This is a genomic window from Pedobacter sp. BS3, assembly GCF_008274585.1.
Classification (GTDB): Bacteria; Bacteroidota; Bacteroidia; order Sphingobacteriales; family Sphingobacteriaceae; genus Hufsiella_A.
The window spans coordinates 1268770-1310315 of record NZ_VTRT01000001.1; the positions used below are offsets into that span (position 1 = coordinate 1268770).

The 41546-nt window shown below is 43.8% G+C and carries 25 protein-coding genes (1 of these 25 running past the window's edge); 14 read left to right on the forward strand and 11 right to left on the reverse strand.

Translation table 11 applies throughout. From position 1 onward, the window contains the following. The 4 genes in view from FW774_RS05335 to FW774_RS05350 are tightly spaced (at most 51 nt apart) and all read right to left on the reverse strand, a layout consistent with a single transcriptional unit that may run on beyond the window. Nucleotides 1-862 carry the 5' portion of a family 43 glycosylhydrolase gene (locus FW774_RS05335; RefSeq protein ID WP_242457734.1) on the reverse strand. Its footprint begins 329 nt before the window's first position, so only the first 862 of its 1191 coding nucleotides appear in the window; the start codon lies at nt 860-862; its stop codon lies beyond the left edge, outside the window. A gap of 51 nt (nt 863-913) precedes the next feature. Further along, nucleotides 914-2281, reverse strand: coding sequence for a glycoside hydrolase family 27 protein (locus FW774_RS05340; protein ID WP_187774814.1), 1368 nt, complete (start codon nt 2279-2281; stop codon nt 914-916). 46 nt (nt 2282-2327) lie between these two features. Further along, entirely contained in the window at nt 2328-3377 is a 1050-nt protein-coding gene (locus FW774_RS05345; RefSeq protein ID WP_149347083.1) for a hypothetical protein, read from the reverse strand. Nucleotides 3378-3397: 20 nt separating this feature from the next. Continuing rightward, nucleotides 3398-4279, reverse strand: coding sequence for an AraC family transcriptional regulator (locus tag FW774_RS05350; RefSeq protein WP_149347084.1), 882 nt, complete (start codon nt 4277-4279; stop codon nt 3398-3400). A gap of 469 nt (nt 4280-4748) precedes the next feature. On the opposite strand from FW774_RS05350, the gene FW774_RS05355 reads away from it, so the two are divergent. The 4 genes from FW774_RS05355 (at nt 4749) to FW774_RS05370 (ending at nt 11904) form a co-directional block, all read left to right on the forward strand. Further along, a complete protein-coding gene (locus FW774_RS05355) occupies nt 4749-6044 on the forward strand; it encodes a hypothetical protein (protein WP_149347085.1) in 1296 nt (431 codons plus the stop codon). Between the two features lie 63 nt (nt 6045-6107). Then, nucleotides 6108-9233: a SusC/RagA family TonB-linked outer membrane protein gene (locus FW774_RS05360; RefSeq protein WP_149347086.1), complete on the forward strand. Its 3126-nt coding sequence runs from the start codon at nt 6108-6110 to the stop codon at nt 9231-9233. A 12-nt stretch (nt 9234-9245) separates the two neighbouring features. Next, entirely contained in the window at nt 9246-10901 is a 1656-nt protein-coding gene (locus FW774_RS05365) for a RagB/SusD family nutrient uptake outer membrane protein (RefSeq protein ID WP_149347087.1), read from the forward strand. A gap of 10 nt (nt 10902-10911) precedes the next feature. Continuing rightward, complete coding sequence (locus tag FW774_RS05370; RefSeq protein WP_149347088.1) at nt 10912-11904, forward strand: alpha/beta hydrolase; 993 nt, start codon at nt 10912-10914, stop codon at nt 11902-11904. Between the two features lie 50 nt (nt 11905-11954). Here the strand turns inward: FW774_RS05370 and araA are convergent, their stop codons facing one another. The 6 genes from araA to FW774_RS05400 form a co-directional block, all read right to left on the reverse strand. Continuing rightward, nucleotides 11955-13445: an L-arabinose isomerase gene (gene araA / locus FW774_RS05375; RefSeq protein WP_149347089.1), complete on the reverse strand. Its 1491-nt coding sequence runs from the start codon at nt 13443-13445 to the stop codon at nt 11955-11957. 27 nt (nt 13446-13472) lie between these two features. Beyond that, a complete protein-coding gene (locus FW774_RS05380) occupies nt 13473-14171 on the reverse strand; it encodes an L-ribulose-5-phosphate 4-epimerase (RefSeq protein ID WP_149347090.1) in 699 nt (232 codons plus the stop codon). After that, entirely contained in the window at nt 14168-15844 is a 1677-nt protein-coding gene (locus tag FW774_RS05385; RefSeq protein ID WP_149347091.1) for a ribulokinase, read from the reverse strand. The genes FW774_RS05380 and FW774_RS05385 overlap by 4 nt, the downstream gene beginning before the upstream one ends. Before the next feature lie 80 nt (nt 15845-15924). After that, nucleotides 15925-16632 (reverse strand): NUDIX hydrolase, encoded by a 708-nt coding sequence (locus FW774_RS05390; protein WP_149347092.1) that lies wholly within the window; start codon nt 16630-16632, stop codon nt 15925-15927. Between the two features lie 252 nt (nt 16633-16884). Continuing rightward, entirely contained in the window at nt 16885-18432 is a 1548-nt protein-coding gene (locus FW774_RS05395) for a sulfatase family protein (protein WP_410522726.1), read from the reverse strand. 173 nt (nt 18433-18605) lie between these two features. Then, complete coding sequence (locus FW774_RS05400) at nt 18606-20708, reverse strand: sulfatase-like hydrolase/transferase (protein ID WP_149347094.1); 2103 nt, start codon at nt 20706-20708, stop codon at nt 18606-18608. A gap of 263 nt (nt 20709-20971) precedes the next feature. Between FW774_RS05400 and FW774_RS05405 the strand changes: the two genes are divergently transcribed. The 4 genes from FW774_RS05405 (at nt 20972) to FW774_RS05420 (ending at nt 27297) form a co-directional block, all read left to right on the forward strand. Beyond that, complete coding sequence (locus FW774_RS05405) at nt 20972-22570, forward strand: sulfatase (RefSeq protein WP_149347095.1); 1599 nt, start codon at nt 20972-20974, stop codon at nt 22568-22570. Between the two features lie 10 nt (nt 22571-22580). Beyond that, the gene (locus FW774_RS05410) at nt 22581-24359 is read left to right on the forward strand and encodes a beta-galactosidase (RefSeq protein ID WP_149347096.1); all 1779 of its coding nucleotides are present in this window, start codon (nt 22581-22583) and stop codon (nt 24357-24359) included. Between the two features lie 10 nt (nt 24360-24369). Beyond that, complete coding sequence (locus FW774_RS05415; RefSeq protein WP_149347097.1) at nt 24370-26262, forward strand: alpha-galactosidase; 1893 nt, start codon at nt 24370-24372, stop codon at nt 26260-26262. 186 nt (nt 26263-26448) lie between these two features. After that, the gene (locus FW774_RS05420; RefSeq protein WP_149347098.1) at nt 26449-27297 is read left to right on the forward strand and encodes an AraC family transcriptional regulator; all 849 of its coding nucleotides are present in this window, start codon (nt 26449-26451) and stop codon (nt 27295-27297) included. A gap of 279 nt (nt 27298-27576) precedes the next feature. Here the strand turns inward: FW774_RS05420 and FW774_RS05425 are convergent, their stop codons facing one another. After that, nucleotides 27577-28701 carry a hypothetical protein gene (locus FW774_RS05425; protein ID WP_149347099.1) on the reverse strand — a complete coding sequence of 375 codons (1125 nt, stop codon included), beginning with the start codon at nt 28699-28701 and terminating at the stop codon, nt 27577-27579. A gap of 515 nt (nt 28702-29216) precedes the next feature. Between FW774_RS05425 and FW774_RS05430 the strand changes: the two genes are divergently transcribed. The 6 genes from FW774_RS05430 to FW774_RS05455 all read left to right on the forward strand — a co-directional run. Beyond that, nucleotides 29217-30935, forward strand: a complete 1719-nt coding sequence (locus FW774_RS05430; RefSeq protein WP_149347100.1) for an arylsulfatase — start codon at nt 29217-29219, stop codon at nt 30933-30935. A 39-nt stretch (nt 30936-30974) separates the two neighbouring features. Next, complete coding sequence (locus tag FW774_RS05435; protein WP_149347101.1) at nt 30975-33203, forward strand: glycoside hydrolase family 2 protein; 2229 nt, start codon at nt 30975-30977, stop codon at nt 33201-33203. 198 nt (nt 33204-33401) lie between these two features. Next, nucleotides 33402-34922 carry a sulfatase gene (locus tag FW774_RS05440; protein WP_149347102.1) on the forward strand — a complete coding sequence of 507 codons (1521 nt, stop codon included), beginning with the start codon at nt 33402-33404 and terminating at the stop codon, nt 34920-34922. Between the two features lie 333 nt (nt 34923-35255). Further along, the gene (locus FW774_RS05445; RefSeq protein ID WP_149347103.1) at nt 35256-38462 is read left to right on the forward strand and encodes a SusC/RagA family TonB-linked outer membrane protein; all 3207 of its coding nucleotides are present in this window, start codon (nt 35256-35258) and stop codon (nt 38460-38462) included. Between the two features lie 11 nt (nt 38463-38473). After that, the gene (locus FW774_RS05450; RefSeq protein ID WP_187774815.1) at nt 38474-40204 is read left to right on the forward strand and encodes a RagB/SusD family nutrient uptake outer membrane protein; all 1731 of its coding nucleotides are present in this window, start codon (nt 38474-38476) and stop codon (nt 40202-40204) included. A 125-nt stretch (nt 40205-40329) separates the two neighbouring features. Beyond that, a partial coding sequence (locus tag FW774_RS05455; protein WP_149347105.1) for a gliding motility-associated C-terminal domain-containing protein occupies nt 40330-41546 on the forward strand: 1217 nt, incomplete at its 3' end.

Consider the following 41546-nt stretch of genomic DNA (forward strand, 5'->3'; position numbering starts at 1 on the left):
GTACGCACCATACAGTTTGCAGTAGCTGGTATTTTCCATGATGCTTAACCATATAAACCCCCTCAATATATTGTTCGGGATTGTAAGGGGTTTCTTTAAAACGCCTGAAAGGTTCTGCCAGACCGCTCAGATCATCTTTCATTTTAGCGATATAATGATCTTTGCCGATGAAATATACCTCACCATTGTCATCTTCGAATAAAGTTCCATCAATACCGGAATAAGGTAGTTTTTCTGTATTGCCGGGAATTGCAATAACCTCTTTAGCCGAAAAAATGGGGCCGTTGCTGTTACCGGGTATATTAACATAAGGGCCGGTGGGTTTTCCCGATACACTTTTTAGCACAAAGGAGCCTACTTTCCCGCTCAGGCAGGCTACCAGTAGCCATTGTTTTTTACTTTTTATATAATGAAGTTCCGGCGCCCATGCGGCCCGGTACATAGAATCGAGCGGCTCACCGTTAACTCCTCTTGCCTTTGGTTTTAGCGGCACTCCCTTTTTCTGCCAGGTAGCATCTTTATCAAATGACCAGATTCGGCCTAAAGGCTTCCACACTTTCATATCGGCAGATTGCCACAGGTATATCCCGTCATTATAGTCCCAGGGATGTATGATGTTGTTTTGAAACTTACGATCTGGCGGAGCAGTAGTACCGGTCATATAATACATACTATCGGGGCCGTAGGTGATATACGTATCACGCATCCAATAGTCAAAAAGCGGCCTTACAATATCTGGTACGGTATATCTCTTATCACCAACGGGGGCGTAGGGATCACTATATTGTTGAGCATAACCTGATTGAGCTATAATGAGCAGATAAAGCATGAAAGCTCTTTGGAGCCAATGATTATTCATCATAATAATTTGATTAACGATTTAAAAAAATGGATTTATAACCTTCGCTGAATATTATTTTATCTCATATTTACAGAATAAAACACCACCTGCATTGATCTTTACCTCTTTGGGTGCAGATGAGCTGACCGTACCTAAGTTTTTATCGTTCCAGACATCCTGTAAACTTACGGCTGTGCCTTCAAATCCTAATAACGTGCTTGTAAGTTTAACGGTTACGGCTTCACCGTTGCGGTTAAAGATCCCGATCCAGCCTTTCTGAGGCATGTTTTTATTGGGAGTTTTCCATATTTCAATGTTGTTATGGTCTGAAACAAGTTTACCAACCACGCCATTTTCATTACAAGCCAGCATTTCTTTGTTGGTGAGCAGTTCAAATGTAAAATCGTCGCTGGTAGGCAGATCGCCGCCCATAAATAAAGGCGATGCGCTTAATGCCCGCATAGCCATGAACGTGTATTTTTGGTCGGCATTAAAAAAGCTTATATGCTCACTTTGTTTAACTCCGTGTTTATTTGGATCTGGTTTAGCGGTCAGGTAGTTTTTATCGGGATTGTGCAGGCATAAATGCCCGAACGGGATCATATCCATATCTAACCAAAACCCATCATGATCGATATTGCTCCATTGCTTCCATGCTGTAAATACCCTGTCTATTCCAATCTGGTCATCCCACACATCGCGGGTTACGCGTAGCATATTGGCCTGCTTATAGGTTTGGAAATATTCGGGCCTGGAATCGCCGCCGGGCGATAAGCTCAATACAACCGGTTTCCCGGTTTTTCTTATTGCCGAAATAACCGCGTCAATTTCATCCGGATGCCCGGCAATATCATCAGCCTTTATAAAATCTATTCCCCAGCTAACCAGTAAGGCAATGTAAGAGTCGTAATATTGCTGTGCACCCGGTTTCTTCATGTTAATGCCATAATTATCATGGTTCCATTTGCATAACGAAGTGGTATCTGCAATATCTCTGGCCGTATATTTAGTACCCAGTACCGGCATGTTTTTTCTATACGCTATACGCGATATGCCACGCATGATATGAATGCCAAATTTTAAACCTAAGGCATGCGCCCGGTCTGCTACTGCTTTAATGCCTCCGGGAAATGTTTCTTTGTTCGGTATATACCTGCCGTAGTTATCCAGGCTCATGGTAATGATCTTTCCCTGGGCATCTTTTACTTTATTCCAGCCTGCGTCAATTACAAAGTATTCATAGCCAAACGGCTTAAGTCGTTTGGCCATTACTTCCATATTGGCAAGCATGGCTTCCTGTGTTGGGTACATGCCGTAGCTGTCCCAGCTATTCCATCCTTTAGGCGGAACTTTGGTTTGAACGGACTGTGCCATCACGGTGTGGGAAATAAGTATTGCTACTATAGCGGTAGCTGTTAATTGGCTTATGAAATATCTCATGGTTATCAGATTTACATTATTAATATAAAGCAGTATCGGTTGTGATTTAATGTTTTTGAGAATTGCTAATTGTATAATGTATAAAATTTTTAAAGGCTTTACCATTTTCCCTTAAGCTGCCATCGGCATTTTGCAGTGCAATGGCTTTTCCGTCGCCGCCATCGCCACTATACCATATTACAAAATCCATGTTCAGTTCCGAAGTTTTCTGGAGCAGGTTTGTAACAATAACCGGCGAGGGAGCTAATTGCCCTATTTCTGTAGTTATAACAGGCTTCCCGGTGCTTTTTTTCAAAAAGGCTGTGATGTCATCTAATACGTTAACGTCAGTTTTAGTTGAAATATCTGCTCCTTTCAGGCCTCTGCCGGGGGTGTACCAATGGAAATTTATATAATCCACGTCTGAGCTTTTAATGGCTTCCAGCACGCTGGTGGCAAACCGTATTTTCTCATTGTTAGAAATGATCTTTGCCAGGTTGCGTACCTTATAGTCGGGAAAGATCTTGCGGGCAAAGATATCCGCCTCATTCGTCCGGCCATGTTGTATCATATCCTGGTAAGTTAGCATGGCAACAAGTGCGCTGGTAATACCACCGTTGCTTACTTTTATTCCCATCTGGTGGGCAATCTCAGTGCCCGCCTTTAGCTCGTTGATATAATCCTCTGCCGTTCCGGTATGATATAACGGATTATCTTCCTCATTTTCGATAGAGACCAAAGCGGGTTTATACTTTGTTAATATTTCCCTGACAGTTTTTTTATAGGCCGTTATATCGGTTGGAAAGGGTACAGGGCCGTTAACCGGCGCACCGGCGTTTATATTCAGTATGATTTTCAGGCCGGCTGCGGTGATAGCTTCACAGGGGATGCATTTACCGTTCCATTTATTTAACCATATCCGGGTTCGTACATAAGGTACGCCTAAGTCTTTGGCAACCCGTATGGTGGTTGCTATCCCAATGGCCTTATTTTCGGTTTTATCGGCCAGTATGCCGAAAGGATTTTTGACAGACCTGTTTTCTACGGGTTGTGGGAAACGTAATGCTGATAGCAGCATAAAGCCCGTAAGCAGGGATAATAGCATAAATTTCATCATGAGTTAAACTAAATTATGGCTTATGCCTGTTTGGTTCTGGATGACAGAACATGGTTATAATATTGCCGGTACTCGTATGGTGTTAGCTGCATCATGGTTTTAAACTGACGGTTAAAGCTTGCAATAGATTTAAATCCCGATTCAAAGCATATTTGTGAAACAGAATAATTGGTTTCAATGAGCAGCTTGCAAACATGGCTGATTTTAATCTCGTTCAGAAAAGCCGAAAAGGTTTTTTGAGCGTGCTTTTTAAAGTATTTGCAAAATGCCGGTATGCTCAGATTGGCTACTTCGGCTATTTCTTCAAGTGTAATGTCATGGCAGAAATGGTTCATAATAAACTTATACACTTTATCAATGCGATGCGTATCGGGCGAAATAAGCTGGTGATTGTATCCTCCTTTTAGTAATGGAGATACTTCATTGGAGCAGGCCAGCTCATTCAGAATATCTAATAAGGCCGTTACTTTTAAAAACTCGTCTGTTAATTCTGATAATTGCTTTATACGGTCGGCCAAAAGCTTGTTGACGCTTCCTGTGATATTTAACCCGCTTACCGACCTGCTTAACAGCTTTTTGATAGGCTTCATCTCCGGACGTTCAAAGAAGCCTTCACCTAAAAAATCTGCCTTGAAATGGACCTCGATAAATTCCGCGTCGGGCCCCTTAAGCTCATCGTTACGCCATAAATGAGGAGTATCCGGGCTGATTAAAGCACAATCGCCTGCCTTAAAGGTATTAATGCTGTGGCCGATAAATTTTGATCCCTGTCCCTTAAATACATATATCAGCTCAAATGCGGGATGAAAGTGAAGCGTTTCTTCATAACAGGGAGATACGTGCCTGTTTACCGAGACTGTTACATCATCAGGCAGCAGCAGCTTTTTTAATAATAGTTTCATAATTGGGATGGTTGGTTAGTAAATAATAAAGGCAATTTTATGCCATCAATTAATAATTGTTAAACTGACAATTATTAGTAAAGTTAGAAAAAAAATCACTAAAACAAATTTTAAGCACATTTTAGCGTAGTGAATCTTTGTAATTAGCTGATTGTCAGGTAAAAGAAAATGTATCTGACAAGGGAGGAAACCATCCCGGTATATGGATTTATAACGGGTTACGGTGGCATATAATTGAGAACATTCCACAAATACAGCCATCAGAAATGTATTCAGCTATACCCATAACAGGGGATATAAAAAAGCTATAAATAGATAATTTTTAAGAAGTTTTGTGTGCGAGACAACCCTAATATTGTCATACCAATTATTCATAACGCTGCACTTAAATAATAATAAGGCTAAGTAAAGCCTGATAATAACTTATAACAGGATAAACGGCTAAATATTAATTAAACACATTTTTAATATGAAAAGATCTTTACTACTGTTAGCCTTTGTGAGTGGATCTCTTACCAATGCAAAAGCGCAATACACCACTTTGTTTACGCAGGATTTTGAAAGCAGCACAGCCTATACGGATTATATTGGGGGCGCTAATAAGTTCGCGTACATCAACACTGATAATTCAGCTACGAACACGATAAGCATTACCGATGGTAAGCTGACCTTTGCTAAAACAGATGCATCATCCAAAGCCTCGGCAGGAAAGAGCAGTCTGGCCGCAACCTTTATTAAAGCATCGTTTGATTTTTCTGTTTCAGGTAACACAAGTGAATCGGGTAATGCCGTTATAATTTCTTATGGTAATGGTTTTACAAGCACTACCGGTAACCCTGGCATAGGTATTACTCATTCGCGGATTTTTATCGCATTTCAGTCTGTTAGTGGTAAATTTTCAGTATTACCCTATGAAAGTCCTGCACTACCTGTACCAACAGATCCATCCTTAATATTTAGCGGCGAACAAACCATAAGCTGGTTTATAAATAATACAGGCTCTGCCGTAACATATCCGGCCCCCGATGGCACAAACCATAACCTGGCAGATGATTCTTATGATGTTTGGGTAGGTGCCGGAAACACCACAGCTACTCAAAAGCTTATTGTAAACGGGCATACCGCGGCAACCGGCACTGTAGACCTTAACAGCTTTAAGATCGGATACGTTAACAGCACGGGGACGATACAGCTTGACAATATCACGGTGCAATCATTTACACCGCTACCGGTAGACTTAGTTTCTTTTACCGGCGAAAATGCGAATGATAATATACGTTTACACTGGACAACCGCGTCGGAGCTGAACAATTCACACTTTGAGATCGAGCGCTCGGCAGACGGTAAAATATTTACAACGATAGGCTCGCTGCCTGGCAAAGGCACTACGTCTACTCCAGGCGATTATACATTTACAGACAGAGAGCCGGTTCAGGGAATAAACTATTACCGTTTACGCCAGGTTGATTTTAACGGGATGGCTACCGAATCATCGATCATTGCCGTTCGATACACCTTTCAAACAGATAACCTCAATGTGTATGTAAATAATAACCAGTTAACTGTCAGGGTACAATCACCAGATGCGATGCCGGCCAGTCTGAAAGTATGCGATATAACCGGGAAGCGTCTGCTTTCGGCTGAATTAAACCTGCAAAAAGGGGCTAACGCGATTAGTTTACCCGCAGATAAGCTGACAAACGGGATACTGATAGGGAGCCTGAATATAGGTGGTAAAGTTAACGTTGTGAAATTTAGAAAGTAGTGTTGCATGCCCATTATGGCATGGAATCCTGGTACATAAAAGATAATATAAAATATAGCTGAGATGAAGTTATTTGACCTGTATCGAAAATTGCATATTAAACAAATGCTCATTATGATGTTGTTCCCGGCAATGGTATATGCGCAGCAAAATAGTATTTCGGGCACTGTTATTGATGCCAGCAGTGGGGATCGGCTCCCTGGTGTAACCGTTAAGGTAAAAGGTGCGGCAACGGGCGTTTCAACTGATAAAAATGGCAGGTTCAGCATAAATTTACCAGCCGGGCAGGCCGCCTTAGTATTTTCATTTATTGGTTATCAAACAAAAACGGTCAATGTTACGGCAGGCGGGGCAGAGCTTACCGTAAAGTTAAACACAAGCACCACCTCGTTAGATGAAGTAGTAGTTATTGGTTATGGTACGCAGAAAAAATCAGACTTAACCGGAGCCATTTCCAGTGTGAGTACTGAGGATTTGAACCGGAACCGGAGCACAGATATTCTGGGTGCGCTGAATGGAAAAGCTGCCGGGGTGCAAATATTTTCGCAATCCGGAGAGTTGGGTTCAGGATACGATATACGCATAAGAGGAGCCAGCTCGATTAATAGTTTAACAACACCCTTATATGTAATAGATGGTATTCCCTTCGATAGTTACAGCGATGAGGTTGCCGGGTCAACACAGGTGGGCTCTACTGCCCCCAACCCTCTTGCCAATATTAATCCTCAGGATATTGAATCTATAGAAATTTTAAAAGATGCTTCCGCTACGGCTATTTATGGTTCGCGGGGAGCAAATGGCGTTGTGCTGATCACTACAAAATCGGGAAAACCGGGAAAACTTACAGTAACCTATGATGGTAACCTCAGGGTTAATTCTATTACCAAACGCTTAAGTGTACTGAGCGCCCAGGAATTTTTAGATTACCGTATTATCAGGGGCGGGGCAGATGATGAAGTAGCCCTGAAAATGGACCCCAATCAGGATGGCATATTGGATATACCCGGTCACAACTGGCAGCAGGAAGTATATCATACATCCATTTCAAACAGTCATACCGCTACGGTAAACGGCGGCTCAAAAGACACGCGTTTTTCGGGCAGCTTAGGATATCTTGACGACCAGGGGATTATTATCACCAACGAGAATAAACGATATAATGCCCGGTTAAGGCTGGATCAAAATCTTGGGAACAAAGTAAAAGCAGGTATCAATATTAACTTCTCCAATAATGTAATCAGAGGCGCCACAAACAGCGGCGGGGCCTGGCAGGGTGTAACCCGTACAGCGCTTTTTTCAAGACCGGTTGAAGTGAGCGGCCCCGGCGACGCATCAGACGGATTTGATACGTACATATCGCCAGTTAATAATATTACCTCGGCCCAGTTAACTTCCAATACAAGCCGTACTATCGGAAACGCCTATCTGGATTTTAAAATCACCAAAGAACTATCGTTTAATATAACCGCGGGTGGAAACCTTTCTAATTCAAAGGGTAAGGAATTCTACCCGGTAAATACAACCGGCGGGGCTAAAACCAACGGTTCAGCAACCATACAAAATATTAACAGCCTGAACTGGACAAACACCAATCAGCTTACCTACAAAAAACAATGGGGTAAAAACACGCTGAATGTAACCGGGGTTTTTGAAGTCTCCTCTTACCGGTTTGATAAAAGCCTGGTTTCAGCGCAAAATTTTCCGTTTCCGGCTAACGGGGTAGATAATATTGGTTCTGCCGTTACCATTTCAGAAAACTCCAGTTATAAATTTATTAACAACAGGTATTCTTTTTTAGCACGGGCTTTTTATAACTTACAGGATAAGTACTTATTTACAGCAAGCATTCGCGATGATGCCTCAGATAAATTTGGCGCTAACCATAAACACGGCTATTTCCCAAGCGGCGCTTTCGCATGGCGGTTAATTAATGAGGGTTTCATGAAAAATCAGCATACTTTCAGCGATATGAAACTGCGGGTAAGCTATGGCGTTACCGGTAACGATAAGATAAGTCCGTACAATTACCTGGCTTTGCTGGAAGGTGCTTATTATGGCGGAAGCAATGGCAGTAACAATATTGGCCTGGCTCCGGCTAATCCGGGAAATCCCGATCTGCAGTGGGAGCAAAATGTTGAGTTTGATGCCGGTATAGACATTGGCATGTTTAAGGGCCGCGTTAATATCACGGCAGATTATTATAGCAAAAAGGTAAATAAACAGCTTATCAATACGCCGCTTGCAACCCAGGGAGGTTACTATTCGCAATTTAAAAACCTAGGCCGTATTGATAACCGGGGTTTTGAATTAGCGGTAAGTACAAAAAATATTAAAAAAAAGAATTTCACCTGGAATACCAGCCTGAACCTGAGTTTTGACAGAAGCGAAGTTAAAAATCTGGGCGGCGCCAACATGATACCGGTAACGTTTGGCGGAGACATTTCTTTACTGGGAGCCGTAATTGTAGGGCAACCATTTGGAACAGGGTATGGCTATATTAAAGATGGCGTATATCAATTAAGTGATTTTGATTACGATGGAACCACCTATACCCTTAAAGCAGGAGTACCGGAATATAGCGGAGGTACGGTGCAACCGGGCAGTTATAAATTCAGGGATATCAGCGGCCCTGACGGAATACCGGACGGTATTGTAGATTCTTACGACCAAACGGTGATATCCAACAGTTCACCCAAATTAACAGGTGGAATAAACAACGTGTTTAGCTATAAGAACTTTGATTTTTCTTTCTTCTTACAGGGAGTTCAGGGCAGAGATGTGCTCAATATCATCAAACTGGATTTAACTGGATATAAGCCCAACCGGAACCTGGGAACTGATTTTTTCTATAACCGGTGGACACCGGATAATCCAACCGATACATACGGAACATGGAGCGATGCCAACGCTACGGCAAATACCAATAATACGTTTTATGTTGAAGACGCTTCCTATCTGCGCCTAAAAAACATCACCCTGGCGTATAATCTTCCGAAACGGTTATTACAGCATACAAAAACATTTTCGGGGTTACGGATATATATCGCAGGCAATGACCTAGTAACCTGGACAAAATATTCAGGATATGATCCGGAGGTTTCTCACAGGAACCAGCTCTTATCAGGGGTAGATCAACTGGTATATCCCCGGACAAAAAATATCATGTTAGGAATTACTGCAAACTTTTAAAACCATCAAGTCATGATTAAGCCTATTCATATATACTCAGCGATATTTATCTTCATACTGGCAAACAGCGGTTGTAAAAAATTTATCGATACGGCACCCTATTCAACCGTATCTACAGAGCAGTTTTATAAAACGGCGGCTGACGCCGAGCTGGCACTTGCAGGATGTTATAACGTACTAAATGCCAAACAGATACAAGGCACTAACTTAGGTACGCAGGGCGGTTTATACTTTATGCAGTTGCAAAACATGCTTACAGCCGGTACAGACGAGGCTTTTGCCCGGGTTACCAGCGCAACTAACGAAACACAGTTAGGACAACTTTCGTGGGATGCGAATACAACTTACTTCAGACAGGTTTGGTTCTATTTTTATGCCGGTATCCAGCGGTGCAACCTGTTGTTGGATCATCTCGAAAATATACCCGATATCAGCGAAGCCCGCAAAACAGAAATCAAGGGAGAAGCCAGGTTTTTACGCGGGTTCTACTTATTATATCTTGGAATGATGTTTGGCGGGGTACCCATAAACACCACCTCTACCCCCGATTTACAAGCGCCGCGGGCTTCTGTACAGCAGGTATTCTCCCAGGTAATTGAAGACCTTCAATACGCGTATGATGTGTTACCACCCAAAGCTTCAATATATGACAGGGCAAACAAATGGTCGGCAGCCGGTTTTTTGGCAAAAGCCTACGCGTTTATGGGCAGTTGTAAACAAAATAATGTAAATAAGAACCTGGATTTTCCGTTAAATGATTTTGACTGGGTTGATATTAACGACAGCTATACCAAAGTTAAGGAGCTAACCGATAGTATTGTTACTTATAGCGGGTATAAACTAACTGAGAATTACAGTTATTTATTCAGGGAAACTACCCAAAGTTCGCAAGATGAAGAATGTTTATTTATGGCAGTAGGTAGTACAGACCCGGTTAATGGTAACGGTGTTAATATGCAAAACGGTTTTGTACCGCAGGGGGCAAACGCTACGCTGGGAGGCGGCCTGGCCCGACTTGTGCCTTTGGGCGAATTGTTTTATAAATACCATAATAAAGACCCTCGCCGAGGCAATAATCTTACCCAGAAACTGAACGCCAGTAACCCAATGGAGGTTGCAGGGGGTGCCCAGTATTATGTTCCTACCGCGGTTACAGCCAACAGTATTAAAAACAATTTCTTTTACTACGGTGGTAAATTCAGGATGATAGATCCCGCAACCAAAACCGTTACCTTATATTTATGGACAGGTAACTATCCGATTTTACGACTGGCAGAAATTTATTTGTTGCGTGCAGAAGCCACTTACATGTTAACCAACGATGCTGCCACGGCAAGAGCCGATTTATATACTGTACGTCAGCGATCTATTGCACCAGCAGATATGAACACGGTAAATACTGCCTATGCAAAGTCTGATTTTATTGAAGAATTACTGGATGAACGAAGCCGGGAGCTTTGTTTTGAGGCTGTCAGGCGTTTTGATTTGGTACGTTTTGGCAGATACCAAAGTACAATAAATGCGCTAAGCACAGATAACAGCTTATCAAAGAATAACACGGAAGCATCGATTCTAAAGCAGAATTTTGCTCCCAAACATATCTGGTTTCCCATTCCGGAACCCGAAAGAATATTAAATCCATCATTGATTCAAAATCCTAAATACTAATACCCTGATCATGAAGTATACCATGAAAAATATAGCCTGTTATACCGGATGTTTGTTGTTCTTCCTGCTCTCCTCATTCAATACAATCACAAGCCAAGACAGCAGACAAACAGGCAATAATTATGCTTTCGATGTTGAATACGGTAAGAACGTAAATTATCAGGGTGATAACGAAAAATTGCTGATGGATATATACTGGCCCAAAACCGGTAAAAAGCAATATCCGCTGGTAGTACTGATACATGGAGGTAGTTTTGTCGGCGGAGACAAAAAGGGCTTTAGACCATCGTTAGCACAATTGGCAGATTCGGGTTTTGTAGCGGTTTCTATAAACTATCGCTTAGGCTGGAACAGGCCCAAAGTTACAGACGGTTGTAACGCCGATCTTTCTGACTTGCCTAACGCGGTTTACAGAGCTTTTCAGGATGGACACGCCGCTTTACGCTTTCTGGTACATCATGCGGCTCAATATCATATCGATCCAGACTGGATATTTGTTGGCGGAGCTAGTGCCGGTGGTATAATTGCCTTAAATTTAACCTATATGGATCAAAAACATGCCGATACTGAATTCGCTCCTCAGATTAAGAAGTTTGGAAAGCTTAATAATGCATCCAATGATTTAAAGGATGTTTATAAAATTAAAGGTGTTTGTAACATGTGGGGTGGACTATCTGATTCAACCATGATTACAGCATCTAACGCGGTGCCTTCTATTTTGTTCCATGGTACAAAAGATATGGTTGTTCCCTATGATCATGGTACCTGGCGAAGCATGTGTCCTGATACATTTCCTGTATTATATGGGTCCGCATGCATATACAGGCAGTTGAGAACATATCATCAGCCTGCCATTTTAGATCTCATTATTAACGGCAAGCATGGCCCTGTAGAGTTGTCTAAAGAAAATATCATGAGCAATACTGCCTGTTTCTTTCATCGTGTAATACGGGGTAATGCTCATAGCGGCAGTTACACCGGAGTACATACCGGGTGTATGTAATGATATTTATAACCGTTTCCGGCTTTATTACCCTGCAATAAGCCGGAAACTTATTTATATGCCATATCACTCCAGCGTAGTTCCCTTTTAAGCTGATTTAAATTGGTATTTCGGTCAATCAATACACATTCAATATCTGCGATATCTGCAAAATCGTTTAGATGTTCAGATGTGAGGTTTTGGCTGAAACAGGTATGATGCGCACCACCGGCCAGGATCCAGGCGGCACAGCCGGTCTTCATATCAGGATAAGGCTTCCACAGTACACGGGCCACAGGGAGTTTCGGCAGTTCATCTACAGGTTCTACCGCTTCTACCTCATTAACCAGCAGCCGGAAGCGATTGCCCATATCTACCAGCGAAGCATTTAAGGCAGGCCCTGCCGCAACATTGAATACCAATCTTACGGGATCGGCTTTGCCACCAATATCCAGGGGATGTACTTCCAACGAAGGCTTACCCTTAGCAATAGAGGCATCTACTTCCAGCATGTGCGACCCAAGCACCATGGCGTTTGCCGGATCAAAATGATAGGTATAATCCTCCATAAAGGCATTTCCGCCGGGTAAGCCACTGCCCATTACCTTCATAGCCCTTACCAGGGCAGCCGTTTTCCAGTCGCCTTCTCCGGCAAAACCATATCCCCGGGCCATTAAACGTTGTACGGCGATACCGGGGAGCTGCACCATACCGTGCAGATCCTCAAATGTATCGCTAAAGCCCTTATAATTACCTTCACGGAGGAAGTTTCGTAAGCCTATCTCTATTCTGGCCGCTTCCCGTAATGAGTTACGCAATTTTCCATCTTTATATAATGATGGGGCAAGCGTATAGCTATCTTCATACTCAGCGATCAGCTCATTGATCTCCCGGTCATTTACCCGGTTGATTACGGCTGCCAGATCGCCAATACCATGAGTGTTTACAGAAAATCCGAATGTTATTTCGGCCTCAACCTTATCACCATCCGTTACGGCAACATAGCGCATGTTATCGCCAAAACGCACAAACCTGGCGCCCTGCCAGTCGTGCCAGCCTGCCGCTGCACGGCTCCATGCGTTGATCTGTTCCAAAACTGCAATATCCTGCCAATGCCCCACAACTATCTTACGGTTCATGCGTAACCGCGAAACCATAAACCCAAATTCACGGTCGCCATGAGCGCTCTGGTTGAGATTCATGAAATCCATATCAATAGATTGCCAGGGAATGTCGCGGTTAAACTGGGTGTGCAGGTGAAGCAAGGGTTTTTGCAGGGCAAGCAGGCCGCGTATCCACATTTTGGCCGGTGAGAAGGTGTGCATCCAGGTAATAATGCCAATGCAGCTTGCTTCGGTATTGGCCTGCTGAATGATTCCGTAAATTTCTTCGGATGTTTTTACAACCGGCTTAAAAACAATGCTTACCGGGATTTGCTTTGCATGGTGCAAAGCCTGGGCAATCTGCTGCGAGTGTGCTGCTACCTGCTTAAGGCTTTCTTCACCATAAAGATGCTGGCTTCCGGTGATAAACCAAACTTCTAATTGTTTAAGATCAATCATTTACTAATATTCTACTGGTTATCCTGGTTACTGGCCATAGTATGAGCCCGGCCCATGTTTACGTTCATAATGTTTTTTAACCAGGGTATGTTTCAACCGGGTAACCGAGGGATTTATTTGCTCGGTTAGCCAGGCCATTTTTGCAATGTTTTCGAGCACTGCGCTGTTGTACAATGCCTGCTCAACAGTTTTCCCCCAGGTAAATGGTGCATGATTGCCAACTAATATCATTTCTGTTTCTTCATAGCTAAGCCCCCTGTCTTTCAGGCAATCCATGATCTGGAAGCCCGTCTGATATTCGTAATCCCCTTTTATCCGCTCATCAGACATGGGTGCGGCACAAGGGATATCGTTTGTATTATGGTCGGCATGGGTGGTTCCGAAAATAGGGATATCCCGCTGTGATTGCGCCCAGGCCGTGGCATACGTAGAATGGGTATGCACTATACCGGTAATGTTCGCCCAATGTTTATACAGTACAGCGTGGGTCTTTGTGTCTGAGGAAGGCCGGAGCGTCCCTTCCACAACATTCCCCTCAAAATCAACAATGACCATGTTACCGGGCGATAGCTTATCATAAGGAATACCACTCGGCTTAATGGCGAATACGCCCAGGTTATGGTCGGCTGCACTCACATTACCAAATGTAAAGATCACCAAACCGAGTTCCGGCAACTGCATGTTAGCCTTGTATGCCTGTTCCCTGATGTGTTTATATCGGCTCATGACACTGTTGTTTGTGATTCAATAAAATTTCCCAATAGGTTATATTGCTGATACCGCCTGGCATAAACAGGTGCTTTACTGCTATCGGGGTAATAGGTTATTTCAAAACCGTTGCCCATTGCCTGCATGGCGTCTTCTACTTTAGGATAAATACCTGCAACGGTAGCAGCAAACATGGCGGCTCCCAGGGCACAGGTATGCTCTGACCGATGGATACGGATGGGCATATTGATCACATCAGCCAGCATTTGCATGATAAAAGGCGATTTACGGGCCACTCCGCCCAAACCGATCAGCCCTTTTACCGGGATGCCTTGATCATGGAACCGGTCGACTATTTTTTTTGCACCAAAGCAGGTTGCTTCTACCAGGGCCCTGAATATCGCGGGAGCCTGGCTGCCTAAGTTTAATCCGCAGATAGCTCCTTTTAAAAGCTGGTTGGCATCCGGCGTACGCCGCCCGTTAAACCAGTCCAGGGCTAACTCTGCATGCTCCGTTACCGGTATCTTTTCGGCCTCTTTACTTAGCTCGGTAAGAATACGTGCACTTATTTCTTCGCTTAGCTGCCGTGACGTATCTGCAGTATACAGGTTATTTTGCAGCAGCTTTTCTACCGGCCATGCCAGTATTTTCTTAAACCAGGCATACGTATCGCCAAAGGCCGATTGCCCGGCCTCCATACCCATCATACCGGGAATAATGGAGCCATTAACCTGTCCGCAAATGCCTTTAACCAGTTTATTTTCAACTTCGTTGAGCGGAGCTACCAGCATATCACATGTCGATGTGCCCATCACCTTACTTAAATGATACGGCTCTATCTGACCGCCAACAGCTCCCATGTGCGCATCAAAGGCGCCAATGCCAACCTGTACATCCGTATGCAGTCCCAGCCTTGCCGCCCATTCGGAGCTTAATTTGCCTGCTGCCTGGTTTGCAGTATATACGTGGCTAAAAAGCCGTGACCTGAATCCTTTTAGCAAAGGATCCAGTGAGCTAAAGAATTCCTCAGGCGGTAATCCGCCAAATTGCTCTGCCCATAAAGCCTTGTGCCCGGCTGCACAAACGCTGCGTTTTATCCGGGAAGCATGGTTGCCGCCGGTCAATAAAAATGGGATCCAGTCGCAATGCTCTACCCACGAGTAGCAGACTTTTCTTACCTGCTCATCTGTCCGTAAAATGTGCAGTAGTTTTGCCCAAAACCATTCGGAAGAGTAAATGCCGCCTGCAAACCGGAGGTAATGGGTATTGAACCGGCCTGCATGTTCGTTTATTTCTGCCGCTTCTTTTACCGAGGTGTGATCTTTCCACAGCACAAACATCGCATTGGGATTTTCCTTAAATGCATCAAGTAATGCCAGTGGCATTCCTGATTCATTAACTGCAACCGGAGTCGACCCCGTAGTAGCTACGGACAAAGCCCGAACGTTGTTAGCAATATCTTCTCCGGCCCGGGCAATACATTGCCTGACCGTATGTTCAAGGCTTTCAATATAATCCAGGGGATGCTGCCGGAACCGGTTTGCAGAAGGATCGCAATACAAACCTTGTTTCCAGCGGGGATAGTAACATACCGAAGCTGTTATTTCGTGCCCGTTGCCTGCATCAACGAGTATGGAACGGACAGAATCTGTACCATAATCTACACCAATAACATAATTTTTTATCTTCATTTTTTTAGTGTTAAATAAACACTTATTTTTTATAAAACAAAAATTCCAACACTAATAATTTGTTGAATGGTAACCGGTTGTTAATTCAACAGATTATCAGGATTGGGTATAAAATTCAAAAATGCCTGGAATTTCTTTTTGTATTGTTTCTTATCTAATTTAAAGTAAAAGGCGCCCTTTTTTGAGCCTGCCTTATCTTTTTCCTGTTGTTTTACCAGCAAGCCGGTCGACATGAGTTTACGGCTGAAATTGCGCTTGTCTAATACGGTATCATAAATTCCCTGATACAAATTCTGTAGCTGGGGAACCGTAAATTTTCCGGGCAGCAGCTCAAACAGAATAGGGTGTATCGCCGCTTTATAACGTAATTTCTTTCGGGCCATTTTAATCATATCGGTATGGTCAAAAATGAGCGGAGGTATATTATTTAGCGTAAACCATTCCGCATGATACTGATCGCTGATCTGCTTTTCATATTTATGAATATCTATCAATGCAAAATAAGCTATACTGATCGTTCTTTCCTGCGGGTCTCTACCGGGATGACCAAATGCCTGTATCTGCTCCATATAAACTCCTTCAAGGCCGGTTAGCTCTTTAAGTACGCGGGTTGCTGCTTCGTCGGGACTTTCATCGGGCTGAACGAATCCTCCCATTAAGCTCCATTTATTTTTTTCCGGTTCAAATCCCCGTTGTATAAGCAGAATCTTTAAATCCTGTCCATCAAATCCAAAAATAATACAGTCTACTGCTACCAGTAACCGGGTTTGCCCTGAATATCGTGTCATTAGCGGTTTATTCTGAAAACAGCTAAATTAGAAATTAACTTGCTTTTTTTATTATTTCTCAGGGATAAAACATAATCGGTTACTAAAAAATCTAAGAGCCTGTTTAAATTTCATATAAAGATCTCACAGGCTTTAATTAATGGACGGTGAAGACACCGTTCATGGCTTCCTGCTGGTGTCCCCACCGGCAGCTTCATAACTTAAATTTTCATTTTTAAACAGTACTCTAAATAACTTTCCTTTCTAAAAAGGTTACTTTTTATATCCAGGCCGGCTTCCTCCTTTTTTAATGGTTTCTAATTCTGATTTGAGCTTGTTCATGATATCCGCATGGGTTTTACTCAGATTTTTGTCTTCGTGAATATCTGTCTTCAGATCGTATAACTGCTGCTCATGGGTAAGCCCGGTGGGGATATCTTTATTTTTCAGCCAATCGGGAGCAGGCTTGCTTACCGGATCGATGTATTTCCAGCTATTATCTCTTAAAGCCAATGTGAACGCTTCTTCAAGCATAACCTGCCGTCCTTTTTCTGAAGTTCCTAACCATGCCGGCAAACAGTCAAAGCTATCCGGAGCTTCGTTAGGGTTTAGATCCTGGTTTACCAGCGCCGCAAGCGAAGCATACAGATCAACCTGGCTTACCAGCGCATTGCTTATCCCCGGCTTAACCTTACCCGGCCAGTACACAATGGTGGGCATACGCGTACCGCCTTCGTATGCACTGTACTTGCCGCCCTTATATGGGCCGGAAGGACTATGATCGCCAACCAGCTGCGCTGCATGGTCGTCATACCCATCGTCTAATACGGGGCCGTTATCGCTGGTAAAGATTACAAGCGTATTATCCTGTAAACCTAATTTTTTAAGCGTGTTCAGGGTCTCACCGGTCAGCCAATCCATCTGGGCTATCACATCGCCGCGGGAGCCCATTGTGCTTTTACCAACAAATTTTGCGTTGGGGGCACGGGGCACGTGTATGTCTGTAAACGAGAAATATAAAAAGAACGGCTTGTCTTTATTTTCATTGAGAAAGTCTTTCACTTTTCCCAGTAATACATTCGGGATCTCTTCGTCTTTCCACAATGCTGATTTCCCTCCCGACATGTAGCCTATCCGGCTGATACCGTTGATGATGGTATTGCTATGCTGTAGGTCTCCTTTGAATTTTAATTCTTCGGGATGTTCCAGACCAGTGGGCATATTGCCTATTTTATGATCATAGTTAACCTTGATAGGATCTTTGGGATCTAAATTCACCACTTTATGATTTTCTACAAATACGGTTGGCACCCGGTCTAATGTGGCCGGAACCAGGAAAGAATAATCGAATCCTACCTCTAACGGGCCGGGCTTAAGCTCTCCGTTCCAATCGGGATTGCCATTGCCTAAGCCCAGATGCCATTTACCGATAACTGCTGTTGTATAGCCGGCTTTTTGCAGCATGGCGGGCAGGGTTGGCGTACCGGGCCTGATCAGCAGCGGAGCATCGCCGGGTAAAATGGCAGCATCGTTTCTAAATGCATAGCTGCCGGTAAGCAGGGCAAACCGCGATGGAGTGCAGGTAGATGCAGAAGCGTGCGCATCTGTAAATCTGAGACCCTGCTTAGCCATTGAGTCTACATTGGGCGTTTTTACACCTTTTGCTCCATAGCAGCCTACATCGCCATAACCCAGATCATCCACATAGATGATGACGATATTGGGCTTTGAGCTTTTAGCTGTTGATGATGATTGCTGCTGGCAAGAATAAAGTAACAGGCTGCAGCCAAAGGTTAAAATAATGATTTTGAGTTTGTCCATCATAATTTGGTGTGAAGTTTTAAGATAATCAGGCGTACTTCGATTTACGATTTACGATTTATGATTTATGATTTACGATATTGTTCATACTACACCTGTTACTTGTTTATAATTATTAATAACCGGGCTGGCGTGTTCCGACCCTTTTTACTTTTCACTTTTCACTTTTTACTCTACTTAGCCTGCCTGTAAAATGCCGTAACGGGAATAACTTCTTTCGTTCCTGACGGAGTTTTCCATTCTAATTTTAGCTGGGACGGGTTAGCTGATGTGCCATAGTAATACAACCTGAACGGATGCAGGCCTGCCTGTAATTTTAAGGTGCTTTCCTTAATTTCTCCCGGTTTATAGCCATAATCGGCATCTATTACTGTTGCTTCGTGCAAACGTAAATATGCTTTGCCCGGAGCGCTTAAATAAAAGGTATAATCGCCATTTTCAGGTACTTTTATAAAGCCCTGAAACATGCCTATATTTCCACCCGACGGCTTTAAGACTGCCAGATCAGGCTTGGTGCTTTTACCGCTGCCTACGGTTTTTAGCATAGTTACATCGGGCAGCCAGGGATAATTGCCATTATACACCTGCCAGGTAATACCTTTCTCTGCCCTGGCAGCCTGAACAGCCGGAATGAATGCATTATCATACGGTCTTGTGGCAGACGTATCTATGCGCCTTACCTGCAACACTTTTTCTTTCATGGCTTTTTGCAAACCGGCCATATTGCCGTTTGCAGCCAGGTTATGTAGCTGGTGCGTATCTTTTTGAATATCAAATATCTGGAAGTCGTCGTCTGCGGATTGTATGTTATACCGCAATCCCAGCAGGTTATCCATACGTATCATCTGCATTTGTTTACGCGGCTGGTTACGATGCTGAGGGGCAAATTCAGGATAATCCGGTGTTTTTCCCGGCTGAAAGTATTCTACATAGATCAGGCCCTTTCGTTGCTCCCCTTTACCGGTGAGTGCGGGAAGTATCGATACCCCGTCTGTATTTACCGGAGCCGGTAAGCCGGCTGCGTCTGTAAATGTTGGCAGCCAGTCGTACGATATACTTGGATTATTGACCACCGTATGATCTGGAATGTGCTGAGGCCAGCGAACTATTACCGGCATGCGTTCTCCTCCTTCAAGCGCATCGCGTTTTATGCCGTCAAAGGGGCCAAAGCTCTCAAAAAAGTTCGGTTTAAAAGGCACATGAGGCTTAGGCAGATAGGCTTCATTTGAGGGGCCGTTGTCTGAGCTGAACACTACAAGGGTATTATCGTCTATTTTTAAGTCGGCTAACAGTTTAAACAGATCACCGATGCAATCATCTATTCTGCGTACACTGGTGGCATAACGTTTATAAGTATCGGGCCAGGGAATTTCGGGTGTATCGTGGTTTTTATCGTTATCGTACGTTGCATTTGCATAATCGGGATGTGTCCAGCTATCAATAGTGCCTGTTGCTGTATTGATCATCCGGCCTGATTTTCCTACCCATTGCACTCCGCCCTGTGCACCGCCTCCTGCCGGATAAGGGCCTGTTGGCAATTCCAATACCGCGTGAGGCGTATCATACGCCAGGTACATAAAAAAGGGCTGCCGGGCTTTACTTTTCTCATGCTCAATGATCCATTTCTTAGCTGCCGCTGTCCATAGATCGGCCGTATAACATTTGTCTAAATCTTTACTTACTTCTTTACGGTTTTCCCAAACTTCTTTTGCGCCATCGTATAGCCCTTCTTTCGGGTAGTGCTCGTGTCCGTCTTTATGGCGCATATAACCGTAGAAGTAGTCAAACCCACGGTTTAAAGGATGGGCAGGCCATTGGGCGCCATCGGCAGACCATCTGCGATCGCCCTGTAAGCCCCATTTACCAATGGCGGCAGTGGCGTAGCCGGCTTTTTGCAAAACGTTTCCTACGGTGTAATTATCGGCTATATCTTTATCAAACTGGTTATCTCTAACGCGGGCATGTCCCTGGCTTAGGCCGGTCAGGATAGATGAGCGGGAAGGAGCGCAAACAGGGGCGGCAGCATAGGCGTTCATTAGCATGGCTCCCTGGGCAGCCATCTTATCAAGATTGGGAGTAGACATCCAGGGTTTGCTGTGATCATTTGCTTTTGATCGTTGATTCTGGAAGAAGACACCTACATCGCCATAGCCCAGATCATCTGTTAGTATAAAAATAATATTAGGTTTACCTGTACTAACCTGTTTTGCCGGCTGGCTTTTAACCGTTTGACTTGCCAATAGCAAAATAATAACCAAGCATCTGATAAATTTCATGTCTGACTATAATTAAGTATACAATTGATTTCGGAATCTAAGATAGAGAGTAATAACAGGTATTGTATATCAATAATTATCTTTTTTCTATAAAAATCGGCTTTTTTTAAATGTAATAAGATTAACAGTAGCTTACAGGCAGGTATAACTGAACTAAATATTGCTGCTTTAGGATAAAATTTGCAAAGATTGTATAAGGTAAACTTTACAATTTGCACGTGTTATGTCATAATGTTTCTTAATGAAGTATAGCTTATTATAAAATGATACATACCAACCGAAAACTTTTAGCAGGACGCTGGCTGCTTATATTACTACTGACAGTAAGTATATCCGCATCTGCTTCTGCGCCCCCCAAATACAACGTATTGTTTATCGCGGTAGACGATATGAATGACTGGATATCGCCGTTAAAAGGCTTAACCGGGGTTAAAACACCAAATTTCGACCGGTTAGCTAACATGTCAATGCTGTTTACTAATGCGCATTGTGCTTCACCGGCTTGCGCCCCTTCAAGGCTTTCGGTCATGACGGGAGTGCATCCTGCCCGTTCGGGCGTAATGAATAATATTGGCTACGATGGCCCTCAATGGCGTAAAAATCCTGTTTTAGCGAATGTGTTAACGATTGAGCAATTCTTTAAAAAGGCGGGTTATCATACCCTGGCCGGAGGCAAAATTTATCACTCTTTAGCTCCGCCCTGGACGCTGCTTAACCAGGCAGACCCTGACGGATGGGATTTCTGGTTCCCCAACATTCATGTACCTATACCCTACCAGGTCAGGGCGCCGGACAGGCTTGCTTTTCCGCCGGGAATGAAGGGAGCACGCCCCAATAAATATTTTACGTGGGCGCCGCTGCCACAGGAAGATGTAAAAATGGCCGATTACCAGACGGTTGACTGGGCCCGGTATGAGCTGATGCAAAAGCAGGAAAAACCGCTATTCCTGGCAGTTGGTCTTTTCAAGCCGCACATGCCCTGGGAAGTGCCTCAAAAGTATTTTGACATGTATCCTTTATCATCCATCCCCGATCTGAAAATAAAAGAGAATGACCTGGATGATGCCTTTGATCACGGTCGCAGGCTTTGGCATAAGTTTGTGCTTGAAAACAACCAGTGGAAAAACGTTATGCAGGCTTATATGGCGGCGTTAAGCTTTGCAGATGCACAGTTAGGTCGCTTGCTGGACGGTCTTCAAAAATCTCCTTTAAAGGATAATACCATTGTGGTGCTATGGTCTGATCATGGAATGCACATGGGCGAAAAAGAGAACTGGGAGAAATTTACCCTATGGGAGCGCTCAACGCATGTGCCTTTATTCTTTATGGCGCCGGGCCTGACCAAACCCGGCACAACCTGTAATGTTCCTGTTAGCCTGCTGGATATTTATCCCACATTGTGCGAGCTTATTGGAGAAACACCACCGCCCAACTGCGACGGACAAAGCCTTCTTCCGCTTTTAAAGGGAGAGCATGCGGCGCACAAATATCCGGTTACCGCTTATAAGTTTTCTATAGGTTCTAATGTGGCTTATTATCCGATAGATACGGGGGCGGCTTTCGCGATACGGACAGAACGGTACCGGTATATTTATTATCCGGTTATTGGTTTGGAAGAATTGTATGACCACCAGACAGATGATGCTGAGTGGGACAATATCGCTTATAAAGCGTCCTCAAAAAAGATAATTGCAAAACTTCGTGCATACATGCTTGAACAGGTTCCGTCGTTAAAATGGACAGGTAAGATACCTGAAGGGTATCACGTTTTAACCGATGGTAGTATTAAAAAAACGGATTTTATAACACTGGATAAGCTGCAATATCCCGGAAAACCCCGGGCAAAGGAGTCTGGTGATTAAACACAATACAATGAAACAATTTATAAAAGCACTTGCTATAAAGCTATTACTTCTGGTAGTATTAAGCTGTTCGGCTCAGGATAATAAGTTTCCGGAAGGCGTGTTTGGAGTGTGGGGTCACGGCCCCGGGATCTCAAAACCCATTCTGGGGGAGCTTCCCTTTATCAGGGGATGGAATTTCACTTTTGCCTGGAAAGATCTGGAACCAGAAAAGGGTAAATTTAACTGGAGCCTGTTTGATAAGCAGGTGAATTTTGCCGCCGAAAATAACCTTTACATCGGGTTTATGATATGGGTGGGGCAGAATAGTCCGGAATGGATCTATACTACCGATGGCGTTCCTAAAGTAGAAGTAAATGATAAAGTTCATAACTTTCCATATTTCCCGTATTATTTCTCTGATGCTTACAAAGCCGGTTACCATCATTTATTAGCCAGCGTATTTGAGCATATTAAAACACTTCCTGCCCGTACCCGTAATAAAATGCTTTTCTGGATGAGCGCCGAAGGTTCAACCGGCGATGAAGGCCCCTATAAGGGCACATTAAAGAATAGCAGCTACAACATCAGCATGAAAGACTGGTTTGAGTTTAAAAAAGGCGTTTGGAGCTATATGTATGAGGAAGGAAAAAAGCTAACGCCTCAGTTAAATATACTGATCAATCAGGCTAATAACGGCATGTACCTGGACTGGCTGCTTGAAAACACGCCAACCTGCTGGTTCAAAGCCGGATCGTTAGCCCATACGTATTCATTTAATCGTGAAAACGATTATTATAACCGGTTAAAGCGTGTGGTCAGGCCAGATAATAACGGCTATGCTAACCGGTTCAGAAGTGAATCGGAAGAAGTGCAGCTGATGGGCTGGTTCAAACAATCGCCGCAGCAAAACACCTTCAATATTATGGCTTCTTCGCTGGCTATTGGTTTAGATATGATCAATGTGCGCAAAAATGCCGTCCGGTCTGCTGAGGGCGATTACCCGTTTTTGTTTTTTAACCGTTACGCCGGCCAGCGTAATCCTGCGGAGGCTACCGGGGCTTTCTGTGTGTTACGGGATGTGTTGGATGTTACTGATGTGAAACGGTTTCCCGAAAGTGAATATGGCCCTATCATTGCGGCGCAATCTGCTGCTCCCGAAAAAGGCGTGCGGCTATTAAAAGATGTAAACCCTGTTCGTATACAGAATATCCTGAAAAAATTCCAGGCAAGCGGTGCGCAGAGCGGCCCTTCGCCGGAGCTTGAGGCCAGGCTGTACAGCAACGATTCCATTCTACCCGCTAAATTGCGTAAAGATAATGTGCGGCCCGATCTGCAGGATAAGTACAATAATGATATGGGCATTGGTTTGCTGCCTGATAACTATAATCGTTTTTTAGTGCAATATAACCCTAACGGTACCAGCAAAGGAAGATGGCGTGTAGGGCCTAAGGATCAGCCCTATGGCAGATATGCACGTAGTTTTGACCACAAGGCCGGTATGAATGAAATGTGGTTTAAGCTGGATGATAATTTTTATGCGGATAATTCCGCCGCACATAAGATCAAATTTACCGTTGCCTATTTTGATAAAGGCAACGGTAGCTGGTCATTGAATTACGCAACGGCAAAAGGAAAAACAGAAAAGTATAAAATAACCTGTAAAAATTCCGGCCGTTGGGTGGTAAAAGACATCGTATTAGACGACGCGGTGACCAGTAAAAAGCTGGAGCATGGAACAGACTTTTCGCTGAAATACCTGTCGGGAGACGATACCATATTCAGCCTGGTAGAATTAACAAGACTTTAATAAATTATCTATGAGCAATCATCCTGATTCAAACAGAAACTCAATCCATAACAGGTGCTTTTTTACATTGCTTACGGTGGTACTGCTTGCTGCGTCTCATTGTGCTTTGGCCCAGCAAAGCACCCTGCAGGTTAATGTGCAAACAGCTAACGGTGGTAACATCAGCACGCATATCAATAAAACAGGAGATTCCCGGCAGGAGATATACACCATTGAATTAAAAAACCCGGATAAGCAATCGCGGAATTTAACGGGCATCCATGTTACATTGCGTCCCAACCCTCTTATCCCCGACGGTACAACCTACGTAATTGGCGCCGATGAAATGCTGAGAAACGAGGGTAATGCCGTGCTTACCCAAACCGGCAAGTCTACCAGGAATAATGATAATAATATGTACCTGATGTTTAAAAACAGCGATACGGATTATATGCTGGTTGGCGTGCTATCGTGGCGTACTTTTTTATGCCAGATATTTTCTGATAACGGTATGGTACATATTAATGGCGATGGAGATAATAAGGAGCTAAAGGCAGGGGAGAAGGTAGCTTTTGAAAAGATAGTTTGCATGCATGATGCTTCATGGCAGAATTTGCTTGACCGCTATGCGGATCTGATCGTTAAGGAAAATAAAGTACCTGTACCGCCAGATGTACACTGGAAAGGATGGGCCACCTGGGATTTTTATGTTCAGCATTTTTTGCCTGGCGATGTAACCCGCAATACCCAAATAATACAGGATATGCATGTAGACGTCAATATAATACAGATTGACGGCGGCTGGTGGAAACAGCGTGGCGATTATTTTGATGTACGGGATAATATACCCGGGGGCATTAAAGCTATGGTTGAGCAGATACATAAGGCTGGATATAAGGCAGGATTGCATTTTGACGGTTATCGCGTATCAAAAGGAGCGCATATTGTTAAAGCGCATCCTGAATATTTTTTGCATACGGCCAATGGCGATTTGCTCGAAAAAGGCATGGACCCGGTTACTAAAGATCCGTTGGTATATTGGGATTACTCACACCCGGGAGCCCAAAGCTACATCACCCGGGTAATGAAAAATGCCAGGGAGAACTGGAAGGTTGATTACTTTAAAATAGACTTTATGCGTAATGGGTTGGTAGCAAAAGGCAAAAGCTATTTGCCGGTTACCAATGTAGAACGATACAGAATGGGTATTATGGCCATGAAAAAAGGAATATCCGATGCTTATTTCCTGGCATGCAGTCCGAATTTCGGAGTAAATATCGGGCTGATCCCGGCCTCAAGGACAGGGCCGGATATTCAACCGGATTATGAATCTGTAAAGGTACGGGCGCAGCATAACTCAGGCAGCTACTATTTCAGTAAGAAAATATACCAGTGCGATCCGGATTACCTGGTATTGCGTTCAAAAGCTGAAAGTAATGAACGGGATGGCAAAAGGGCATCGTTAACTTATGAGCAGGCAGCTATGTGGGCAAACTTTGTAGCTATTTATGGTAATGTACGTCTTGAAAGCGATGAGCTTAGCCTGTTAGCGGATAATAAAAAAGAGCTGATCAAACAGACATTCAATATGCCATTTTTTGATAAAACCGTTCCCATGGATTTTTGGGATCATTATACATCGGCCTCAGATGCGCCTAACTTTTATCTTGCAAAAAGCACCGACGGTGAGATCTGTATCGGCTTATTTAACTGGAGTGCTGATAACGCAGCGTTTAAGATAACAGGCTTTACATCTGATGGAGTATTAACAGCATATAACGGTAATAATGCTATTAAAATAACAAACGGTGTATTAAGCTGTCATTTAAAAGGTATAAGCTCTGTTCTGTTAAAATACACCGGCAACGAAACATTCGATCGGCTACGAAAAGAGCTGGTACTGCAAAAAACGTATGTAAAATAACTTCCCGTTTTGTTTCAGTAAACCTTGATACCAGTGTTTCATCTAATATGAGTTAAATTCAGTTAACCGCTACTGTTCAATTAAATAAACCAGCATATAATAAAAACAAATATTAAACAGGCGGAGAAATATTTATTTTAACATCAGAGGTTCCATTTAATCATTTAATAACATAAAAATAGATAGATGAAATTAGTACTAAAAAAGTTGTCGTTACCTATTAATGCTTCGTTTTCAATATGGAAAGATAAGCAGCCCTGTACAGATGAAATTCCGCATTTTCACCCTGAATATGAATTTATCCATGTGTTGAAAGGGCACGGTATGCTATTGGTGGCAGATAAAATTTATCCCTTCTCTGAAGGTGACCTGGCTTTTTTAGGATCAAACCTGCCTCATTTATGGCGTACCGATCCCTATTATAAACATAACGATGTTGAGGTATTGTTTACGCATTTTTCCGAGGATTTTTTAGGGAAGGATTTTTTTTACAGGCCGGCAATGGCTCATATCCTGCAATTACTTCGTAAGGCCGAGAAAGGTCTTGCCATTAAGGGGAAAACAAAAAAGCTGTTATCCGATAAATTCAGCGTTATGATAAAGGCACAGCCATTTTCCAGGATATTGTTTTTACTTGATGTGCTGCATTCCCTGGCCTTATCAACCGAGCTGGAAGAATTATCTGACAAAAGCCATAGCTCAACACATATAGATACTATTTTGATGGACAAAATTTATACCTACCTGAGCCATCACTTTAAAGATGACATTAATTTAGATGAAATTGCAGAGGTAGCACATTTAAGCACTTCCGCGTTTTGTAAATATTTTAAAAAACATACTCAGAAAACATTTTCCGAGTTTTTGAATGAAGTGAAGATCCGGCATGCCTGTAAGCTGCTTATTGAAACCGATTATTCCGTATCCCAGGTATGCTATGAATCAGGATTTAAGTCCTTAACCAATTTTAACCGGCAATTTAAAACCATTACCCAGCTAACTCCTCATGGGTATCGCAGGCAGCATTTAGAATAGTGCAGATGATCTGCGAATGATGATCTTGAGGTTACGAATAATGAAAACTTCCGGAGTTTAATTTTACAGGTGATAGAAAAACTCCGGAAGCAGAATGAACAAAGAAACAATTCGGGAGCAATATAATCCAACAATGAGTATACTCCTTAAATCTTCCCCGGGTGCTTTTTGACTTTTTAGTCAGCCCCAACGAATAAATGTTGGTCGGGGAACAGACCAAGGGGGGTAAGAACTAATGATTATACTCCTTAAATCTTAAATCTCAAATCTCAACACCCCTTATGGATAATTCGTAATAATAAAGTTTCTAAAGGCTTTGCCGGTGTTTCTTAACGTTCCATTACCATTTTGCAGCGGAATAGCATCTCCAATAATACCGTCGCCACCACTGTACCATAGTACATAAGGTACGCTCATGGCTTTTACCTTACTCATAATGTCTGTAGTAATGCCGGGCTGAAGATTAAGCTGACCGATCTCGTTGGTTATAACCTCTTTGCCGGTTTTATTCCGCAGGCAGCGTATAGTTGAACCAAGCGTTGTTGCATCGATATGAGAGATGGTATCTAAGCCTCCCTGCTCGCTGGGCATTGCCCGCATGGCAACCGGCTCATACCAGTGGAAGTTAACATAATCCAGCGGAAGCTGCTTATACTTGTTGATCAGCACTAAACCGGTATCTAACATGGCCTGGTATCCGCCTTTGGTAAGATCAGGATTACCGTTAGCATCCAATTTATCGGCAGGGAATGCTTTTGCTGCATAATTCTTAGCCTTATTCACCAGTCCGCTATCAATATAACTTTTCCATGTTATTAGCGTAGCCATGCGGCATACAATACCACCGTTGGTAACCTTGATCGGCGTAGACTGGGAGTGAGCCACATTAATGGCTGCCTTTAGCTCATTAAAATAATCAGACAAGGGCCCTGAATGATAGTTTTGGTTCACTTCCTCATTTTCTATAACAAGCACTTCGGGCTGGTAAACGGCCAAAACACTGGATAACTTTGTTTTAAAGGCTACCGTATCGGTTGGAAAAGGTTGCTGACTGCCGGTTGGTTTGTTGCTGATGTTCAGCACAACTTTGATGCCTGCATTGGCGTAGGCATCATACAGATTAGCTGTTCCGCTAAAGGTAGATAAGGCAATGTTCATACGGGCATACTTGCATTTTAACGAGTCTTTTACCAAAACAACTTTCTGTGCAGGTGTAAACTGTACTCCGTCTGTTTCATTGATCAGCGCCCCGAAAATGTTGGTGGTGATCTGGGAAATACCTGCTTCGGCTGTTTGTTCAGTACGTTGCTCCTTTGTAGCAAGAGCGGGACTTCTTTTGCACCCCATTGCTGTAATTGCAACTATTGCAATAAAAAAATGGGGAAGAATTTTTTTTACTCTCATAGCTTTTTGATTTAATTGGTTAAAAATTATCAGTAACAATCAGCTGAATAATATACCCGATGCCGAACGCCGTAAGAAGTAAAGGAACAGAAGTATAGTAAAACGTTGGCATTATATAATCAGCAACACAATATTAGGGTGATATTAAAGGCAAAACTTCTTACTTTTTATCTAATATGAGTTATAATTTGCTGATAGAGAGCAGAAAAGAATTCAGCGTTTTAGCACGTGTTTAATTTCATAAAACAATGGTTTTATTGCTGCTGGTGGGGACACCAGCAGCGGTAGGATTGCACGTTTCAGAGGGAAAATATTAAACCTGATGCGTATACAAATACCCGGGGCGGAATAACGAACGGCAGTGCAAATTTTTCGCAGGTACATTCATCAATGCATCATCCAAATTGCATTTTTAAACTTTTCAACGACAATGTTTTTAGGTTTAGCCACAAATATGATAATGGCTTTAAGCCAATAGCAGTAATATTGTATCCTGAATAACCAATTATTGTAGTATGGTAAACTGTAGGAAAATTTTATCAGGCACTATCTTATTTGCAATCATCCTTATAACAGGCTATGGGTTTATAAATTATAAACCTGAAACAAAAAAGGATAATCGCCCCAATATCATTATCATCCTGGCCGATGATTTAGGCTACTCTGATATTGGCGCCTATGGCGGCGAAATTCATACGCCTAACCTGGATTACCTTGCGGCTAACGGATTGCGATTTTCCCGTTTTTATAACATATCACGCTGTTGTCCCAGCCGGGCTTCGCTGCTAACCGGATTGTATAATCACGTGGCCGGTATTGGCGAGATGACCATGGATAAGCATGAGCCCGGTTACCGGGGGTATCTTACCGAAAATACGGTCACGCTGGCCGAGGTATTGAAAACCGCGGGGTATCATACCGCCATGTCGGGTAAGTGGCATGTGTCCAATACCGTAGAACAGCCCACAAAAGAAGCGCAGTTAGCCTGGCTTAACCACCAAACAGATCATCCTTTATTTTCACCATTGGAGCAGTATCCTACCAGCCGCGGATTTGAGAAATTCTTTGGCACCTTATGGGGAGTTGTAGATTATTACGATCCTTTCAGCCTGGTAAGCGGTACTACACCTATAAAAAATGTGCCGGCAAATTATTACCATACCGATGCCATTAACGATACTGCTGCGGCCTACATTCGCGAGTTCAGTAAAGACAATAAGCCGTTCTTTTTGTATGTTGCTCAAAATGCGCCGCACTGGCCTATCCAGGCATTGCCCGAAGACATAGAAAAGTATAAAGATACTTATAAAGCTGGCTGGGACGCCATTCGTGAAGCACGTTATAAGCGTATGGTACAATCCGGGTTGATCGATCCGGCAAAAGCGCCCTTATCACCACGCTGGCAAAATAACCTGAGCTGGGAAAATAACCCCGATAAGGATTGGGATGCCCGGGCAATGGCCGTGCATGCAGCTATGGTAGACCGTATGGATCAGGGAATTGGCCGTATCATTAAAGCCTTGCGTGAAACCGGGCAGCTGGATAATACGCTGATCTTCTTTTTAAGCGATAACGGTGCAAGTCCCGAGATCTGTGCCCGTTTCGGCCCCGGCTTTGACCGCCCTGGCGAAACCAGAACCGGGCAGAAAATAACGTATGATGTGAATAAGAAAGCGCTTACCGGCCCTCAAACAACTTATGCTTCCATTGGGCCGCGTTGGGCAAACGTAGCCAATACACCGTACCAGTTTGCCAAAGCCGATTCATACGAAGGTGGCGTGCATGCCCCCCTGATAGCTTTTTGGCCGGCGGGTATTACCGCTAAAAAAGGCAGCATTACCGGTACAATGGGGCATGTTATGGATTTTATGGCTACCTGTGTTGAACTGGCAAAAGCACATTATCCTGCCGAGTACAAAGGGCGCAAGATCACTCCGATGCAGGGGATCAGCCTGGTTCCTGCGCTTAAAGGCCAATCTGCCAAAGGTCATGATGCTTTATTTAATGAGCATTACAATGCCCGTTATGCCCGTGTTGGCGACTGGAAGCTGGTGTCGCATGCTAAAGATACAACCTGGCATCTGTATCACATCAGCGATGATCAGACCGAATTGAAAGACTTGAAAGAACAACATCCCGGTAAAGTGAAAGAACTGGAACAACAATGGCGGCAGTGGGCAACCTCGCATCAGGTATTCCCCAAGCCTGCTGCTCCTCCAAAACAAGAACATTAAGAAACAAGCATATTCATTATTTTTTGTCAGATTATTGAAATGAAGAGAACCCTCACAGCAGCAGTTATTTGTATACAAGCGTTAACTGCTTTTTCGCAGAGCACCTGGAAACCTGTTCCGGGAAGAATTACTACTCCCTGGACGGATAAAGTTACGGCCAGTAAACCGCACGATGAGTATCCACGGCCGCAATTGGTACGCAGCCAATGGAAAAACCTGAATGGCCTGTGGAATTACGCTATTGTAGATAAAAATGCAGCGAAGCCTGAAAAGTACGACGGTAATATCCTGGTTCCTTTTTGTGCGGAGTCCAGCCTTTCGGGAGTTGGAAAGAGTGTGAAGCCTGATCAGAAATTATGGTATCAAACCACATTTACCGTGCCTTCAACATGGAAATCAAAACAATTATTGCTGCATTTTGACGCGGTAGACTGGGAAACCACGGTTTGGCTGAACGGGAAAAAAGTAGGTGAGCATCGCGGTGGAAGCGATCCGTTTACGTTTGATATTACACCCTATCTTACTGCGCAATCTTCGCAGGAGCTGGTGGTATCCGTTTGGGATCCAACCGATACCGGTACACAGCCACGGGGAAAACAGATGTTAAATCCTAAAGGGATCTGGTATACCCCTGTAACCGGCATCTGGCAAACTGTTTGGCTGGAGCCCGTGGCTAAAACGCATATCACGGCGGTATTGCCGGTTGCCGATATCGATCGTAATAGGATCACTATCAATAACAAAATTGCAGGATTAACTGGTAATGAGCAGGTGCGGGTTACCGTCACTAAAGATAAAAAGCGTGTAGCACAGCAGGTTTTTGCCGCGAATAAAGTTGCCGAGGTGGCTATCCCCAATGCCCAATTATGGACTCCGGATAAGCCGGAACTATATCACCTGGATATCGAATTGATACGTGGAAGTCAAAGTCTCGATAAGGTATCGTCGTATTTTGCTATGCGGAAGATCTCGGTAGGCAAAGATGACCTGGGTTATGAGCGCTTGCTGCTTAATAATAAACCGTTATTTGAATATGGAACCTTAGATCAGGGCTGGTGGCCGGATGGCCTACTTACCCCGCCGACTGATGAAGCCATGCGTTACGATATGGATGTGCTGAAAAGCATGGGCTTTAACATGCTGCGTAAACACATCAAGGTAGAGCCATCGCGATATTATTATTATGCCGACTCGGTTGGATTACTGATATGGCAGGATATGGTAACCGGGTTTGAAAGCGTCAAAAGCGATGTTCAGCATATAAAACCCGAGGCTGCGGAAGACTGGCAGCGCCCGAAGGAATCTGCAGTGCAATTTGAAAAGGAGTGGAAATCTATTATAGATCATTTACGGTTTTTCCCTTCCATTGTGGTATGGGTAACGTTCAACGAAGGCTGGGGACAGTACGATACCAAACGGATCGTGGAATGGACGCAGAAGTATGATCCGTCACGGGTAGTTGACGGCGTGAGTGGCTGGACAGACAGAAAAGTTGGCGCTATGAATGATGCGCATCATTATCCCGGTCCGGGCATGGAGCCGGCGGAGCAAAATCCCGGCAAGGTAATGGTATTGGGCGAGTTTGGCGGATTAGGTTTACCCATCCAGGGACATTTGTGGAACCCCGGCATGCGTAACTGGGGATACCGTACCTATAAAACTAAGGATGAATTAATTAAACAATATAAAGATCTGATACATAACCTGTATCCAATGACTGGACACGGTTTGGCTGCTGCGGTATACACGCAAACCACTGATGTGGAAGGCGAGGTCAATGGCTTGATTACCTATGATCGCCGGCAGATAAAAATAGAACCTTCGTTAATGCGCTCCTTGCATGCTCCATTATTTCAGCAGCCTAAACGGACATGGGTTATTGTTCCGGATTCGGAAGTAAGCGCTCACAGCATGTTGCATACTAACGTTGATCCGGGTGGTAACGGACAGCCTGATCTGTCGAAATTTAAAACAGTGAATGGAACTTTGGATCTGAAAAAAGGAGAGCAGGGCTGGTTTGCAAAAACCTTCTCATTAACCGATATCCCGAAGGGTATTCAGCTGCGCCTGGTTACCAGCGGCGATGTTAAAATATGGTTGAACGGCAAACTGGTGGTTGATAAAATGGTCAATGCCAAACGGCATTACGATGAAATTAACCTGAGCGAATACGTTGGGCAGCTTAAAAAAGGGAATAATCAGCTTGTGGCCGAAGTTAAAAATGTAATGACCCCTAACGAGTTTGATATGGGTATGTATGCGTTTTAGAAAAAGTCCTGATCCCGGCCTGTCTCCTGGCAGGCTGGAAATACACTGTTCTGTCAGAGACCGGCAGGGATGAGAAGTATCGCCTTTTCAATAGAAAAGGCGAGGCTTCACCATCCCAAAACCTCGAAATCTGATAAAATTGTTGTGCACAAAACTTGTTTTGATCATGTAATGTTTTTTCACAAATGCAATTGAAATATGATTAAAAGATACATTATCCTGCCGCTCGTTCTCTTGGCGAGCTTAGCTAAGGCGCAGCAGAAACCCAATATCGTGGTGATTTTGTCAGATGACCATGCTTACCAGACCATTAGCGCTTATGGCAGCCGGTATGCCAGCACACCCAATATAGACCGTATTGCTAAAGAAGGCGCTATATTGAACAGGGCGTATGTCACTAACTCACTTTGCGGCCCCAGTCGGGCAGTTATACTAACCGGTAAGTACAGCCATAAGAACGGCTTTAAGCAGAATGTGGGAGGCGTAGCGTTCGATGCTTCGCAGGATAACTTTGCCAGGGAGCTGCAGCTTGCAGGCTACCAGACAGCCTGGATAGGAAAATATCACCTGGAGAGCCAGCCTGAAGGATTCAGTTATTGGGAAATATTGCCCGGTCAGGGGAGATACTACAACCCTGAGTTTATTGAGATGAATGGTGAGAAAGTGCGGCGCAACGGATACGTGACCAATGTTGTTTCTGATCTGGCTGAAAGCTGGCTGGATAAACGCGATAAGACAAAACCCTTTTGCCTGGTTATCGGGCATAAGGCCACACATCGTAACTGGATGCCGGATACAGCCGATCTGGGCAGGTATGACAAGGTGAACTTTCCATTGCCGGCTAATTTTTACGATGATTATGCCGGCAGAAAAGCGGCACAGGCTCAGAACATGACCATTGCGCAAACCATGCTGGTTGATAAGGATCTCAAAATGTTCCCCGAGGGAGAAAAAGACCGGAGCCTGGCGCCTATGAATCCGGCGCAGCGCACCCGTTATAAAGCGTATTATGATTCTATCCGGGCAGATTTTGAATCACGCCATCTCACAGGAAAATCACTCATAGAATGGAAATACCAGCGTTATATGCGTGATTATTTAAGCACTGCGGCGGCTTTAGACCGCAACGTAGGCCGTATCCTCGATTATCTTGACCAGCATCAGCTAAGTAAAAATACGCTGGTTATTTATATGTCAGACCAGGGATTCTTTATGGGCGAGCATGGCTGGTTTGATAAACGTTTCATGTACGAGGAATCATTCCGCACACCGATGCTCGTCCGTTATCCCGGGGTAATAAAGCCCGGCACAGCATCCAATGATTTTATCCTGAACCTGGATATTGCGCCAACCCTGCTGGATGCGGCGCATGCAGCAATCCCTGCCGGCATGCAGGGAAGATCATTTTTGCCCTTGCTTTCGGGCAGGCAGGCACAGGGCCGGGATGCTATGTATTATCATTATTACGAGGCTGCTGTTCACCTGGTATCGCCGCATTTCGGCATTCGTACACAGCGCTACAAGCTCATTCGTTTTTATGAGCGGGTAAACAGCTGGGAACTTTTTGATCTTGAAAAAGATCCGAAGGAGATGAATAACCTGTATGGTAAAAAAGGCTATGAAGAAATTACCCGGAATCTCAAATCGCAGCTAAAGAATTTAATAGTCCAATACCAGGATGATGAGGCTTTAAACATTTTTAATACCCCCGTTAAGTAGCGTTTTACATGCTTACAGTGCGATAACTACAAAATTCATATTATCTGATACAAATTTGTTACACGCAGATAAGCTGTGCGCTTAATATTGTTTAACCAAAAAAGGAGGTAAATGATGATTTAGAGTTTACTTACTATAAACCAGGATAAACTAAACTAATAACAATTCCCTGAAAGGGCTAACTCAATTTATTAACCGGATTATAACATACAATTTTAAACCTATAAGCTTTTGCTGATGAAAGAATGGTATTAGCCGTTGTTCGGGGCAATAATATTTCTGGGATTATTACAGGATAATAAATCTTATTAACCAAACCATAAACTATATAAAATGAATAAAACCATCATGCTCAGGAGGAGGCGGTATGTCTGCTCCCAACTATTAGGTCTTATTTTTCTGATCATGCTCAACGCAAATACAGAAGCCAGGGCCGCTGCAACGAGTTCCTTCAGGGAAGACATCCGGGTAACGGGTGTCGTCAGATCATCAGACGGAGAACCGCTGGTGGGTGTTAGCGTAAAAATTAAAGGAACAAACAAGGGTGTTAACACTAATACAGAAGGCCGGTATTCCATTAACGCTCCTTCAGACGGAGTTTTAGTATTTACTTATCTTGGATTTCAACGGAGAGAAGTACGCATTGCCGGTAAACCGCAATTAGATGTAGTGTTGGAATCTACCGCAACAGCGCTTGATGAGGTGGTAGTAGTGGGTTACGGAACCATGCAGAAAAGCGATGTTACCGGGGCCATATCTTCGGTAAAGCTTAAGGATGTGGATGAAACCAAGGCAGTGTCATTTGCTGAGGCTTTGCAGGGTAAAGTGGCCGGTGTAAACATTGTTACCAATACCGGTGAACCCGGCGGCGCCATTACATTTAATATTCGCGGTATGACCTCGGTTACCGGTAGCAATCAGCCGTTGATTGTAATTGATGGACAGCCCGTTGAATCTTCCTTTGATGCAACGTATGCGGGTTCAAATCTTGACGGTACAGTTGATGCTCCTCCGGCAGATCCGCTGGCCATGTTAAACCCTAACGACATAGAATCCATAGAGATATTAAAAGATGCATCCTCAACAGCTATTTATGGTTCACGCGGGGCTAATGGCGTTGTCCTGGTGACTACCAAATCAGGCAAGGCCGGAAAAGATCAGACCACCTTTTCATCACGCTTTGATATAAGCCAGCTGCCTAAGCAGATACCCATGCTGAGCAATTATGAGTACATGCTGTACAAAAACGAAGCTGCTATTAACAGTGCTATTCTAAATGGAACAACACCAACACCGGTATACAACCAGGCCCAACTGGATTCGGTGGCGAGATTACCGAATACAAACTGGCAGGATGAAGTTTATCGTAATGCATTTTCGCAGGATTATCAGGTTTCTTTTACCGGAAGCGAGCGAAATAAGTATAACTATCTACTGTCAGGAAATTATGCCGATCAGCAGAGTATTATTTTAAATGCCGGCTTTAAACGCGGTGGCTTACGTTTAAATTACGAACGCAATATAAGCCCTAAAATTAAAGTGGGGCTGCGTTCATTTGTTTCACTCGCCGACCGTAAGTTCGGGTTACAATCCAACTGGACCGGTATTCTAAGTGGCACAACGGTATTGGGCGCTTTGGCATTTAATCCGTTGCAAATACCCTATACCGGTGATGAAGACGATGAGATTGATCAGGCCCTACAAAATAACCCTTTGACACTTATATATAAGGTAACTGACCGAACCGCTATCCGTACGTTTATTTCTAATTTCTCGCTCGATTATAAAATCACTCCCTATCTATCGTATCAGCTGCGTGCGGGGGTAAATGATATTTATTCACGGCGTAATGTATATTATCCAACCGGTACCTGGCTTGGCGATACTGCTCCTGATGGTTACGCAACCCGTGCCGACAATGATAATTATAATTATCTGATCGATAACCTGCTCATGTTTAAAAAGGTTTTTGCCCGTAAACATTCCATTAATGCAGTGGGTGGTTTTTCATGGCAGCAATGGTTTAACTCTTCGTCAAGTGTCATTAACATGAGTTTCCCGTCAAATACCCTGACTTATTATAACATGGCAGGGGCGGCCTATCCCGGAAGGTATTATAATACAGATCGAGACAGAGCTCTGGAATCAATTATCGGTCGTATAAACTATACGTATGATAAACGTTATTCTATTATGGCAACCGGCCGTTATGATGGCTCTACCCGCCTTTCTCCCGGTCATAAATGGCTGCTATACCCTTCGGTAGGTCTGGCCTGGAATGTAAGTAACGAAGACTTTTTTAAAGAACAGGTTAAATTCATGTCATCGCTTAAATTGCGTGCCAGCGTAGGTGTTGCGGGTAATGATAATATCGCTATTGGCGGTTCGCAGGCCTCTTATGCGCTGAATTATTATCCTATAGGGTCAACCATTGTGCCGGGCTATGTAGTCAACCGTTTTGAAAATCCTGACCTGACATGGGAAAAAACTACACAGTATAACCTGGGTGGTGATTTTGGCTTTTTAAAAGATAAGTTAACGCTTACTGTGGATGCGTATAGTAAGGTAACTACCGGTCTGCTTATCAATCTGTCGTTGCCTGCTTCGGCCGGTATTGGCAGCTACTACACCAATGTAGGAAAAGTAACTAACAGGGGTATTGACTTTGAAGCTACTTATAATGTGTTCAGCAAAAAGAATAAATCGCTAAGCCTGAGCGCCAACATTTCGCCGGTAGACAGTAAAATAAATAATCTGGGTAGCTCAAGTATTATCTATGGCCGAGGCTTTTTTGCCGGCGGTGGCATTGTATTGGGCCAGCCGGTTACTGCTGCGGTTCCCGGGCAGGCAATATCTTCATTCTGGGGATATAAAACCAATGGTATATACCAGAATCAGGCGGAAATTGACAATGATCCGGCATTGGCTAATGATAACGCGAAATCAAGCATTCATCCGGGTATGGTAAAATATGTTGATCTGAATGGTGATGGCCAAATAACTGATGCGGATAAAACAGTGATCGGAGATGCCACCCCCGATTTTACTTATGGTTTCTCGGCAAATTTTACTTATAAAAAATTCTCGGCCAGCATGACCCTGTTTGGCAGCTATGGCGCCCAGTTATTAAACCTGAACCGCTGGATGTTAGGTTCAGGCCATGCCAATACCAGCATGAATATGATGAAGGATGCTTACGAGGGGCGCTGGTATGGCGAGGGAACCAGCAATTTGTACCCGGCCTTAACTACAGAAGCGGTACGTTTGCAGCAACGTTTTCCCGACTGGATGGTGGAGGATGCCTCCTTCCTCAGGTTGCAGAATATTACCCTGGGATATACGCTTTCTTTACCTAAAAGATATCGCCTGGGCGATATAAAATTATCAGTAACAGGCACCAACCTGTTTACACTCACTAAGTACACCGGGTATGATCCGAATGTAAATTCATTTGGACAAAATTCGCTGAACAATGGTATTGATCTGGGCACATTGCCGCAGGCACGATCATATTCAGCTACTGTAAAATTAATGTTTTAATGATTGGATTTATGAAAACGAAAAGTTTAAAATATGTATATCCGTTGTTTATCATGATATTGCTGCTGGTACAATCATGCAGCCTGGATGAACACATTAAGGATACGCCGACCCCGGCAACCATCACTACCGAAAATGATGTAACGGCAATAATACAAGGTATGTATGCACGGTTTAATGATCCCGGGATGTTTAAATTCCAGGGGCATATCATGCTGGTACTATGTGCGGATGACTTTTATTCAACTTCAGGGTCAGAATATGGGCCGTATGCACAACGCACTTTTACCGGAGTAAATACCGCCTCGATGTGGAATAACATGTATGCAACCATAGCAAATGCCAATAACCTGATCGATGTGCTGGATAACATGCAGTTTAGCGATGCCTTTGAGAAAAGGGCTTATGGCGAAGCCTATTTCATCCGGGCGTTTTGCTACTATTACCTGGTACGTTTATATGGTGGTGTACCTTTACGGCTTAAAGTTACTACCATAAACAGTGATTTCTATTTGCCCAGAGCCTCGGTAGATGATACCTATGCCCAGATATTCAGCGATTTTAAGGCGGCATCAGAACGTTTGCCATTAAACAGTGCGATAACCTCTGCTGAATTAGGACGAGCCTCTAAAGGCGCTGCACAAGCCCTGTTGGCACAGGCCTACCTTACCTATGGCGACCAACTTTCGTTAAAAGGTCAGGATGCCACAGCGCAGTTTCAGAATGCGGTTACTTATGCCGATTCAGTAATTACGAGTGGGCAATATGCTTTGTTAAACAATTATGCTGATTTGTTTGATATTGCCAAAGAAACCCAGGCCTACAGTGAGGTGATCTTTGGCATCCGCTTCCAAACCGATGGTACTGCCCGGGCACAACCTGCGGCCGGTTCTGAGTTTGCCTTAAGATTTAATGCGCCTAATACGTATTTTGTATCTGGCAGAACCAACGGTTTTCAGAACGGCGATGGTACTTACCGGGTAATGCACTGGTTTGCCGATTATTACCGTACAGGCGACTATGCAAGCGCAACCGGCGATACCATTGATTATCGTAACGAAGGCGCATTCTGGCAAAGCTCAATCGGCCCGTCAAATAATACCTATTATATCTACCCGAATGTAGTTCCTGCCGGTGCTGGTAATTTTACCATTTTAACGCCACTTTGCCGTAAATATATTGATCCCAATGGTAAGGATGAACGGAATAATGGCAACGATTTCTTTATTATTCGTCTGGCGGAAGTATATTATATTAAAGCTGAAGCCTTAAATGAGTTATATGGGCCTACTGCCGATGCCTTAGCCGCATTTAATACCGTGAGAAAGCGGGCTCGAAATGCCGATGGCGTCCCCAGGCTGATACCTGCCGATTTAACAACAGTTACAGCGGGAGATAAGGACACGTTCAGGATGAAGATCTTTGATGACCGGGGCCTGGAGTTGGTAGGTGAAGGCCAGCGCTGGTTTGACCTGGTGCGTATGCGCAGTCCCCGCAGCTCTGATGAAACCATGTACGAATATCAGTTCCTGCACCGGTTTAAAAATGAGCTCAGCGGGTATCCAACCTATACAACCACGCTTCCTTCATACAATAATACTACCAAAACGTATAGTACCCAAAATGCGGTTTATTCCTATATGCTCAATGTAAGTGCTAAGTTTTTATTGTTCCCGGTTCCGACAACAGAACTGATTCAGAATCCAAAATTTGGACTGCAAAATGACGGTTGGGGCAACTGAGTGGAGAGTTGACAGTGGACAATTGAGAGTGGACAATGGATAATTGAGAACGGACAGTTGACAATTGAGAATGAATAATAAAAAAACCTAACACGTAGAACGTGAAAATTTTAAACTAAACAACAATGAAAAGATATTTATTGCTATGCAGTGTATTCCTGTCCGGTGTCTGGGGAGTGAAGGCGCAGACGGTATATTTTTCGCAGGATTTTAATTCCTCAACAGATTACACTACATATATTGGGTCGGGCACTAACCAGTTTGATGGATTAATGTTCAATGGTACCAATAGTATTAATACATTAAATAATAAACTCCAGATCATTAAAAATGGTGGAACCGGGACGAACCGGGCAAGCGTTACCAAAACAGACCATCCCTTCAACCCGGGCGGTACAGGAGGCTTTTTAAAAGTTTCCATGGAAATAACGGTCAGTAATAATACGACCAATATTAGCAATGGCTTCCGGTTTTCTATCGGTGCAAATATGAGTGGTACAGCTCCTGCTGCACCGGCCGATGGCAATGTTCATTCAGATCTGTATGTTAATCCTACCGCCACACCGGGAGCGTTTATATTAGCGGGAGGAGCCGGGGCCGGGGGGGCTGTGAAGAGCTCGGCGTTTTCGGGTACACAAAAAATAGTATGGTATATTAACAATACCGGTGTCCCGGTAGGTTACAATGCCCCCGATGGTACACAGGCCAGCGTGTTAAACGATTACGCTGATATTTGGGCCATAGACGAATCGGGTAAGGCAGTGCTGGCCATAGACGATGCACCCGCCACAACCCCTACACTGGCAGGACTTCAGCAATTGAAAATTTCGAATAACCCCAATTTTGTAGCTACATTGGATATAGACGATATAGTGATATCTGAGGAGCCTACTATAGAGCTGAAAACCATAACAAGCGTTGCGGACGTTTCACCTGTTACCGCTCCGGTGAAAACCATTTTCAGCCTGCTGCCTTTGCCTGCGCAGATTGGTGTAACCTATGAGGACGGTACCACAGGCGTAGCCACGGTGCGTTGGTCGGCAGTAACTACCTACAACCCTTACAAGTTAGGCGAATACACCGTTTTGGGTGCTATTGTGCCGGGTAGCGGCGCTATTAACCTCAATAATCTTTCGGTAATCACTACAGTAACCTTGCGGGATAATATCAATATTGTAAATACCTTTTCACCCAACGGTGATGGTAAAAATGATACCTGGATTATTCCTGACTTGCAGCGCTATGTCCACCCCACCGTAGAAGTGTACGCCCGTGACGGCAAACGGCTGTTCTATTCCACCGACCCCAATGTAGGCTGGGATGGCCGGAATCAGAGCGGTCA

Coding starts and splice junctions, on each gene's coding strand:
- FW774_RS05340 (WP_187774814.1), bottom strand. CDS start 2,281: ATGAGATATTTCATAAGCCAATTAACAGCTACCGCTATAGTAGCAATA.
- FW774_RS05345 (WP_149347083.1), bottom strand. CDS start 3,377: ATGATGAAATTTATGCTATTATCCCTGCTTACGGGCTTTATGCTGCTA.
- FW774_RS05350 (WP_149347084.1), bottom strand. CDS start 4,279: ATGAAACTATTATTAAAAAAGCTGCTGCTGCCTGATGATGTAACAGTC.
- FW774_RS05355 (WP_149347085.1), top strand. CDS start 4,749: ATGAAAAGATCTTTACTACTGTTAGCCTTTGTGAGTGGATCTCTTACC.
- FW774_RS05360 (WP_149347086.1), top strand. CDS start 6,108: ATGAAGTTATTTGACCTGTATCGAAAATTGCATATTAAACAAATGCTC.
- FW774_RS05365 (WP_149347087.1), top strand. CDS start 9,246: ATGATTAAGCCTATTCATATATACTCAGCGATATTTATCTTCATACTG.
- FW774_RS05370 (WP_149347088.1), top strand. CDS start 10,912: ATGAAGTATACCATGAAAAATATAGCCTGTTATACCGGATGTTTGTTG.
- araA (WP_149347089.1), bottom strand. CDS start 13,445: ATGATTGATCTTAAACAATTAGAAGTTTGGTTTATCACCGGAAGCCAG.
- FW774_RS05380 (WP_149347090.1), bottom strand. CDS start 14,171: ATGAGCCGATATAAACACATCAGGGAACAGGCATACAAGGCTAACATG.
- FW774_RS05385 (WP_149347091.1), bottom strand. CDS start 15,844: ATGAAGATAAAAAATTATGTTATTGGTGTAGATTATGGTACAGATTCT.
- FW774_RS05390 (WP_149347092.1), bottom strand. CDS start 16,632: ATGACACGATATTCAGGGCAAACCCGGTTACTGGTAGCAGTAGACTGT.
- FW774_RS05395 (WP_410522726.1), bottom strand. CDS start 18,432: ATGGACAAACTCAAAATCATTATTTTAACCTTTGGCTGCAGCCTGTTA.
- FW774_RS05400 (WP_149347094.1), bottom strand. CDS start 20,708: ATGAAATTTATCAGATGCTTGGTTATTATTTTGCTATTGGCAAGTCAA.
- FW774_RS05405 (WP_149347095.1), top strand. CDS start 20,972: ATGATACATACCAACCGAAAACTTTTAGCAGGACGCTGGCTGCTTATA.
- FW774_RS05410 (WP_149347096.1), top strand. CDS start 22,581: ATGAAACAATTTATAAAAGCACTTGCTATAAAGCTATTACTTCTGGTA.
- FW774_RS05415 (WP_149347097.1), top strand. CDS start 24,370: ATGAGCAATCATCCTGATTCAAACAGAAACTCAATCCATAACAGGTGC.
- FW774_RS05420 (WP_149347098.1), top strand. CDS start 26,449: ATGAAATTAGTACTAAAAAAGTTGTCGTTACCTATTAATGCTTCGTTT.
- FW774_RS05425 (WP_149347099.1), bottom strand. CDS start 28,701: ATGAGAGTAAAAAAAATTCTTCCCCATTTTTTTATTGCAATAGTTGCA.
- FW774_RS05430 (WP_149347100.1), top strand. CDS start 29,217: ATGGTAAACTGTAGGAAAATTTTATCAGGCACTATCTTATTTGCAATC.
- FW774_RS05435 (WP_149347101.1), top strand. CDS start 30,975: ATGAAGAGAACCCTCACAGCAGCAGTTATTTGTATACAAGCGTTAACT.
- FW774_RS05440 (WP_149347102.1), top strand. CDS start 33,402: ATGATTAAAAGATACATTATCCTGCCGCTCGTTCTCTTGGCGAGCTTA.
- FW774_RS05445 (WP_149347103.1), top strand. CDS start 35,256: ATGAATAAAACCATCATGCTCAGGAGGAGGCGGTATGTCTGCTCCCAA.
- FW774_RS05450 (WP_187774815.1), top strand. CDS start 38,474: ATGAAAACGAAAAGTTTAAAATATGTATATCCGTTGTTTATCATGATA.